Below are 57,671 nucleotides of genomic sequence, written 5' to 3' on the forward strand. Positions count from 1 at the left end.
CGGTAGCCCTTTGGGTATACTGATATGAAAAAGCTAAACAATCCTTATATTGTAAACAGCATAAGCGAGTTACATCGTGCTAACGGAATGCCCGAACCCGAGCATCCTCTGGTAAGTTTTATACGGTTTGAAGATATAATAGATTCGCCCGCAAATTTTGAAACAGGCCTTGTTATGAACTTTTACATGATAGCCATTAAAAAAGATGTAAAAGGTAAAATACGCTACGGGCAAAATTACTATGATTTTGACGAAGGGGTAATGTCATTTATAGCCCCGGGACAGCTGTGCTACGAGGAACGCGAAAACCGCATACCCAAAGGTTATATGCTTATGTTTCACCCGGATTTTTTAATGGGTAGCCCCCTGGCGCGAAAAATAAAAAACTACGAGTTTTTTTCGTACGCCATTAACGAAGCGCTTTATCTGAGTAAAAAGGAAGAAGCTATGGTTGAAGGGATTATGGAAAACATAGCTCAGGAATACCATAACAACATAGACCGCTTTACACACGACCTCATTTTATCTCACATAGAATTGCTGCTTAACTATTCAGACAGGTTTTATAACCGGCAATTTATAACCCGTAAACAGGCTAACAACGAGTTGCTTACACGAATAGAAACGTGGCTGAATAACTATTTTTCTAAAGATGAAATAAACGGCCTGCCTGCCGTAAAAGACCTTGCTGCACATTTAAATGTATCTGCCGGATACCTTAGTAGTATGCTGCGGGCTCACACAGGCCAAAACGCGCAGCAGCACATACACGGCAAACTGATAGAAAAAGCTAAGGAAATACTGAGCACAACGCCCCTTACCGTTAGTGAAATCGCGTACAGGCTGGGCTTTGAACATCCGCAATCGTTCAGTAAGTTATTTAAGAGCAAAACAGATGTAAGCCCTCTGGAATACAGGAAGTTATTTAATTAGCTGTAAGTTGTTAGCTGTCAGCTATCAGCTTTAATTAAGCAACTTAATTGTTTTAAAATCCGGGGTTAAGCTAATGGCTGAAAGCTGACTGCTACAAAATCCCCTCGTCAGCAAAGCTTAAGTAGCTGTGTTCGGTTATAATAACGTGGTCTAACACCTTAATATCCAGCGCCTGCCCGGCCACCTGCAACTGCTTGGTAATTTGCTTATCGGGTACACTTGCCTGCAGAGCGCCACTTGGGTGGTTATGGCTTAATATAATTGCTACCGCATTGTGTTCCAGTGCTGTTTTATAAATCAAACGCACATCTACCACGGTACCCGTAAGCCCGCCCTTACTCAACTGGCTCTTATAAATTACCTTATTAGAATTATTAAGATACAAAACCCAAAATTCCTCATGGGGCAGCTCGCCTATTATGGGTTGCATGATTTGGAAAACCGCCTTACTACTGGTTATCTTATCCAGCTCACGTACAGCCTCTTCCCTTCTGCGGCGGCCCAGTTCCATAGCAGCGGCTATGGTTACGGCTTTGGCTTCGCCAATACCTTTAAAAGCCATTAACTGATTGATAGTCAGCTTACCTAAGGCGCTAAGGTTATTATCTACCGATTTAAGGATGCGCTTGCTTAGTTCCACGGCGCTTTCGTTACGGCTTCCTGAGCCTATAAGTATGGCTATCAGCTCAGCGTCACTAAGTGCTATCTGGCCTTTCAGCATTAGTTTTTCGCGGGGCTTATCATCTTCTGCCCAGTACTTTATGGAAAAAGAGGACGTGGTATCTTCCATGATCAAGGGTTGTTGGTTTGTGCGAAGATACATAAAACAGTGCACACTAAGTAGGGTAGATTTTACGTTAGGTTAAAAAACCTCAAACCATGAAACCACTGTTACTGCTGCTCTTGCTTTTTGGCGTAAGCCAAACCCCTGTAAACCAAACGGATTTTTACTCAAAACTATCAACTGCAGCACTCAGTATTGTAAACCCAAACGTGCGCTATGATGCTGATTACACAAAGATTGCATATCCTAACGGCGATGTAGCCAAAGACCGGGGCGTATGTACCGATGTGGTTATACGCAGCTACCGTAAACTGGGCATAGACCTGCAGAAAGAAGTACACGAAGATATGGCGTCCAACTTCTCTAAGTATCCTAAATCGTGGGGATTACAGGGAACAGATACCAATATAGACCACAGGCGCGTGCCTAATTTAGAGGTGTTTTTTTCACGCAAGGGAAAAAGCCTGCCGGTGAGTAAAAACCCGGCGGATTATAAACCCGGTGATATTGTATCGTGGAGGCTACCCAGCGGCAGGCCGCACATAGGCATTGTGGTAGATAAAAAAGGAGCAGGTGGCAGGTACAAAATGGTACATAACATTGGTTACGGCCAGGCGCTGGAAGATTGCCTTTTTGAGTACACCATAAACGGCCACTACCGCTATCAAAAATGAGTTTGAAACTTCTTTACAGCAACATATATACTATTTTAGCACAAAAAAGATTTTCCGCAATTGGTATAAAAATTTTTACGTTTTTTAAAGATATTCCGGCATTGGCTACAGCACTAAAAACAGCTATCTCATTCATAATAAAAAATATAACAATTTCAATCCGAAAAATAATATTCCGCAGCGGTATGTATAGGGTTTACAGTTTTTACTGAAGGATGGGTTTCAGTACAATGCTTCGCTTTTTTAGTTTCAAATTTCAAGCTTCAAATTTCAAGTTGTGGAACGTTAACGCAACGAACCTGACCCGAGGCGGTAGCCGAACGGACGAAGTAAACTCTAACCTCGGAATCTCATCCAACGAAATCGTTATAAATTTTTACTATCTTAGCATAAGTGTAAAATAAACATTTATAATATTATGCTTAAAAAATTACTTTATTGCTCGTTGTTATTAATTGCCGTAAATTCTTACAGCCAGGAACTCCCGCCACCCGAACTTCCGGTGCTGCCGTTTAACCCTAAAAACCCGGGCGTGCATGACCCTGTTATGGCTAAAGACGGCGATACGTTTTATGTATTTGGAACCGGCAAGGGCATACCCACCATGTACTCTAAAGACCTGAAAACGTGGACAGAAGGAAAGCCTGTTTTTGATAAACTGCCCGAATGGGTACTTAAGGCTCTCCCCCATTTTAAAGGCGACATTTGGGCACCCGATATTATTTTTTACAAAGGGCAATACCACCTGTTTTATGCCTGCAATGCCACCCCCGGTAAGCCCGATGCTGCCATAGGCCATGCCACCTCCCCTACCCTTAACCAGAAAAGCCCTGATTATAAGTGGACTGACCATGGTAAAATAGTACAGAGCGTTATGGGGCGCGATACCTGGCAGGCCATAGACCCTACCGTGGTGGTAGATGATTCAGGAACGCCGTGGTTTGTGTTTGGGTCGTTTTGGGATGGGATTAAAGCTGTAAAAATGACCGCTGACATGATGGGGCTTGCACACCCCGAAGAATGGCACAGCATAGCCCGAAGGCCAAGCAGCCAAAAGCCTTATAATTACGGACTTGAAGACAGCCAGATAGAAGGTGCCTTTGTGTATAAACACAACGATTATTACTATTTATTCGCGTCTTTTGATATGTGTTGCCGTGGGGTAAACAGTAACTACCACGTGGTTGTAGGGCGTTCTAAATCGGTTACAGGCCCTTATGTAGATAAGGCCGGATATAACATGCTCGATGGCAACGGAACTGACTTTGCCGTGGGCGATGGCGTAAAGTACGCTGCCCTGGGGCACAATGCTGTATATAAGATAGACGGTAAGGAGTACTTTGTCGCGCACGGCTACTCTATCCCTGATGGTGGCACCAGCAAACTGATTGTAACCGAGCTGAAATGGGATAAAAACGGTTGGCCGATTGTAAACTTTAAGTAGTTGCTTTTGGAAGTTTCAGGTTAGTAAGTGTGAACTTCCTTTACAGATTTTTCTTAATCTTAAATCTTTTGCTAAACAGCGTTATTGTTTAATACCCAACTTCTTTAAGGCTTGTGTTACCCAAACGTTCAGTTGGTACACAAGCCTTAATTTATACGTGGCAAATACAGTAATACCTGCATACACCGTTGTTTTATAAATTAAGGTAAACAGGTGCGAGCCCAGCTGTGGCAATATATACAGCGCAAAACCCGCCAGCAGGAAAATAAAGCCCATTTTAAAAAACTTGCCATCAAACGGTAGCAGGCCAAACTTTTTATAGATAAAAAGTAACTTGCTGATATTAAATATCGTCATGCTTATAAAAGATGCCCACGCCACCCCTGCTATACCGTACCCCAGGTGTATAAACAGTAGGTTCAGGGCTACGTTTAGCGCAACGAGTATACCTACCGCAATAAGGTTAAAACGGTAATATTTACTGTAAGTAATAATTTCGCCGTTAAAGCCCGTAGCCATGTTAATGAGTACGCTAAAACCCAAAATTTCTACAATGATTATAGAATCTTTTAGCTTGTTATAATCAGGCATTAGCCGGAATAAGTCTTCTATCCCCAGGAAAATACAGCCGTATAGCACCGCCCCTATAAAAAACAACAGGCGTGCGATTTCCTTGTATTTCACATTCAGTTCGGTAAGGTTATGGTCTTTCAGGTAGGCCGAAATAACGGGCGCGTACAGCGCAAACAAACCCACTGCGGGTATTTGCAGCGTACTGGCCAGCATAGAGCCTATGCTAAAGGTACCGTTAGCTTCAATAGAAATATAATTTGGAATAAAAATACCATCTATCCTAAAGGCGAGTAACGAGCCTAAACTCCCCGCCAGCGCATACAAGCTGTACCTGAAATAATCTTTCCGCGAAATCTCGCCAAACAGGGTTTTAAACCGGTAATTAAGCCCGGGTTTGTAGTACTTAAACAGGTATATTGCAGTAAAAAGCGTTATAAAAATAAAGCCTCCTATATACACCCATATCGCGTGGTTGTAGGTAGCACCGCCATACAGCACCAGTAAAAACGCCGCCGGCAATATCAGTTTAGGAATTATCTTTTCAAAAAGCGAAGGAACGGCTATGCGTTGCAAATCCTGGAGCTGCTTTTTAAACAACTCTACAAAAGCCAGTGCTATGGCCACCGGAAACGCAAAATATACCAGGTTTATGTAAGGATCTGTACTTAAATTCGCATATACTGTAAGCCCTAAAAACGTAACAAGGCTGGTTAGCAGCACCGACACTATGCTGTAGTTAAACAGCTGTTTTTGATGGCGCTCATCCAGCGCGGGGTAAAACTTAATCAGTGCCTGGCTGGCACCCAGTACCATTACCGGGCACAGCAGCTGCGATATGTTATCTATATACCGTATGGTACCCAGCAACTCTTTATTTTTTGGGTAAATAAACAACGTACTGATTACCCCTATGGCAGTGCCCAGGTAATTAAAAATGGCAAACCAAATCACCTGCTTCATAGGAGCTACGTGTTGCTTTTCCATTACAGCGCGCGTTTACGGGCCTCCTTTATGGGGGCCGGGTTAAATAAAAACTTCAGGTAGTAACCGCTTAAAGTGCTAAACAGTATAAAGGCTTTGCCAAAACCGTAGAATTTGGCAAAATACTTAGGTAAACCCACGGCTTCTTTTGCGCCTTGAAGGTACGCTTGCGTAAGGCTATACTTGGGGTTTATTAATGCCGAAAGCAGCTTGTAGCGGCTTTGGGTAACATCTTTATTAAAGTTGCGCGTAATAACACGGTCGTGTACAATTTTAGCCTTTGGGTCTATGGCAATGAAGAAGTTATGGTACGCCACACGGTCGCAATAATTTCGGTCCTCGCCATAATGCCCGAAAAGCGGCTCAAAGTAACCAACTTTCTCTACGCATGCACGGCTAAGCATCCAGGCGGCGGCATTTACAAACGGAACTAATGGCAACCCGTTTACCTCTGCCGTTTTCCGGCTTAAGTAGGTAGCGAAAGACGTATCGTATTCGGTTTCATTGGCCTGAAAATGCAGTGGGCTAAGCAGCCCTACTTGTGCGTTTGCCTTCATGTTAGCAACCAGACTATTTACCGTATTTTCAAAAACCCACGCATCCTGGTTGAGCAAAAACAGGTAATCTGCCCCCAGCTCCAGCGCTTTTAGCATGCCTATGTTATTGGCCTTGCCAAAACCCAGGTTGCTGCCGGTTTGTATAAGGTCTACTTCGGGGTGCTGCAGCAGCAGGGCCACGGTATCGTCTGTACTTTGATTGTCTACCGCAATAATACGTACCGGATAAGACGACGCCAGCAATGACGGTATGAGCTTATTGATCCAACGCGATCCGTTGTAGGTAACTATGATTACAAATACGTTCTTATCCAAGGTTTCGTTTTTCGGTTACGGCAAAATTAAGGATATTTGCACTTCTTTTATATTTCAAAATGAAATACTACGTAATAATACCCGCGCACAACGAGGAAGCCTTTATGGGGGTAACCCTGGAATCTCTTGCCGCACAAACCGTACTCCCTGCAAAAGCAGTGGTGGTAAACGATAACAGTACAGACCGTACCGGAGAAATTGTAGCCGAATATGCCGCGAAATACCCCTGGATATCGTTGGTTAACAAAGATTCGGCTGCGGTACACCTGCCCGGCAGCAAAGTAATACAGGCGTTTAATGCGGGGTACGCCACAGTAGACGAAGGGTATGACATCATTGTAAAACTGGATGCCGACCTTATACTTCCTGCTGATTATTTTAAAACAGTGCTAAACGCCTTTAAGGCAGATGACACTGTGGGCATGGCGGGCGGTTTTGCCTATATAGAAAAGAATGGCGAGTGGATACTGGAAAACCTTACCGATAAAGACCACATACGCGGTGCATTTAAAGCCTACCGCAAGGAACTGTTTACCCAAATGGGCGGGCTGCGCACGGCTATGGGTTGGGATACCGCCGATGAGCTTATTGCCAAATTTTACGGCTGGAAGGTAGTTACCATAGAACGCCTGAAGGTAAAACACCTGAAACCTACGGGAGCCAACTATAACAAAGCCGCGCGTTACAAACAGGGCGAGGCGTTTTACAGCCTGGGTTATGGCCTGCTGATAACCACCATAGCAGGGGCAAAACTCGCCATGCGTAAGGGTAAACCGTTATTGTTTATTGACTACATAAAAGGTTTTTTACAGGCAAAGAACGATAAGAAACCTATGCTGGTAACCCCGGAGCAGGCTACGTTTATACGTGCCTACCGCTGGAAAAAAATGAAACAGAAGGTTTTTAAGTAGTTTTAAGTCACAGTCGCAGTTTTCAGTGTGCTAAAAGCTTAAAACCTAAGAAGCTTAGTAGCTCAGTAACTAACCGACTCAGAAGCTTTTTTATTAAAAAACTATTAACTACAATCAAAAAACAAATGTAAATCGGTACTTTAGCCGATAATTTCCGCACACACGTACATGATAAAAGCTTTAGAACAAATAGGCCGTTATTTCCTGATGCTTAAGGAAGTATTTAACAAACCTACCAAATGGCAGGTAATGCGTCCGTTAATATTTAAAGAAATAGACGACCTTATTATAGGCTCTATGGGTATAGTAGCGTTTATTTCGTTCTTTATTGGCGGAGTTGTAGCCATACAAACGGCGCTAAACCTTACTAACCCGCTTATTCCTAAATCGCTTATAGCCTTTGCCACCAGGCAATCTGTAATACTGGAGTTTGCCCCTACTTTTATTTCTATAATTATGGCGGGCCGTGCAGGGTCATACATTACATCGAGTATTGGTACCATGCGCGTTACAGAACAGATAGACGCCCTTGAGGTTATGGGGGTTAACTCGCTTAACTACCTTGTGTTCCCTAAAATTGTAGCGTTTATGCTATACCCGTTTGTAATATCTATTTCTATGTTCCTCGGTATTTTGGGCGGATGGCTGGCCGGCGTATACGGTGGGTTTATAGGCAGCGAGGAGTTCCTGATAGGTATACAGCGCGAGTTTATTCCGTTCCACGTATTCTACGCGTTCTTTAAAACGGCGGTGTTTGGTTTTGTGCTTGCCACAATCCCTTCGTTCCATGGTTTTTACATGAAAGGCGGCGCGCTTGAGGTAGGTAAAGCCAGTACTACATCATTTGTATGGTCTAGTGTGGTTATCATTCTTATCAATTACATTATTACCACTTTACTATTAAGCTAATGATAGAAGTTAAAGACATAAGGAAATCGTTTGGCGAAGCCGAGGTTTTAAAAGGAATTTCTACCACGTTTGAATCGGGGAAGACTAACCTTATCATTGGCCGAAGCGGTTCGGGTAAAACCGTAATGCTAAAAACACTGCTTGGCATACACACACCCGATAGCGGTACCATATCTTTTGACGGCCGCGTTTACAGCGAACTTACACCGGATGAAAAACGCGACCTGCGTACAGAAATAGGTATGGTGTTTCAGGGCAGTGCCCTGTTTGACAGCATGACAGTAGAAGAAAACGTGGCGTTTCCGCTGCGTATGTTTACCAATAAAAAGACATCTGAAATACGTAGCAGGGTAAATGAGGTACTGGACAGGGTAAACCTTAAAGATGCCAACAAAAAATTCCCTAACGAAATATCGGGCGGTATGCAAAAAAGGGTAGCGATAGCCCGCGCTATTGTAAACAACCCTAAGTACCTGTTTTGTGATGAGCCGAACTCGGGGCTTGACCCTGAAACCAGTATTGTAATAGACGAGCTGGTACAGGAGATCACTAAAGAATACAACATTACTACCGTGATTAACACCCACGATATGAACTCGGTACTGCAAATAGGCGAGAAAATTGTGTTCCTTAAAAACGGTATTAAGGAATGGGAAGGTAATAACGAACAAATCCTGGAAACGCGAAACAAATCGATTGTGGAGTTTGTATACTCGTCTGACCTTTTCAAAAAAGTACGCGAAAGCCTGCTTGCCGAGGAGGAAGAAAACAACAAGTAATATCTTTACCGTATATAATAAAAAAGCTTAGGCAGTGCCTAAGCTTTTTTTGTGAAAAACTATTAATGGAAAACTAAACCTTCCTAAGCAGGTATACCCAGCCTGTTAGCTGTTTACCTTTAGACAGCGTAACTACATAAAAATACGTACCCGTAGGCAGGTCGCCCTTGTCAGACTGGCCGTGCCATTCATTTTTGTAATCGTACTTTTCGTATACCTGTAAACCGTAACGGTTAAATATCTTCAGGTGCCTTACATCAAGGTTAGAGAGGTCAAACTCCTCATTATAGTCTCCGTCGCCCGGAGAAATACCTTTTGGTATGGCGCAAAACGTGTTTGTTACTGTAACCGAACCTGTAGCCGAACAGCCGCCGTTTTGTGTTACAGTAACTTTGTATACGCCAGTAGCCTCCCCTGTTATATCTACTGAGGCACCCGAAGCTGTAAAGCTACCCGGCCCGGTCCATGAAACCGAAGCCACATCAGTTATATCAGCTATATTTTGTACCCTGATTATATAGTCGTTGTTTTCACATCCGGCTATCGGTTCCACGTCAAACGGATTAGGGTTAAGCGACACATTAAAACTTTTAGATGCGGTACACGTACCATTATTAACTTCCACGGTATAATCACCGAAATCAGTTACCGGTAGTGTTGTAGAGGTATTGGCAAGCACATCGGTTCCTTTGTACCATTTGTAGGTCATGTCTGCCGCATTAAAGTTGGCCGGAACCACCTCGAGCACGGTGCTTTGCCCGGCACACAATATTGCATCGCCCTCTATGGTATACTGCGGCCTTGGCTTAACCAACACACTTGTAGTGGTAGCAGCCGATGTACAGCCGTTTACCGTAACGGTTACACTATACACACCCGATGCTGCCGTACCTGCCTCCGCAATCAACGGATTTTGTACAGAAGCTGTAAAACCGTTAGGGCCCGTCCAGCTATAAACCGCCCCGGCAACAATGTCAGCCGTAAGTTGCACATCCTGGCCTTCGCATACGGCAGCTACCGCCGGTACTACAGGCGCGTTAGGTATATTATTAAGTACTACGGTTACTATGGCGTTGTCTGTAGCACCACAGGCACTGGTTACTTCATATTTAAAGTTGTACGTTCCCGGAGCTATGCCTGCGGTATTAAAATTACCTGCTGTCATAGTGCCTGCCGCGTTAAGGTCGGTCCATGTACCTCCGGCATCATAAGTGGTACCCAAGCTATTAAACAGGTTGATTATACTACCTGTATTACATACATTTTCGGTAGCAGTAACCCCGGCATTTGGTGCCGGACTAATGGTTACATTAACCGAAGCCGCCGGAGAAGTACATCCGTTTGCCGTAACGGTAACCTCATACAGCCCGGATTGTGCCGGAACTGCGTTTGCAAGCACAGGGTTTTGTAGTGAAGACGTAAATCCGTTTGGCCCCGTCCAGGCGTATACAGCCCCGCTTACCGCAGAAGCCGTAAGCTGTATGCTACTACCTTCGCAGCTTATTCCTACAGGAGATACAACCGGTGCCGCAGGTGTGGCATTAAGGGTAATTGTTACCAGCGCATCATCTGTAATGCCGCATGGGCTGCTTACCGAATATTTAAAGTGGTAGGTACCTGCACCCACCAGTGCTGTATTGAAATTTGAAGTATTAAGCGCGCCCGTAGCATCTACATCGGTCCAGGTACCCCCTGTGGTATAGCCAGTGCCGATATAAGAGAACAGGTCGAGATTTGTAAACGGGTTACATTGTGTAAGGGTGGCATCGTTTCCGGCAAAAGGCAGCGGCACAACGGTAAAGCTTACGGTACCCGGAGCAGAAGTACAACCATTTACCGTAACGGTAACCGAATAGGTGCCTGATTGTGCCTGCGTAACATTAGCAAGCTGAGGCTCTCTTTGAGACGAACTGAAACCATTTGGCCCTGTCCAAGAGTACACCGCACCGCTGGTAGCCGGTACTGTAAGCCGTACATTAGCACCCACACATACATCGGCCTGAGGTGCCGGAACCGGAGCCACCGGTACTGCTTTAAGCTCTACGGTAACGGTAGCCACATCTGTAGTGGCACACGCACCCGTTACAGTATAGCTAAAGCGATACGTGCCCGGGGCTACACCGGCAGTATTAAAGTTACTGCCTGTAAGTGTGCCTGCACTGTCTACATCAGCCCATACACCACCTGCATCGTACGTTGTGCCCAGTTGGCCTGCAAGGTTAACTATAGTGCCGGCAGCACCGTTACAAACCGACACACTTGAGCTTGTACCTGCATTAGGCAATACATTAGGCCCTACTGTATGTACTAAGGTTTGATTAAGGCAAGATCCGGGATCGGTAGCTATAATGCGCACGGTATATTCACCCGCCTGCGTGGCCGAGTTAAAAGCAGGAAAGTTAAGCGTAGCAGACGTGCTTAATATTACCGTAGGATTAGCCGTGGCAAACCATTGGTAACTTAAAAACGTGTAACCGGGTACACTCAGCGTACTGGTCTCTCCTTCGCAAAAGCCTGTAGCGGTAACAGCAACAGGATCCTGCGCATTTATGGTAAATTCTTTATTACGAACGTTTCCGCAGTTATCTGAAACGCGGAAGTTGTACCTGCCCGCTGTAAGCCCCTGGAATACGCTGCTGGTGCCGTTATTTATCAGGAAACTTGTATCTCCGTTTTTACTGGTAATTGCATACGTAAACGGTGGCACGCCAGACACCGTAACAACCGCCTGTACCGTACCGTTTGCACACGGAAACGGTGTAACATTTATAATGGCAGGGCCACCGTCAAAGTCAAACTCATTTACAGTAGCTATACAAGGCACTGTTTGAGAAACTCCGTTGTCGTATACATAAAACACTTTCAATACCCTGAAATGTCCCACATAGTCAAGGTTAAGCGTAAGGGTATTAACGTTTAAGAATACAGCATTTGCAAAAGTAGGAGTTGTTCCATCGTCGTACACCACACCGGTTTGCGGGTGCTCCCATTTCCCTGTAACAGCATTGTACTTTTGCAGCCAAAAAGACTGCGCATAGTTACCTGTACTGGTATGCTGAACATCAATATCAAATGAACCACAATGTGGTATAATGGTTACGTTGTTTGTTGTAATATGGTAGCCTGCTACGGTAACCTGCTGGGTTTGGGTAAAATTACACTGATCGGTAAACGCTATGGTATAAACACCCTCCGGGAGATTATTTATAAAAAGTTGTCCGGGATTAGGCTCGGCAGTACTTATGTACGAAGATATATCAAAGGGCAGCGTACCGGTAAAAGCGGCGGGTGCTGCAGTAATGCGTACTGTGGTAAAAGTGGTAGTAGCAGACCCATATACCCTTATACTGCCAAAACCTTCGGTACAACCTGCCCTTGGGATAACCGTAAACGACTGCACATTAGGCGTAGGCGTTACCGACACAGGTAAATTATGGCTTTCGCCACAGCTGTCTACCACTACAAACATATAATCACCCTGAGGTATGTTGTCTATAAAGAAAGAACCGTCTGGTGCTATAAATGCAGACAGGTTTCCCGGCAAATTGCCCGGGTATGCCGGTGGCGCCTGGGTTACCGTTACCTGGGCAACAGTCCTTACACTAAATTGTATTTTTACACTGCCGGTAGCCGCACCACACAGTGCCTCTACCGTAGCCGAAGGAGCATCAGGAGGATAGGTTACGTTTATTGTTTTAGATTCTGTATGCCCACAGGCATCTGTAAGGGTAAACGTATAACTGCCTTCCGGTATAGGATTTGTTGCGCTGCCATACTCTGTAACATCGTTAAAAGTAGGATGCTGCGGATTTGCTGTCAATGGGTTAAAACCGGCAGGGCTGCTCGTAAAGTTAATAGTATATGGGCCTATATACGAAGTGGGTGTTATGCTAAACCACACTCCACTGCATTCTCCATTTTTAACCGAGGTTCCAATTGCTATTTTTTTATTTATAATGTTATTATTACGTACAAAGTTGTTGCCACAGGCATCTGTTATAACAACGTTATAAGAATACTGCTGGTTATAGTAAAACGGAAGATCGGCCTGCAAAAGCCCGACAGTATCACCCGTAGCAATAACCTGTGTCCGTGTTATTGCTGCCCCTCCGCCAGGAGGAAATACCGTGTAAGTTACTAAAAGTGGGTATATTACCCCAATACCTATTGGAGCCTCATAAGCATTGTAAACAGAAATCAGGTTACACCCTGCTAAAGGCCCCGGGACATAGCTAGGCCCGGCTATATTTATTTGTGCCGCTTGTTGTGTAAGGGTAACATCCCGGGTAAATGTTTCGCCGCAATTATCGGTTATCGCTACCCTGTAAATACCCGGTGCCATACCGCTAAACACATTAGATGCCTGCGCGGGGCGTGTCATAGGGCCCCTTGTTATCTGGTAAGAAACGGCATTCCCCGTAAATACGTTTACCGTTATAACACCATTGTTGTTGCAGGTAATATCTGTAAGAGTAAGGCCAAAAGTAAGGTTAACTACGTTGTTTACAATGGTGGTATCTGCCGTTTGTGTGTTACTAAGGTTACCCAGCATTTGCGTAGCCACTACCCTGTAATTACCGGCCGCCAGGCTGCTTACTGTTGTGTTACTACCGGAAACCAACGGTGTGGTAACGTTTGGCAACAAAAAAACATCATACGTTATGGTAGCGCCCGGAGTAGTACCCGAAACCGAAAACGCAAGCGAACCATTGCCTAAACAGGTTTGTGGAGTGGGTGTTACGGTTAGTGTAAACGCACTGAGCTGCCCAAACATATTTAAAGAAAGGAGAAAAAAAAGGATAGCCGCGTAATTGCGGCAACGATGTAAAGTTGGTTCCATTTACAAGAGTTTTGTTAAAGACTGGTTTTTGCGGTAAATATACACCCTTTCAGGCCGTTTCTACCTCACTCATTTTTAAAAAAACATCTTACAAAAGTTTTACCCTACCCTAATGTTAAAAAAATGAAGGTAGCCTTTACACTGAAACAACTTCAACTTCGGCATTTGGCGAAAAAAGGAATACCCTGCCGGTATTCAATTCTGTACATTCAAATCGCTTAAGGCGCTGCGCCCCCTTACGGAACACCCGCCCGTTATGTATGCGGAAACACGCGCCAAACGGGATTTCAAAAATATAGTTTTTAGAAGGATCGCGCTCGTCATATTGTTTTAAGGCAAGCGAAAGCGTGGCATCGGTATCACTGCTGGCTTTAGGATTTTTAAAATGCCTGGCAAGCAAAGGCAGTAATGCCCCCGGAAATACCTCCGGCCGTATAAACGGTACCATTAGTTTCTGGAAGGTACGCTTCCACTCCTCCCCGTGCGGTTTTATGTTTCGCCCAAAGGTTTCAAAAGCCACAAGGTGGGCAATCTCGTGCACCAGGGTAATCAGGAAACGGTACTTGTTAAGGCTGGCATTTACGGTAATACGGTGGTAACCCGACTGGTCTCTGTGATAGTCGCCATGGCGGGTTACACGTTCGTTTACTATTTTCAGGTGTACGCCATAGTGCTTTATAAGCTCAAAAGACGCATCTACAGCATGCTCCGGAACGTATCGCGCTAAAATATCCTTCACCTGAAAATAGAAATTATGGCGTAGTGCTCGATACCTGCAGCACCTTACCGTTAAAGTATGTAGTACCCGTAAGGGCAAAGTTATAAATATAATCGGCCATTTGCACTGCTGAAAGCGGCGCCTCATAGCCCGGGAACGCCTCCTGAAGCATCTCTGTATTTACAGCGCCCAGTGCCAGCACGTTAAAGGCCACGCCCCTGTCTTTATATTCTTCTGCAAGCAATTCAGACAGCGTTATTACCGCACCTTTACTACTGCTATAGGCTGCAAGCCCGGCAAACTTCATGCTGCCCTGTATACCGCCCATACTACTCACGGTAATCACATGGCTACCGGCAGGCATGTAAGGCAGCACCACCCTATTTAGGGCTGCTACACCAAATACGTTTACTTTATAAATGTATTCAAACTCATCGGCAGTAATTTCGCCAAACGGTTTGTGCAGCAGCGCACCCGCGTTGTGGATAAGCACATCGGCTTTTTTCCATGTCTGGTCTATAAATAAGCCTACTCCCTCCAGCGCAGTAACATCGCTAAGATCTACCGAAAGGCAGGTTATGTTACTGTGCTCTAAAAGCGTTTGTGGCGTTTTACGCGAAATAGCCAGTACGTTATGGCCCGCATTAGCAAACTGCAGTGCCAGTTCATAGCCTATGCCACGGCTGGTACCCGTTATAATAATATTTTTACTCATTTATTTTTTCATTACAATATCGCCCGCCGGTGCGTTTACCATTTTATCGGCAACCGGAATTATCTCTTGTATAAAATGCGTCATGGCGGCAATGTTCATGTGTTCAAAATCATCCTCTACCTTATGGTAGTAATCAAAGTTTTCGAAATCAAAGGTACAAATCGTTTGAGCCGGTTTGTTGAATTCCTTGTAAAAACTGTAGTTATCGCTACGGCGGAACAGCTGGTACTTCATTTCCACATCAAGGTAGCCTACCAGTTTCTTACCCGAATATTCGTTAATCTTGTCGCCCATGTTACTCATGTGCCATCCGGTAACATACGCCAGTATATCGCGCTTCATAGGTACACCCACCATTTCAAAATTCAGCATGGCGTACATATTAAAGTTCTTTGCCTTAAGTTTTTTTACCAGCGACCTCGACCCCAAAAGCCCCGCCTCCTCAGCCGAGAAAAAGCAGAACAGTATACTGCGCTTGCTTTTATTTTTGGCAAAATACTGCACCAGTTCGGCTACGGTAGTGGTACCGCTGGCATCGTCGTTAGCGCCGTTGTACACGTTGTCGCCACCGGTAGGGTCTTCTGCAAGTCCTATATGGTCATAATGCGCCCCGAAAACTACAAATTCTTTTTTCAGTACCGGGTCGGTTCCTTCTATGTATCCCACCACGTTGTACGTAGGTTTATCAAAATTGGTCAGCGTATCTTTATAGGTTTTAAAGTAGGGTTTAACGCCGTTTTTTTTCAGGATGTCCTCCAGGTAGGCAGCGGCTTTTTCAAGACCAGGGCTACCGGCAAGGCGACCTTCAAGCTCATCTGAAGAAAGATATTTCAATGTAGCAGCAACAGAGCTTTCCTGAACTGTATATTCTTTTTTTACCTGTGCAAAAGTTGACGATATTCCGCCAAGCAATAACAGCGCGGCTAGTGTTAGTTTTTTCATGATGATGTGATTGTTTCGGCTAAAATAGTAAATAATAACTATTCCCCTACAATAGTCCTAAAGGTAAGATTTACCCGCGGACGCGTTACTTTTTTTGTGGGCGGAAGCCGGTGCAGCCAGTGCGTTTGTGTGGTGCCTTTCATAACCAGCAGGCTGCCATGCTCTAAAAAGACAGAAACTACTTCTTTACTCTCCTTGTGCTTAAAACTAAAGTTACGCTCGGCACCAAAGCTGAACGAGGCTATAGCACCATTTTTCTTCAGCATGATTTCGGCATCGCTGTGCCACGCCATACCTTCTTCTCCGGTGTGGTACAGGTTAAGCAAACAGGAATTGTAGGTTTCTCCCGTACGCTCCTCGGCAAGTTTTTTCAGTTCTAAAAGTTCAGGTGTCCAGGGTAGCGCGTGCTTAGTAGTCCGGCTGTAGGTATAGCTAAACGGCTTATCGCCGTACCATGCCACCTTGCGTTTGGTAATGATTAGTTTCCCGAAGATAATAGCCTCATCATTACGCCACTCTACATCGTTTAGCAATTTTTCTAAATAATGATTGGCTTGCGCCAATGGGATTACATGACCGTAGTAATTCACCTCACCGTCTTTCGGCAGGAGGTTATGGGAGCTATCAGATTCGGGGTTAAAGAGGTCTAACATAACATTAGATAATTTACAAAAATGTGCTTACTATATATAAAAACCCGCCAATGATAAAACTTATAGCGTTTGCAACGAGCGAAAAATTAAACAACCTTATAGGCGATATCTCCTTCAAAAAATACCGAAGAAAAAGAAATTCAGACACAAATATGATTAATTCGAGCCCCAAAATAAGCAAAAGCCAACTATCTATATAGGGAGAAACAGCATCGAATGAAAGCCATGCTAAAGGGAGTGATATGCAATTCATCAAAGTGACCAACCTAATTTTCTTTTTGGTTATCTGGTTACCGAATACATAGGCTGCCGTAAGCAATTCCAAAAACAGAGTAATGGATAAAGCCCTTAATATTTCACCTGTTTTACCACGAAACAAAAAGCTTGTGGTTTCCTGTATTTTGTAATTACCATCTACTTGAGAAACCACAAAAGTGGGGTTACTGCCCACAGGCTCATAAACCGGCAAAGTTATTTGTCTTCCCCCTGAAAACAACAGCAACCGTTGATATTTTTTATAAGCGTGGCCTACAAACCTGCATGAATTGTCTTGACAAATAATGTAGTTATTTACCCAATGCGACTTTAAAGTGTCATAAACGTTAAAAGATAAAACATCTGACTCCTGAACCAATATAGAGTCTACTTTGGTTTTAATGTCAAACTGATATTGTTGGTAACCTTTAGGCATTGCATCTGCTGATACTTTGTAAGAAATACAAAATAGCACCACAAACATTAAAAGTTTATCAAACCCACTCATATTGATAATTAGGTAAAAATAAGATTAATAAAAACGCTATTCAAAATAAGCAAAATTAAATCAGACCGGAGCAACAATCTTTACAATTACGATTTTACGCCCCCACCTACGGGAATCCCTCTGAACGAGGGGAATAAAAAAAACCCATCCTTACGGACGGGTTCTCTTTATCATATACACGCTGTAGGTTATGCAAGCATGGTTACAGGGTTTTCAATGTATTGTTTAAGTGTTTGCAGGAACTGAGCACCTGTAGCACCATCTATAGTACGGTGGTCGCATGTTAGGGTCACAGTCATGGTGTTGCCTACAACAATTTGTCCGTTTTTCACTACCGGCTTCTGAACAATAGCACCTACTGAAAGGATAGCTGAGTTCGGCTGGTTGATGATAGACGTAAACTCCTGGATGCCAAACATACCAAGGTTAGACACGGTAAACGTACTGCCATCCATTTCGGCCGGAGTCAGTTTTTTGCTACGTGCTTTACCTGCAAGATCCCTAACACCGGTACCAATTTGAGAAAGGCTCATCATGTCTGTAAACTTAAGTACAGGCACCACAAGGCCGTCTTCTACCGCTACAGCAACACCTATGCTTATGTGTTTGTTGTAAATGGTAACATCGTCTTTCCACTGGGTGTTTATTTGCGGGTGCTTACGCAGTGCCATAGCACAAGCCTTAATCACCATATCGTTAAACGACACCTTAGTATCAGGAACCGAGTTGATTACTGTACGGCTTGCAATGGCGTTATCCATATCAAGCTCTATGGTAAGGCTGTATTCTGGCGCAGAGAATTTAGATTCACCAAGGCGTTTAGCAATAACCTTACGCATTTGGTTGTTTTTAACTTCCTCTGTAGCCACCTCGCCTACCGGAGTGTATACCGGCGCGGCAGCAGGCGCAGCAGCAGTTTCCTTAGCAGGTGCGGCAGCGGCAGGAGCCGGAGCAGCAGCGGCTGCAGGCGTATAGTTTTCTACGTCTTTCTTAACAATACGGCCGTTTTCGCCCGTACCCTTAACTTTACTTAGATCTACACCTTTATCTTTAGCTATTTTACGGGCAAGCGGAGAAACAAATACCCTACCACCATCGGCAGTAGCTACGGTTTCTGTAGCAGCTTCTTCTTTTGCTTCTTCTTTAGCAGCAGGTGCAGCAGCTTCCTCTTTAGCAGGAGCGGCAGCAGCAGGCGCAGGTGCACCACTGGTGTAAGCGCTTACATCGGTTCCCGCAGGGCCTATAATAGCAAGAACGCTGTCTACCGGAGCGCTTTCGCCCTCTTTAATACCAATGTAAAGTAGTGTACCGGCATTAAAACTTTCAAACTCCATAGTGGCTTTGTCCGTTTCAATTTCAGCAAGGATATCACCTTCTTTTACAGTATCACCTACTTGTTTCAGCCACGAAGCCACAGTACCTTCGGTCATGGTATCGCTTAGGCGTGGCATGGTAACAATCTTAACATCCTTAGGAAGTTCTGCAGCAGGTGCCGCTTTCTCTTCCTTAGCTTCTGCTTTAGGGGCTTCCTCAGCCTTTGGAGCTTCTGCTTTTGGTGCCTCGGCAGCTGGGGCAGCATCACCGCCTTTGCCATCAAGAAGCGCTTTGTAATCTTCGCCTTCTTTACCAATAATGGCAAGAACGCTGTCTACAGGGGCAGTATCGCCTTCCTGTATTCCTATGTATAGTAGAGTACCTGCATCAAAAGCCTCAAACTCCATAGTGGCTTTATCGGTTTCAATCTCTGCAAGTATATCACCTTCTTTTATAGTGTCACCTACTTTTTTAAGCCACGTAGCCACAGTACCTTCGGTCATTGTGTCGCTAAGGCGCGGCATTGTAATAATCTTTGCCATGCGTTCTGTTATAGTTTATGTGGTAAAAAAGGATAGTTTTCTTGTGCGTACACTACATCGTACATTACATTAAGATCCGGGTACGGAGATTCTTCTGCAAATTTTTCGCACTCTTCCACAAGGTCTTTTACCCTTTGGTCAATCGCTTCAATTTCTGCATCGGTAGCGTAGCCTTTGTCTTTAATGATATCAAGCACCTGTGTAATAGGGTCTATTTTTTTGTACTCTTCTACCTCCTCTTTAGTACGGTAGTGCTGTGCATCACTCATAGAGTGGCCACGGTAGCGGTACGTTTTCATTTCAAGGAATGTAGGGCCATCACCACGGCGTGCGCGCTCCATAGCTTCATGCATGGCTTCGGCTACTTTTACCGGGTTCATACCATCTACAGGGCCACATGGCATTTCGTAGCCAAGACCCAGTTTCCATATATCTGTGTGGTTAGCCGTACGCTCTACAGAGGTACCCATGGCATAACCGTTGTTTTCTACAATAAACACTACAGGAAGTTTCCACAGCATAGCCATGTTAAACGCCTCGTGAAGTGATCCCTGGCGTGCAGCACCATCACCAAAATAGGTAAGGGTAACACCGCCTGTTTCAAAATATTTATCGGCAAAGGCAATACCGGCTCCAAGAGGAATTTGCCCTCCTACGATACCGTGACCACCGTAAAATCCTTTTTCTTTACTAAAGATGTGCATACTACCACCAAGCCCTTTTGAAGTACCGGTAGCTTTACCAAGAAGCTCTGCCATAACGCGGCGAGGATCTACACCCATACCTATAGGCTGAACGTGGTTACGGTAAGCAGTAATCATTTTATCCTTAGACAGGTCCATAGCATGTAGCGCGCCGGCAAGTACTGCCTCCTGACCGTTATATAGGTGAAGGAAACCCCTCACTTTTTGCTGAATGTATAAAGCTGCAAGTTTATCCTCAAACTTCCTCCAAAACTGCATGTCTTCATACCATTTCAGGTACACTTCTTTTGTTATTTCTTTCATTGCTCAATTAATGTTGCTCTTGGTACTTATTAATCCTTTTTCAGAAACTGCAAATCGCACCCTCATATGGATTTGCGAAATGCAAAAATAGCACATCCCTTTTATAACTAAAAAATTTAGAACAAGTATTTTACTATTTTTTAAAACGTATGCAAAAAATAAAGGGACCGAAAACGATCCCTTTGATTTTTTATAAATATTCGCCCCCAAATGTTAGGGGTAAAAGATTTTTTAACGAATCACTACAATATACTTTACCCTCTTCTCCCATAAAGAAAATTTCTATGGGCGTATCCTGTTTCAGCTCGTATTCGGCTATGCTTTGCCTGCAGGCACCACACGGCGGAATGGGATCTGTAACCACCTTTTCCTCGGCAGCGGCACTAATGGCCATTTTTAAAATTTTTACCCCGGGAAACGCTGCCCCGGCATAAAAAATCGCAGTACGCTCTGCACAAAGGCCACTGGGGTACGCTGCATTTTCCTGGTTACTACCCACTACCACCTGCCCGTTTTCGAGCAGTAGCGCGGCACCAACATGAAACTTAGAATACGGCGCATACGATGCCTTTCGCACCGCTACAGCCTGCTCCATAAGCGCAGCCACATCCTGCGGCAATTCGTTTACAGAAGCATACACAGTAAAAGAGGTAGTTATAGTGAGTTTCTCCATATATTAATCCTGGTCGTATTCGTCGCCAAAGTTGAAACTTAGTGAAAAACGAAGTGTGTTTTCAAGCGGGTTCCTTACTGTAGAGGCTGAGAAAAGGTATGAAAAATCAATTTTTACGGTAGTATATTTAAAACCTGCACCCAATGAAAAGAATTTACGGGCACCTTTTTGCGGACTTTCATGGAAATACCCTAAGCGCATATTAAACGCCTGGTTGTAGGTATACTCTGTAGCAACAGAGTAGGTAACTTCTTTTAGCTCTTCGCTAAAACCACCCGGCGCATCGCCAAATGATTTAAAGATACCGCTAACCCAGTTGGTGTTTTTGTACTGAGTAAGTTTCTCAGCATAAAGCGCTTCTGCCTGAGTAGCGTTAACATCACCGGCATCGTTATAATCGCCATCGCCATTAGCATCCAGTGGCTTTACATCGGCAGGTGGCGTAGGCACAAGCAGTTTGGTAACCTCTGCACTTACACCCACAGTGTTGTATTCGTCAAATATAAAATCGAAACCACCACCCAGCCTAAGGTTAGACGGAAGGAAGTTAGAACTTAGCTTGGTATCGGCATCATAACTTATTTTCGGGCCCAGGTTCTGGAAATTGAAACCGGCCCTCCAGCGACCGTCAAAGTCTGCATAGGCCTCTTCTTCGCTCTGGTAAAAACCGGCAAGGTCAAAGGCGTACGATACTGCTGCATTAGCATCTGAGCTAGTGCCGGCAACCGCCTCGGCAACCTTAAGGTTAGAGTTGATTAACCTACCTGCAACCGACATGGAAAAACGGTCGTGCAGTTTAAGCGAGTACGAAACATCCAGCGCAAATTCGTTTGGCGACCTGGTAATCGCAGGATCTGTAGCGTCCTGCCTTATTTCTATATCGCCCAGGCTAAAGTACCTTAAACTGGCACCAAAAGCACTGCGCTCGTCTCTTAGCTTGTAATAATAGTTTAACTGGCCTAACGAAATATCATTGGCAATACTGGTAAGGTATGGTGTATAACTCACGGCAACCCCCTGTTGGTTAGAGGCAAAGGCGTATTTAGCCGGGTTCCATTGCTGAGAATATACGTCGGTTGATGTGGCAACACCCTGGTCTGCCATACCACCGGCGCGTGCATCGGCAGCAATAAGCAGAAATGGAACACCTGTAGTAATCACCCTGTTATCGCGGGTTACATTCTGCGCTTTTACAACCTGCGCACCTCCTGCTAAACATAAGGCGAGTAAAAAGATCTTTTTCATCCGTTTTTTTTAATTAGGGGAAACAAATATACTATTTTTTACAGCAATACAAGTTTTTCAAACTTTTCTGCTTTTTTATTGGTTACTGTAGAGCGCACGGTAAGCTTGTAAATGTATACACCCTTACCTATTTTATCACCAAAATCATCGCGACCGTCCCATGTAATATCCCGGCTTAAAAAGCCATCGGTTACCACCTGGCGGTTTATGGTTTTTACAATTTTACCAGACACCGTAAATATCTGCACCTGAACATCCAGCGGCTCGTAAGGGCGATTATGGTTAAACCAAAACTCGGTATAACTTACAAACGGGTTAGGATAGTTAAGCACCTTATCTATCTGTATGCCATCGCTGCCGGTTACCACAAACTGAATCTCAGCTGTTACCAGGTTGTTATATACATCCCATGCCTTAAAGGTAAGGGTATGCAAACCTTTAGAAAGGTTAATAAACGGATAGCGCACCACCCCATGGGTATAATCGTTAGGGTCGGCCTCATAATAATCGTTCATTACAAACTGTTTGGTTTCATCGCCATCCAGTATCCCAATAATATCATGCCCTATACCGCTTGCCGTGTTAATGCCGTGGGCATCTGAAAGGTATGCCAGCAGCATAGGCGAATCGTTAGTAATACCTCCCGACACAAAATTTTGGTCGTTCATGTATAACGTAACAACCGGCGGTGTAGTATCGGCAGCCGCATTTTCATTTACACCCCCTACTTTTATATCAGTACTATATCCGGTACGGTCGTCTAACACACCGGTACGGGTAGCGTAAAAACTAACGCGGGCGTTATCTATAGGTGTTTTAATATCGCGTGGTACTACAAAGCTCACATCAAAATGGCCTGCCGTAGCCACTGCATTACCCCTGAAAATGGTTTCCCCAAGGGTAGAAAAAGGTATCTGCACACCCTGCCCATCGTTATTAAGCGTAATGCGCTGTACTTTTTTGTCAAAAACAGTAACCTCTACCTCGCCATTGTATCCTGCCGCTACCGCACCTGATTCATCAGTTACCGCACCGCTTAACTTTACAAACGAAAGCGCACGCAATACATCTGTAGACTGTGCTACCGGAACATCGTTTATTTTAGTAAGCACAATTTTTTGTTTCGGCACCGCCAGCTTAAGGGCAGGATCGCCAATAAACGACACCACATTAATAAACTGCGAATTAACATTGGCATTGGCTTTAGTAAGCCTCAGCGCCTCGGCCATACTGGGGTACTCATACGTGTTTTGCGGATAGTATGCACACAAGTAACCCGAAAGCCTGTTGTTTAACGTATTAGCATCGCTAACATATATGGCACGCGTTGTGGTAATCATAGCAATACCGCCACCACGTTCGTTCTTATAAATAGCCTCCCCTACCGAATTTATATATGGGTCGTCAAACTTGGTAAGCTCGCAGGTAGCCGTAATAAACAACGGATATTTATGTTGGTTGGTAAGGTTTTGCGCGTCTGAAAGCTCAAAAACACGCTCGCTGGACATACCACCTGTACCACCGTGCCCCAGGTAGTTTACCACCAGTGCACCGTTATTAATATAGCGTAGCAGCTGTGCTTTGGCCTCCGGATAACGCTGCCCACCTGCCGAAGCCTGCTGTATGTAAGAATCCATGTACACCTTACGGATGTTAATGAAGTTTTTATATTGCGCTATAGATGTGGCAATTTCCTCAAGGGTATTCACAAAGTTATCTGAACTTTTATCAAAATCGTCAGCAAGGGTAATGTACTCATTGCGCCAACGCCCCGCCGACGCCGATGAAATATACTCCTTAACCTTATTTATCATCTGCTCCCCATCGGCAACTGTGGTTACCAGCATACGGCCCACGGCAATATCAAGCCCGTAGTAGCCGGTTTCTACCACCATAGTACCTTCGCTTGCATCCATGGCACCGTAAAAATCATCGGTTACATAGGTTTGCACCAGGCTGTAATTATTAAACCCAACCCCGGTAAGGCTTATGGCCTGTATTGCAGGCACTATATTAGTGTTGTTAGGCGTGCGGTTTTTATAGTCAAACGACGCTTCGCCAAAAAGGTTTACATATTTTATTCGCTTAGCCGTAGACGACGCATTATTATAAATGTACTTTATAAAATTACGGATAGCCCCCGGATCCTGCTTGCCCGATGAAAACTCCTGGTAAATATCTTCGGTACTTGCCACCTTTACCACCAGCCCCGAATAACTGCGGTGCAACGCAGCAAGTGTTTCGGCGGTACTTACCAAAAACTTTGGTGTTACAATCAGGTAGTCCAAATCCTGGAACTGACCTTGTGCATTTTTAAGTATGGTACCTTTAAGGTTAAGGTTGGCAATGCGCGGGCTGCTTTCCTTTAGCGGCGTATAAAAATCATTTTCGGCTACCGCTATATAATTACGTACCTCTCCACCATCGGCCTTAAAGCTAAATGATGCACCCGCCTGGTTTGCCACCGCGGTTACATTATATATATCGGTAACATCCCAAACCTCTGCTATACTTGTAGCTTCAGTAAAATTATATTGTAGTATACCCAAAGACGATGAAGCCGCTTTATACGTAAACGGATACTGAATACCCGTGCCCCGAAGCCTGCGTTTATATTCTATGGTAATAAAATCAAGCCAGGCATTAGCCGATGGTACACCACCATTGTTGTAGGCAATTTTTACAGCGAAAGAATCGCCAGAAATACCCACGTTACCTATAAGCGTATTTTCATAAGCCTCCTGCAGGTCAGACAAACCTGCAAAACTGATATTACCCAAAGCACCGCCGTTAGCTGTAACCGCCATACTTGAAGATGAACTTGAAATAGCTGCCGCCCTAACCGTTACCTTAGCCTGGGCATTGGCCTCAGTATCGGGAAGGTTAAAATCAAACGTTTGCTCATTTTCTATATTAAAGGCCTCACCGTGCCATTTTCGCCCTATGTGCCCTATGTTTACCCTGTCATTTTCGTAATACTCGTACGCATCAAAAGAGCTTACCTGCTGTGCAGCGGTTCCCTCTGGCTGCACGAGTTGCTGTATACGCTTACCGCTACCTGTGCCCACGGTTACGTAATAATATGACCTATCGGCATACAGGTTATTATTAGTGCTGCTTTCGGCGTTCCAACCTCCGATGCCCTCGGCATAAAAAAGTATGTAATCACCAGAGTCAAACCTGCCGTCTTCCTCGCCTACAAAACGTATGGCATTTTCGGCAAGGTCTTCGGGGTAGGCAGTGCTATTAAGCATAGGCAGCATCCGACCGCCGTTTCCGTATATTTTAATGGTGCGTGGATCTGCGTTTACATCTACGCCAAGCGATGATAAAAACGAACGGCTTAGCTTGTACACACCTGATTTTGTTACATAAAACCTAAACCAGTTACCGGTAGCCAAAACAGAGTTATAAAGTGATGTAGCCGACGCAGCCCTCTGAGTAGCAGCTGACGCAAGCTTATATGAAAAACTGAATGACTTTATACGGCGATAGCCCTGACCCGACTTAATTACGGGCTGCAACGTAACAACACCACTAAATACACCACGTGCATTTATAGGATGTAGCGAAGGTTTTACTTCAGAAGGTAAGGACAATACATTAATATCACCCAGTTCCTGGCGCGACACATCTTCCATAACAATATTGGTTACAGTAAGCGATGTAGGGTCTACATTGCCCTGTGCCGGAAACCTTACTTCAAGCAAAAGCGAGTTAGCGCCCGGTATATACTTCATGTATTCCGGGTTAAAATGAGGCACTTTGTAAACGTTTTTGCCCGCCTGCACATCGCGAAGACCGGTCCATGAAACAGCAATTTGCTGAACTTCCTGGGCGTTTGCAGCAGCAAAACATATAAAAAACAGGATAAGTAAGTACTTTTTCATCATTGTGAAAACGCAGAGAATGGCTTTATAGTACGGCTAAAAAAAAATAATCGGTAATTGAGCTGCAATATTAGTTTAAAAGTAGCGTTAAGATAGTGAACAGTTAACATAATTTTAGATTTTTAGCAAAATTTTAAAATCTGTGTTGCAGTTTAACGGTTAATTATTATATTGCGCCACGAAATTTATTTACCTACAGAAAGATGAAAGTTAACAAAATCACGGCTTTAAACATGTTGCTCGCTGTAGCAGTGACTCTTGGCCTTACCAGCTGTAGCAAGAAAAGCTCAGGTGGTGGTAACGTGAGTTCGGCTACAGGATGGAAAATTAATGACAAGAAAGGTGGTTTCCAGCACAACTCTAAGTACAAGAAGCAGGAAGCTGCTCCGGGTCTTGTAGAGGTTGAAGGTGGAACGTTTACCATGGGTAGGGTTCAGGACGATGTTATGCACGATTGGAACAACACTCCAACTCAGCAGCACGTACAGTCTTTCTTTATGGATGAAACCGAAGTTACTAACGTAATGTACATGGAGTACCTTGACTGGCTTAAGAGGGTTTTCCCTCCTGAGGAAGAGAACTACAAAAACATTTACGTAGGTGCACTACCTGATACACTTGTATGGAGGAATGCACTGGGATATAACGAAACCATGACTAACAACTACCTGAGGCACCCTGCATTTAGCTACTACCCGGTAGTAGGTGTAAGCTGGGTACAGGCAGTAGAGTTTAGCAAATGGAGAACTGACCGTGTTAACGAAAACGTACTTGAAAAAGAAAAATACCTTAAAAAGGATGCTAAGCTAACTGAAACTAAAGCAGAAAGCACATTTAGTACAGAGTCTTACCTTGAAAGCCCTAATAAAACCTATGGCGGTAACGAAGAACTGGTACTAAAAGGCAAAGGCAACAAACTTGCCAGCAAAGAAGGTGCTAAGAACGTATACGCTCAAAGGACTTCAGGACTTATACTTCCTGAGTACAGGCTTCCTACCGAGGCTGAGTGGGAATATGCTGCTGTAGCACTTGTAGGTAACCGCGAATACAACCTTTACAGAGGTAACAAAAAATACCCTTGGAAAGGCCTTTACACCCGTAACGGTAAGCGTGCCAAAAAAGGTGACCAGCTTGCTAACTTTAAACAAGGTAAAGGTGACTACGGAGGAATTGCAGGATGGAGTGATGACAATGCTGACATTACTGCACCGGTTAAATCGTACCAGCCAAACGATTTCGGTCTGTATGACATGGCCGGTAACGTAGCTGAGTGGGTTGCCGACGTATACCGTCCTATAGTTGATGACGAAGCAAACGACTTTAACTACTACAGGGGTAACGTTTACATGAAAAACAAAATTGGTGAAGACGGACGTGCGCTACTTGTAACTCCTGAAACTATTGTTTACGATACACTTTCTAACGGACGTATACAGTACAGGAACCTACCGGGCCAGATAGCTCAGGAGCCAATCACTGAAGACGATGCTTACCTAAGACAAAACTATACAAGGGGTGACAACAGGAACTTCCGCGATGGTGATAAGCAATCAGTACTTGACTACATGAAATTCCAGTCTGAAGGTGGTAATACTACCGATGATAAAATCACTGAGAAAATGTACAACTTCCCTCACAACAAGGTTGAAGCTGATACTGCAACAGGTGGTTTAAGAAAAATTCAGGATGGTAAAAAGAGAACTACGCTAATTAATGACTACGTAAGAGTATTTAAAGGCGGTTCTTGGAGAGACAGGGCTTACTGGTTAGACCCGGCTCAAAGAAGGTACTACCCTCAGGATATGGCTACAGACTACATCGGTTTCCGTTGTGCAATGTCTAAGGTTGGTCCTAAGAGCAAAAAGAAAACAGCAAGAAACTAATCTTGTAAAACATAAAAGTTAACAAATAATGCCCTAATTTTAGGGCATTATTTTTTTTTACCCCTTATGGAAATTTCTACACTATACAGTTACTTCCTTCAATGTACCGGCGTATGCACCGATACCAGAAAAATAACAAACGGCTGCCTTTTTGTAGCCCTTAAAGGCGAAAGGTTTGATGCCAACACCTTTGCAGTACAAGCCCTGCAACAGGGCGCTAAATATGCCCTTATAGACAACCCTCAGTACCATATTGAAGGTAAAACCATATTAGTAAACGATGCGCTAACCGCGTTACAAAAACTTGCTCGCCACCACCGGCAGCAACTGGGCTTACCCGTAATAGCCCTAACCGGAAGCAACGGTAAAACTACAACCAAGGAACTCATAAACGCAGTACTTAGTACTAAATACTATACTACAGCTACGGTGGGTAACCTTAACAACCACATAGGTGTACCACTTACTTTGCTGTCTTTTACAAAAGATACCGAAATAGGCATCGTAGAAATGGGGGCTAACCATCAAAAAGAAATAGAATTTCTATGTGCGATAGCCGAGCCGAATTTTGGTTACATTACAAATTTCGGCAAAGCGCACCTGGAAGGCTTTGGCGGTGTAGAAGGGGTTATTAAAGGGAAAAGTGAGCTCTACGCCTATCTTTCAAACCATATAAAAACCGCTTTTGTAAACCTTGACGACGCCATTCAGCGCGAAAAAACGGAGCATATATCACGTTTTACATTCTCAGCAGGTAAGCATAACAGCGATGTATCGGTAGATGGTATAGAGGCTAACCCTATGGTAAAGTTGTACTACCATGACCTGCACATTCAGTCTAACCTCATCGGTATTTACAATGCCGCAAACATCGCGGCTGCCATAACCATTGGGAATTACTTTAAAGTAGAAGACACGCTTATTAAGCAGGCTATAGAAAACTACGTGCCTACAAACAACAGGTCGCAGATTATAGAGAAAAACGGGAACCATATAATACTGGACGCTTATAATGCTAACCCAAGTAGCATGGCGGCTGCAATAGCCAACTTTAGCCAACTGGAAGCAGAAAACAAAATTGCCTTTTTAGGTGATATGTTTGAGCTGGGTGCCGAAAGCGCCGAAGAGCACAAAAAAGTAATCCAGCTACTAGAACATAATCATAATATTGAAGTGTTTTTTGTAGGCAAAGACTTTTATAACCAAGCGATAGAGCAGCCCAACTTTCATTACTTTGAAAGCTTTGAGGAGCTGAAACAAGCGCTGACAGACAAGTCATTCAACGGCAATACCATACTTATAAAAGGAAGCCGTGGCATGGCCCTGGAACGTATATTAGAATTACTATAACCCATAAAAAAACCTTAGCTACGCTAAGGTTTTTTTATGGTAGACTCCCGTATTACAAGTCCGGTTTCAAGCTCTATGAGTTCGGGCACTACAGGTATGTTATGCTTACGCTGGTTAATTTCTTTTAGCAACACACGGGCTGCCTCTACCCCCATTTCATGGTCGGGCTGACGTATACTGCTCAGCTTAGGCGTAATTACCTGCGAAATAAACCAGTTGCTAAACCCTATAAGCGCCACATCTTGCGGTATGCGTATGTTGTGTTCGTTAAAATAACTGATTACCCCTACCGCAACCAGGTCGGTTATACAAAAAATACCATCCACATCCGGGTGCTCTTTATGTATGCGCTCGGCAAACGCCCTGCCCTCCTCATAGGTTACGTTACGGCAAGGATATACCAAAGAGGGATCAAACGTAAGTCCGTTCTTTTCCAACGCCTTTTTATATCCTAAAAACCGGTCTATACTGTTTTGCGGGTTTAATGGGCCACGTATATGTGCTATTTTTTTGCAGCCAATATCTATAAGATGTTGTACCGCCTGCATGGCAGCCTTTTGATCGTTAATCAACACCTTGCTGCATGGCAATAATTTCGAAATTTTATCAAACAAAACAAGTGGCATATCGCGTTTTATAATCTTGCGTATATGGTCATCGTCATTACTGTCGTTTGTAAGCGCCATAAGTATGCCATCTACGCGCTTATCCAGCAGCAAATCTACTTGTTTGCGTTCCATTTCCGGCGACTCGCCACTTTGCAGGATAATAACCAGGTAACCACTTTTTTCCGCCTCCTCTATAATACCGGTAATTACATTGCTAAAAAAATGGTGTACCACCTCCGGAATAATAAGCCCTATGGTCTTACTTTCCTTAGTGCGCAGGTTTACGGCAAAGCTGTTAGGGCTATACCCTAGCCTTTCAGCAAGCTCCCGCACCTCGCGGCGTGTTTTTTCGCTTACGTCCGGATAATCCTTTAGCGCTTTGGATACTGTGGTTGGCGCAATCCCAAGCAGTTCGGCTATTTCTTTAAGCGTGATTTCTTTCATACATTCAAATATAGTAAATATGAATTATGTCATACGAAATAAAAATCGAAATCGTTTTCGGTAGTTTCGAAATCGATTTCGATTTATTTTCTTAACTTAATTTAACAGACATACAATAATTTCGATATTGAAAAATTAACCGTTCAATAATTATTAAATATTGAAAACAACATGGATAACATTACAAAACATCTTAAAAAAGCATTCTTCTTAACACTTTTGTGTTATGGCTTTTCTTATGCCCAAAGCAGTAAGCTTTCGGGCCTTATAGCCGACGAAAACGGTATGCCGCTTGCCGGTACTACCGTATCGCTTAACGGCAAAACATCTATAAGCGATGATGCGGGTATGTATACCTTTGAGAGCCTTAAAGACGGTTCGTTTAAAATAACCGCTTCGCTACTGGGCTATAGCAACTTTACAGCTACGGTAACTGTAAGTGGCGACAGCAAATTTGACATTGTTATGAAAAGCGAGGCGAAAAGCCTTGACGAAATGGTAATAACCGGTGTGGTTACCCAGCGTTCTAAAGTAGAAAGCTCTGTTTCGGTAAGTTCTGTAAACATACAACAGATAGAACAGGCCGCACCGCGTGCCACTGCCGAAATCTTCAGGTCTATTCCGGGTGTAAAATCAGAATCTACCGGTGGCGAGGGTAACGCTAACATTACCCTAAGGGGTATTCCTATCGCATCGGGTGGTGCCAAGTTCCTGCAACTGCACGAAGACGGCCTTCCGGTAATGCAGTTTGGCGACGTGGCTTTTGGTAATGCCGATATATTTCTTCGTGCTGACCAAACCATTCGTAAAATAGAAGCCATCCGCGGCGGTTCTGCCTCTACCCTTGCCAGTAACTCACCTGCAGGTATCATCAACTTTATCAGTAAAAACGGCTCAACCGAAGGCGGTACTGTAATGCAGTCTATAGGTATGGACTACAACAACTACCGTACTGATTTTGAATACGGCACACCAATTAACGAAAGCCTTAGGTTTCACATCGGTGGATTTTGGAGGCAAGGCGAAGGCCCACGCTCAGCAGGGTATACCGGTAACGTAGGTGGGCAGATTAAGGCAAACCTTACTAAAGAATTTAAAAATGGCTACGTAAGGCTATACTTTAAACACCTTAACGATAAGGCCATTGGTTACCTGCCAATGCCGGTATATGTTACAGGCAGCAACAGCAGCCCTAAGTACCAGTCTATGGAAAACTTTGACATAAGGCATGATGCGCTGCAAAGTGCTTACCTTTTAGACAACCTTACCCTTGATGCAAACGGCAACCCTAAACGTACCAACGTACAAAATGGTATGAACCCTATAGCCACATCTGTAGGTGGTGAGCTTTCTTTTAACCTGGACAACGACTGGAAGATAGAAAACCGCTTCCGCCAAAACTACCACCGTGGTAACTTTATAGCACCATTCCCGCAGCAGGTTCAAACCGCATCGGCTTATGCTACAGAGTTTGGTGTAGATAACCTTACCTACGCTAATGGTCCTATGGTAGGCCAAAACGTAGGCGCTAACGACTATGTGGTTAAAACCGTACTGTTTGATGTTGCCATAAACAACTTCAACAACTTTACAAACGACCTTAAACTAACCAAGAAATTTGGCAACCTTGACCTTACACTTGGTTACTACAAAGCGCTGCAAAACATAGGCATGACCTGGATGTGGAACAGCTACCTTATGGAAGCTAAAGGTAACAACGCAGCACTTATCAATGCCGGCAGCAACTCGGTTAACGGTTTATATGCTTACGGTGTGCCTTTTTGGGGTAACGGCCTAAGCCGCAACTACGATACTAATTATGACATTAATGCTACCTACGCGGCTATTCAGTACAAACTTACAGACAAGTTAAACTTTGACGGTAGCATCCGTTTCGACAAATCTAAAGCAAGGGGTACCTTTGCCGGCTCACATCAGGTAGCTAATGTAGACGTTGATGGCAGCGGAACCATAGAAGGCCCTGAAGCAAGCGTAACAGTAATGGACAACGCGAACAGGAAATATGTAAACTACGATGTAGACTATGTATCGTACTCAGCCGGTCTTAACTACCTGCTAAGCGACAACCAGTCGTTATTCGGAAGATACAGCCGTGGTGGCCGTGCCAATGCCGACAGGCTACTGTTTGGCAACAACATCCTTGCAACCGGAAAAGCCGTACCGGGCCTAAGCGCAGATATGGTAAACCAGGCCGAACTCGGCTTTAAGCACAACGGCGCTAAAACCAGCCTATATGCTACAGCATTCTACGCAGGTATATCTGAACAAAACTGGGACTTTTCTACTGCTGGTATCAGGCAGATACAAAGGGAATACACAACTTATGGTCTTGAGCTTGAAGGCAGCCATCGTGTAGACCGCTTTAGCTTTAACGGTAGCGTTACCTGGACACACGCCGAAATATCTAAAGACGCCATTAATCCTACTTACGTAGGCAACAAACCAAGAAGGCAGGCCGACTTTATTTACAACGCGCTGGCATCATACAGCTTTGGCGCTGAAAAGAAACACAACTTCGGTTTCTCTGTTGTAGGTACAAGCAAGTCGTATGCTCAGGATAATAACGAGCTTGTAATGCCTGGCTATATAGTGGTAAACCCATTCATAAGCTTCTCGCTTACAAAAGGCCTTAGCCTAAGTGCCAACGTAAATAACGTATTCGATTCTATAGGTATTACCGAGGTTGAAGAAGGCAGCATTACATCAAACACTAAAAACATAGTAAGGGCACGCGCCATTAACGGACGCACCTCATCTCTTACACTGGCATATAAATTTTAATTCATAAAAAGAGGTTTGGGTTAATTGGAACAGTTTCCTGTACTATATTTAATACTACAGGAACTGTTCTTTTAAAAAAATCAATACCACGCTAGCATGAAACACAAGGTAAAACTTAGCTTTTGGCAAATATGGAATATGAACTTCGGGTTCTTTGGCATACAGTTCAGTTTTGGGCTGGAACAAAGTAACATGAGTGCCATATACAAGTACCTGGGTGCCGACGAAAAATCGCTGCCCATACTGTGGCTTGCCGGCCCTGTAACCGGGCTTATAATACAGCCCATAGTAGGTGCGCTGAGCGATGGTACATGGTCGCCACGGTTTGGCAGGCGAAAGCCGTTTTTCCTGATAGGTGCGCTTTTGGCAAGCTTTGGGTTACTGGCTATGCCTTTTTCTAACTCATTGTGGATGGCTGCCGGGCTACTCTGGATACTAGATGCGGCAAACAACATAACCATGGAGCCGTACCGCGCCTTTGTAGCCGATAAGCTGGTGCCAGAGCAGCATCCTACAGGATTTTTAATGCAAAGCTTTTTTACGGGGCTGGGCATTACACTGGCTAACTTTACCCCTGCCCTGCTGGTTTTACTGGGTATACTTTCTATTGATGACAAGCTGGATAACGGAATACCCGTATACACCTACTGGGCGTTTTTTATAGGTGCAGCGGCGGCTATTGGTTCGGTACTGTTTTCTGTAGCTACTACAAAAGAGTATCCGCCATCGGCAGAAGAACTTGCTGAAATTGAAGCCCGGAAACAGGAGGGTACATTTTTTGGCAGGATATTTAAAGACATAGCCGAAGCTTTCCGCACCATGCCAAAGCCGATGAAGCAGCTTATACCGGTTAAGTTTTTTACCTGGTATGCCATGTTCTGCTACTGGCAGTATATTACCTCTGCCCTTTCTGTTAGTATTTTCCATACATCAGACGAAACGTCTAAAGGTTTCTCCCAGGCGCAATTGCTTACCGGTAACCTTAACGGAACGTATAACATTGTATGCTTTTTGGTGGCGTTCCTACTTATTCCGCTGGCGCGAAAAATAGGTGCAAAACAAGTACACTTTATAGCCCTTACACTGGGCGGGCTTGGCCTGCTGGCACTACCATTTTTAAACAACAGCACCATACTGTTTAGTATACCTAATCCGTTTGGGCACACCGTACAGATAACATCGGTATACGCGTATTCCTTTGGGCTGGGTATTGCGTGGGCCAGTATGATGGCCATGCCGTACCAAATACTGGCAGGCAGCGTACCACCAGCAAAAATGGGCATTTACATGGGCATTTTTAATATGTTTATTGTAATACCCATGATCATCCAAATTTTGTCTGTACAGTTTTTTGTATACGATTTAGTAGGCCAAAACCCATTAAACATTATTACCCTTGCCGGGGCATTTTTAGTAACCGGCGGTATATGTGCCCTTTTTATAAAAACCGGAAAATAGAACCCTATGGAAGCACTAAACATAGCCTATGACAAATCAGTGGAACTGCTGGAAAAATGCAGCACACCACACGGCTTTGTGGCAAGCGCTGAAGATATAACAAACTACAAGCGCGTATGGACCCGAGATGGGGTTATATGTGGGCTTGCAGCACTGGCTTCGGGTAAGGGCAGCCTTATAGATACTTTTAAAAAAACACTGGAAACACTTGCTTCGGCGCAGCACCCGGCGGGGTTTATGCCTTCTAACGTGTATTATAAAAACGGTGAAGCTGTTGTAAGCTACGGCGGCCTTGCCGGCCGGGTAGATGCCGTAACCTGGTTTATTATTGGCGTATGCCAATATACCCACTACACCGGCGAGAAACTATTTTTTACCCGCCATAAAGAGGTGTTACAAAAGTGCATTAACCTGCTCGATGCGTGGGAGTTTAACGGCAAGCACCTGCTGTACGTACCGCTATCGGGTAACTGGGCAGATGAGTTTATCACAGACGGTTATGTACTGTACGACCAGCTCCTGCGCTTATGGGCACTAAGGTGTTATTACCAATTTGTACCTTCTGAAACTTTGGCAACAAAAATACAGGAGGTAAAACGACAGATAGAAATAAACTTTACCGCTACTAAAAAGGGTGAAAAATACCACGAAAAGGCATTTACCGAAGCCGCTATAGAAAACTATATGCCGTGTTCTTTTAATCCGTCAGGGTACCGAAAACAGTTTGATGCCTTTGCAAACAGCCTTGCGCTATTGCTGGATGTAGGCTCTGAGGGTTTTAAGAAAAAGATACTACGGCATGCGCGTATTACCCAAAAGGAAGTACCGCTAAACCTTATCCCGGCATTTTGGCCCCCGGTAAAAGAATGGGACAAAGAATGGGATTTACTGGTAAACAACTGCAAGTATGAGTTTAGAAATTACCCGTACGAGTTTCATAACGGCGGCAGCTGGCCTATGGTTAACGGCTTTTACGGACTGGCACTGCTAAGTATGGACGAAGCCGCAAAAGCTACCGAAACGCTGCATGCCATAAACTACGCTAACGGCCTTAAAGAGTATGGTTTTTACGAAAACTTCAACAGTAAATCAAGTGTGCCAAATGGTGTACGCTATTGTGCATGGAGTGCTGCCGGAGCTGTACTGCTGCACCGCTCGTTACACGCTGGCTTTAAACTTCTAATGTAACATATTGTGAAAAATATAGATATACTGTGCATAGGTGAAACCCTTATAGATTTTATAGGAAATGAAACCGATGCCACACTACAACAAACAACCGGGTACAAACGGCTGCTGGGGGGATCTCCCACTAATGTAGCGTTTAATGCCGCAAAACTTGGGCTACGGGCAGCAATAGTTAGCACCGTAGGTAACGACGGCCTGGGGCACTTCGCACTCCGGGAACTGGAACAGGGCGGTGTAAATACACAGTACAGCCGCACGGCAAATAGTGCCAATACCAGTATTGTAATGGTATCGCGCTCTACGGGTACACCTGATTTTATTGCCTACCGCGATGCCGATGTGCATATTGAAGATTACCAGCTTGCCGATACAGTACTGCAAAATGCGCACGTGTACCACACTACGTGTTTTGCGCTGAGCAAAAAACCGGCACAGCATACCATAGTTACCAAAGCAAAACGTGCTAAAGAACTGGGATTACAACTGAGCATAGACCTTAATTATTCTGACCGTATATGGCCCGAAAGGCAGGAAGCTATGGATATAATACAACTATATTGTTCATACAATCCGCTTATAAAAATAAGTGAAGACGACTGTTTCAGGATTTTTAACGAAGAAAAAAGCGAGGCGTTTATCTTTGACTATTTTCACTCGCACGGCGCAGATACCGTTTGCCTCACTAAAGGAAAAGACGGCGTGGTACTAAGCGACCGTAATACAGGCATTATAAAACAAGACGCGCAACGGCTGGACAACATACACGATACCACCGGTGCCGGCGATGCCTTCTGGACCGGTTTTTTATACGCCAGGCTAAAAGGCTATAATTTTACCGATACCCTTACACTGGCACAAAAAATTGCCGGCTTAAAATTACAAAACATTAAAAATTGGGAAACTATTTTATAAAAGCGGATATCCCGGAGCCTTTAAAGCCCGGGATATTTTTTTTATACTGTTGAAGAATCGGTATTTTAAATACTACTTGAAGTACGTTGTTTTAACTCCTCAAAAGAAATTAGGTTAAGGTGTTCTTTACGGTTATCACTCATTACCTGAAACTCAAAAAACGGGTTAACCGGGGCAATGCAGTTACCTACGGGTGCTTTGCGCGATAATACGCCTACCCCCCAGTCTGTATCTACACAGCACGAATTAACCGAAGGGTTAAAACGCCATTTTTGAAATGCTTTCCATGTGGTACCATTCCAAAATCCTTTTGCAGGCGTATGGTAGTAGCCATAGCGTTCGCGGGCGTGGAACTCGGTAGGCGGATTACAGTCGTGCAATACTACAAAACCATCTTCTTTAAGATAGTTTAACGCGTTTACTATGTCGCGGTCTACCTGTTCGGCAAGGTGCAGGCCGTCTATAAATATAACATCAAACTTAATGTCTTGGCTTAATATTTCGCCTTGGCGCAGTTTTGAAAAAAACGCGTCTGACGTCATTTTAAAATCCACCGGGTTTTCCTTAAACTCCACCCCGGGGTCTACACTGTACTTGGTAGCCGATTTAATATGGTTAAAGTTTTTTTCGGGATTACGCACCCCTATTTCTAAATAGGTAGTTTCATGCGGAAAAAGCGACAGGAGATAGTTAATAACATCAGTACGTATGGGCCTCTTGGCTACTTCAGCCTTATTTTTTGCCTGTACTTCTACGTAAAAAGGTTCGGTTAGTACGTCGTATCCTTTAATAAAGTATTTAAAAGGGGCTGTTGCCTCCAGTATTTGCCTAATTTTCATTGTGTGTAATAATAGCGGCGTAAATTAACAATTAATTTTTAACTCCATCCTTTACTACCGTGTTAATCTTATAAACAATATAACGCACTACACAAATTTAAAATTAAGCAAGGTGTCTACTCGGCGGAAGTTGGCTCATTATGATCTTTGTATACAAGATCAATCATTTTAACCAGCGCATTTTTTATTTCCTGTGTTCCGCCCTCTGTGGTGAGGTCTATACCACAAAATGTTTTTGCATTAACTCCCTTATACATATTAAGGTAATAAATACCCGATATTAATATGGCAGCTACCGCCCTAAACTGGCTTGAATCCTGTTTAAAGTGAGGGTCGGTAATATGAGTAAGCAATAGTTCCCCGTTACGTTCGCGTTCGTCGGCTATGGCAGTAAGGGATTCTCTTTGTTCGGCAAGCCCCCACAACAGTACCTGCTGTAGATTTTTATGGTCAGACACATAATCGTACTGGTGCGTAAGCGATTGTTTTACAAACTCGCATCCGCCGTCATTCATAGCCAGGGCGTCGCCTTTTACATTGCTCCAAAAATCAAGGGAACTCACATACTCGTCTATAAGCCCGTCTACACTGCCAAAGTAATTATAGATCATTTTTTTATCTACCCCGGCCACAGTAGCGATATTATTTATTTTTAACCCTGTATAGCCCGTTGTTTCCAAAATGGTGCCTACCGCATCTAAAAATTTCTTTTTACTGCGTTCCTTATTACGAATATCTCCTCCCGATGGCTTCCTTTTCATATCCCTTAGCAATGAGCACGCAAGTTACTAAATTTTAAAACGCCGTTAATTGAGAATGGTAATTTAGGAGAATTTTCCTTACCTTATAAAAGTTCTTATATGATGCAACAACGGACAAAACTTTTAAAAAACTTAATAAAACAAACATCTACTTACATAACCACAAACATTTGGTAAAACTTCAGCATACTTAATAAAAAAACAATGTTAAAATAAAACACTAATTAGTGTCTTAATTATTTTTTTATATCTTTGCCCTTATCCTTTCCAGGTAAAGAACTTGTAAGTTAGCACATTACTAAAACCTTTAAGGAGAAAAAAACAACAAGTCTACTGTAAAACTACAGTGTACTTAAAAAATAAAGCTGAGGGGAAGCTAAGCCAATCAATTTCGCAAATCCAACGATTCGGTATACATCCAGTGTATACCGATTTTTTTATAGATCGGCACGGTAACGAAATCAATCCTACCTGCAGTCAATCAATAAAAACAGCGTAAAAACAAACCTCATTTTTTATTAAAATAGGTATTTATACATTTCTCATTGACAAAAAAATAGTTTCTTTGCAGTTAGAATAATATCCAGGGATAATTCACCATACATGACAACATTCAATTTCAGGAAATGGGACACCATCTTAGGATGGGTAGTTTTCGCTATTGCTTTCATCACCTACACCCTTACTGTAGAACCATCATTAAGCTTTTGGGATTGCGGCGAGTACATCTCTACCGCTGCTAAACTGGAAATAGGCCACCCACCGGGAGCACCACTTTTCCAGATGGTAGGCGCATTCATGTCTATTTTCGCTTCAGGCAAAGAACACGTAGCCTTAATGGTTAACATGGTATCAGTGCTTTCCAGCGCATTTACTATACTGTTTATGTTTTGGTCTTCTACAATGGTATTGAAGACAGTAGTAGCAAAGTTCTCTGAAATTAACGACAATAACGCGAAAGCCATACTGGCATCTTCTCTTGTAGGCTCACTTGCCTACACCTTTACCGATAGCTTTTGGTTTAACGCTACCGAAGCCGAGGTGTATGCCATGGCATCGTTATTTATAGCCATACTGCTGTGGCTGGGCCTTAAGTGGGAAGAAGATATGCACAATCCACGCGGAGCCAAATGGTTATTAATCATTTCCCTGGTTATAGGTTTATCATTTGGCGTACACTTTATGGCCATACTTGCACTACCAAGCATAGGCTTTATCTACTTCTTTAAAAATTACAAAACAGTAAATATTAAAAACTTCATTGTAGCAAATGTGGTTATCATAGCCATACTATTGTTTATCTTTAAGTTTTTACTACCGTATACCATGGCACTTTTCGGGAAAACCGAAATATTTATGGTTAATTCACTTGGGCTACCGTTTAACTCGGGTACCATATTCGTATTCCTGGCATTGATAGCGGTATTTTATTTTGGGCTTAACTTTACCAAAAAGAAAGAGCTTCCGCTGTACAACACTCTTATACTGTGTATCTTGTTTATTTTTATAGGATTCAGCACCTGGATGATGCTCCCTATACGTGCCAATGCCAATGTGGTAATTAACGAAAATAAACCAAGTGATGCTGCAGAGGTACTGGCCTACTACAACCGTGAACAGTACGGAGAGCAAAAGCTTTTCTACGGCCCTATGTATACCGACACCTACAGCGGACTTGATAAGGAAAACCCTTATGAGGATGAAAAACCAAACTACCAAAGGGATTATGCCACAGGCAAATACGTAATAGTAAACGATTACAAAAACGCCAAGCAAAATACAGACGACAACCACAAAGGCTTTATGCCGCGTATGTGGAACCCGGAAAGTGCTGCTAATTATATGACCTTTACCGCACCGGCTACCTTTAGGCTGGATCCTGAACATGATTTTGCCGAAGACCTGTACCGCATGGGCGTACCGGTAGACAAAATGAGCGAGGAAGAACTGGGCCAGGCAGTTGCTGAAGCACGATCTAACATGGAGCAGATTATTGCCGATTTCAGGTCTAAATTCCACTCGGGTGCGGCCGATTATGATGATTATAACAAGTTCCTTAATGGTTATAGCAGTTTCATTATTGTAGACAAGCCTACTTTTATGCAAAACATGCAGTTTATGTTTGAATACCAGTTTGGCTATATGTACCTGCGCTACCTTATGTGGAACTTCGCCGGAAGGCAAAACGATATACAGGGCCGTTATGACGACCTTGACGGCAACTGGCTATCGGGCATAAAACCACTGGATGAAATACGTTTAGGAAGCCAGGACAACCTACCTTCAGATCAGGCAAACAACAAAGGCCGAAACGTTTATTACCTGCTGCCATTTATCCTAGCATGTATAGGTTTAGCCTACCACGCCAATAAAGACGCCAAGAGCTTCTACGTACTGCTCACCCTGTTCTTATTTACGGGTATAGCACTAAAAATATACCTTAACGAAAGGCCTTTTGAACCACGCGAAAGGGATTACGCGCTTGTAGGTTCGTTCTATGTATTCTCTATATGGCTGGGCTTTGGGGTATATGCTATTTACGACTGGATTAAGAAGTTTGTGGCGCCAAAAATAGCCATACCTGCCGTTACAGCAGCCTGCTTACTTGCTGCTCCTGTGCTTATGGCAAGCCAAAACTGGGACGACCATAACCGCTCTAACCGCTACACGGCACTTGCCATGGCTAAAGCGTACTTATCTTCTTGTGATAAAAACGCCATACTGTTTACCATAGGCGATAATGATACCTTCCCACTATGGTACGCACAGGAAATTGAAGGCTTCCGTACAGACGTACGTATTGTTAATACCAGCCTGTTTATGACCGACTGGTACATAGACCAAATGAAGCGTAAGGCCTACGACAGCGACCCTATGCCTATTAGCTTTACACACGACCAGTATAAGCCGGGTACACGCGATTATATGCTGTACGATAAAAACACTGAAAAGCGTTGGGATCTTGGAGCATTCCTTAAATTCCTGGGTAGCGATGACGACAGGCTTAAACTAAAACTTAATAACGGACATTTTGTAAACTTCTACCCTACTAACAAGGTAAGGTTTACTGTAGATAAAAACGCGGTGCTAAAAAGCAACACGGTATCGGCTGAAATTAAAGACAGTATAGTACCGTACATCGACTTTGATATTAAAGGCGATGCGCTTTACAAAAACCGCCTTATGATGCTGGATATTGTATACAACAATAACTGGAAAAGGCCTATTTACTTTACCGGAGGCAGCTTTGGCGACGACGATTACCTTTGGATGAAAGACTATCTTCAGCTGGATGGTATGGTGTACAAGCTTGTACCGGTTAAAACCGCTATACCTGAAGACGGCAGTCCGCTTGATATGGGTCGTATAGACACCAAAAAAATGTACGACATAGTAATGAAGTGGGACTGGGGTAATGGTGAAGATCCTAAAGTGTACCATGACCCTGAAACGCGCAAAAACAGCATTACGTACCGCACTAATATGGCAAGACTTATGCAGGCGTTAATAGACGAAGGCGATAAGGTAAAAGCCCGTAAGGTTATAGACCTTGCGATGACTAAAATGCCGGTAGAGCTATTTGGGTACTACACGCTGTTAGAGCCGTTTATTACAGGATATTATGAACTGGGCGACAAAGAAGCTGCACATAAGGTATTAGATACCCTGATTAAGAAATACCAGGAAAGCCTGGTGTTTTATGCCGGTGTTAGCGCACGCGACCAGATATACATCCGTAATGACATAGCTACCGACATTGAGCGCTACAGAAGCCTGCTTTGGATTGCTAAAGACATGGGCGATGAGGAGTATTACCAAAAAGAATATCCTAAGTTTAATACCCTGAACCAAAAAATAGGACGTTACAAAAGGGAAAACGAAGGTGAAGCCGCTCCTGAGGAAGACAGTATTTCTAAATACTTAAACGCCGAAGACGGAACCAAGACTAAAACTACAGACAGCGCTGTAAACAAAATAAGCAGCGGAGAAAAGAAATAAATAATTTGTAAAGGGATGCAGCTTCGGCTGCATCTTTTTTATGCCTATGAAACTGTATTGGGTAAAAACACGTTGGTTTGTTAAAAAGTTCTTCGGAGGGTTTATATGGAATGTAGCCCGAAAACGCAAAAAGGTATACCTTACCTTTGATGACGGCCCCATACCCGAAGTTACGCCATGGGTGCTGAATGTGCTACAGCAGCACGATATTAAAGCTACATTTTTTTGCATAGGCGACAACATACAAAAACACCCCGACGTTTTTCAACGTGTAATACAGGAAGGTCATGCGGTGGGCAACCACACGTTTAACCACCTTAACGGCTGGAATACTGACGACGAAACCTACCTACAAAATACCGAAAAATGCCAGCAGGCCATAATACAGCATAAACCTGAAGGTACACGGTTGTTTCGCCCGCCGTACGGCAAAATGAGCCGCAAACAGGCATCGGCTATGAGGCATAAAGGATTTAAACTAATCATGTGGGATGTTTTAAGTGCAGATTTCGACCAGACCATAACGCCGGAAGCATGCCTTAAAAATGTAATAAACAATGTAGAAAATGGCAGTATAATCATATTTCATGACAGCCTTAAGGCGCAACAAAATATGCAGTATGCACTACCACGCGTAATAGAATATTTAAAAAAGGAAAATTACAGAATAGGCCTGTTGCCGTATTAAACCTGTTCGCTTACCAGCCCTATTATAGTGTTGGCATCCAGCTCTCCGCTTTGTCTCCATACTACCTGCCCGTCTTTATAAATCATAAGCGTAGGCAAGCCTTTTATACGCAGGGCTTCGGCAAGTTCCTGGTTTTTATCTACGTCAATTTTAATAACCTTAGCCTTATCCCCCAGTGCAGCCGCCACATCTCTCATAACAGGGTGCATAGCTACAGAGGGTTCGTTCCACTCTGTATAAAAGTCTATCAGTACAGGAACAGGTGAGTTTATAAGTTCTCCGAATTTCGACATAAAACCAACGTGTTAAAATCGTTTTAAAATAGCTACGTTATTGGTAAATTTCATACAAATATAGCATTTTTACAATACCACGCTACTAATTAACCTTTTTTTAGTGTAAGCACTGTAATCTCTGGCCATATACCTACCCTACCCGGATACGCATGGAACCCAAAACCGCGGTTTACATATATATACCTGCCAAGGTTATTGTACAGCCCCGCCCATTGTTTATACACGTACTGCACAGGGCTCCATTTTATAAAACCGGGAATTTCTATACCAAACTGAAAGCCGTGCGTATGTCCGCTAAGGGTAAGCTGGTAGTGCCTTGGATCGTGCTGCACTTCTAAATCCCAGTGGCTTGGGTCGTGGCTCATTAATATTTTAAAATCGTCTTTGCCCAGCGTCCCAGAAGCCTTATTAAGATCGCCGGCTTTTTTAAAGTTATGCCCCCAGTTCTCCACTCCTACCAGCGCGATTTCCTGTCCGTCTTTATGTAGTTTAATGTGCTCGTTAAGCAACAGCTTAAAATCAATTTTTCTGTGCAGGTCTTTAATCGCATTAAAGTTGGCTTGCTTTTCGGCTTCGGTAGGCCAAGGCACATATTCGCCGTAATCATGGTTACCCAATACCGAATATTTACCAAAGGCAGGCGTGTGTATACGTTTAAAAGTATCAATCCACGGGTGCATTTCTTTAGCATGGGTATTTACTATATCTCCCGTAAACAGCACTATGTCGGTCTTTTGCCCGTTAATCAGATCTATAGCGTGTTCTATTTTTTCCTTATCATCAAAACTTCCGCTGTGCACATCAGATATCTGTGTTATGGTAAAACCATCAAAAGCATCCGGAAGATCCGGGAATGTTAAGGTCTTCTTTCGCACCTTAAAATGATACTTGCCTTCTGTAACACCGTACAGCAACGACAAAAACGGCACAGCAGCCACACCCAGCGCAGCAAGGCTAACAAAGCGGCGGCGTTCGGCAAAAAAAGGCTGGCCTGTCTGTCCGCTAAAAGCACGTATGGTGCCGCTAAATACCCTTACAATATCTTCGCCAAGCATAACTATGGTTACCAAAAGCTTTGGCACAACGGTAAGCAATAGTAAACCAATGGTAAATAAGGTTTGGCGTGTTTGCCCCTGCCTGCGGTCAAACTGTGTAAAAGAGTAAACAATGTAGGCGATGATAAGCAGGGTTACGGCCAGGTAGGCCCAGTGGAACCAGCGGCTTTTTGCAGCCTCTTTTACAGCAATAAAAGTATAAATCTCGCTGACTACAAAAAAAATAAGCAACAGCGGTAAGATGATATAACGCATGGATGTGTGTTTGTGTGTAAAATATTTCGGCAAAAATGTGCCGCGGGATGATACAGCACAAAATGTGCCATGGCAGTATGTGTCAGTATACGTGTCAGGTAATTTTTTATGAAAACACTATCAGATTGTTAGGATTTAGTTGGCTATTTAGCGTGTAATTTTGAAAATAGAAATAACGAACAAAACTACACTCTATATACACAGCGCCCGCAGGCTTACACATAGCTTACGGGCGCTGCATCTTTTTATAAACCCTGCAGAGGTTTTTTATTAAGACAGGTTTCAGTATTTTTACATCCAAACAAAAAACGACTCATGTCCCAGCAAAAACGACTTTTCCTGCTCGATGCCTACGCACTTATTTTCCGTGGGTACTACGCCTTTATAAAAAACCCGAGGATTAACAGCAAAGGAATGGACACCAGTGCCATTATGGGCTTTATGAATTCGCTGCTCGATGTAATAAAGCGCGAACGCCCAGATCACCTCGCTGTAGCCTTTGACAAGGAAGGCAGTGCCGTACGTACCGAGATGTTTACCGCATACAAGGCAAACCGCGACGAAACCCCCGAAGCCATACGCATAGCGGTACCTTACATACAGGAAATTCTGCGTGCCATGCACATACCGGTTATAGAACTTGCCGGCTGCGAGGCAGACGACCTTATAGGCACCGTAGCCCAGCAGGCCGAAAAACAGGGTTATAAAGTGTATATGGTAACCCCGGATAAGGATTTTGCGCAGCTGGTAACCGAAAATATATTTATGTACCGCCCGGCACGTATGGGTAACGACATAGAAATTTGGGGTGTTAAAGAAGTACTGGACCGTTTTGAAATAGAACGTACGGAACAGGTTATAGATTACCTGGGCATGATGGGCGATGCCGTAGACAACATTCCGGGATTACCGGGCGTAGGCGAAAAAACTGCTAAAAAACTCCTTAAAGAGTATGGCAGCATGGAAAATCTTTTAGCAAATACCCACGAGCTAAAAGGAAAAATGCGAGAAAACATAGAGAATAATAAAGAGCTGGGCATGCTTTCTAAAAAGCTGGCTACTATAATTACTGATTGCAGCGTAACCTTTGACGAGCACGATTACGAGCTTACCAAACCCGATACCGAAAAAGTAGAAGCGTTGTTTAATGAGCTGGAATTCCGCCGTATGGCAGACCAGTTCCATAAGCTGTTTGGCCACGGAGAGGAATACGACGAAATAAATCCTAATGCCGCAGACGCACCCACCGCACCTGCCAAAAAAAGCGGTAAAAAAGACGAAAACCAAACCAACCTGTTTGGCTTTGACGACAATGAAGATGCCGGCGCAGGGCACAATGCTTTTTACAACACCCTGGAAAATACAGACCACCACTACCAGGTGGCACAGGGTATGGCTGTAAACTTCCTTGTAAGCAACCTGCTAAAGCAAACCTCAGTAAGCTTTGACACCGAAACTACGGGTATCTGCGCTCTTACGGCTGAGCTTGTAGGTATGTCTTTTTCGTGGGAGAAAGGCAAAGGGTTTTACGTACCCGTACCCGCAGACCGTAACGAAGCCCAAGCCATTGTAGATAAATTCCGTCCGTTTTTTGAAGACGAGAACATTGAAAAGATAGGCCAAAACCTTAAATACGACCTCGAAATTTTAAACAACTATGGGGTTACGGTAAAGGGTAAGTTTTTTGACACCATGATAGCGCATTACCTTATAAATCCGGATATGCGCCATGGAATGGATATACTTGCCGAAACCTACCTTAAGTATTCGCCTATGCCTATCGAGGCTCTTATTGGCAAAAAAGGCAAAGGGCAAAAAAGTATGCGCGATGTAGAACTGGAACGCATTAAGGAATACGCTGTAGAGGATGCCGATATTACCCTGCAACTAAAAGAGGTTTTTGCGCCCATGCTGGAAAAAACAGGCACCAAAAAGCTGTTTGATGAAATAGAAATTCCGTTAATGCCGGTGCTTGCCGCTATGGAAACCGAAGGCATTAACCTTAACGTAGGCTACCTTAAAGAACTGTCTGCAATCCTGACCGCCGATGTAAAGGCACTGGAACAGCGCATTTATGAAGCTGCCGGGGAGTCGTTTAACCTGGGCTCTCCAAAACAGCTGGGCGAAATCCTGTTTGACAAAATGAAAATAGGCGGTGCCAAGCAAAAGAAAACCAAAACCGGACAGTATGCCACCGGAGAGGAAGTGCTATCGTACCTGGCCAATGAAAGCCCTATTGTACAGGATATACTGGACTGGCGACAACTGGTAAAACTGCAAAACACGTATGTAGATGCACTACCGGGACAAGTAGAACCAAAAACCGGCCGCGTACATACCGATTATATGCAAACGGTGGCCGCTACAGGCCGACTAAGCAGCAACAACCCTAACCTGCAAAACATTCCTATCCGTACAGAACGTGGCAGGCAGATACGCAAGGCATTTGTGGCACGCAATGAAGATTACGTACTGGTAAGTGCCGACTACTCGCAAATAGAGCTGCGCATTATAGCTGCGCTGAGCGAAGACCCTGAAATGGTACGTTCGTTCCAAAACCATGAAGACATTCACGCCAGTACTGCCGCCAAGGTATTTAATGTAGCCCTTAACGAGGTTACTCGTGAGCAGCGTAGCCATGCAAAAACGGTAAACTTTGGTATTATATATGGCGTATCGGCATTTGGGCTTAGTAACCAGACTACCCTGAGCCGCAGCGAAAGTAAAGACCTTATAGACGCGTACTACAAAACCTACCCGCGCCTTAAACAATACATAAGCGAGCAGATAGAAACCGCACGCGAAAACGGCTATGTAACCACCGTGCTGGGGCGCAGGCGTTACCTTAAAGATATTAACTCAGCTAATGCAGTGGTGCGTGGCGCCGCCGAACGAAACGCGGTAAACGCCCCTATACAGGGCAGCGCTGCCGATATTATTAAAATTGCCATGATTAACATTCAGAAAAAACTGGTTACCGAGGGCTGGAAAAGCAAAATGTTGCTACAGGTACACGACGAACTTGTTTTTGACGTTTATAAGGAAGAGCTGGAGCGCATAAAGCCCATGATAAAGCACGAAATGGAAAATGCGTTTACCCTTTCGGTACCGCTTGAGGTGGAACTGGGCGAGGGCTTAAACTGGCTGGAAGCGCATTAATTGTTTTGGCGGGGTTATGCGGTTATTTGGTAATCCGGTTATTTGACCTGGAATGAAATCTAACAATTATTCGGAATTAGTTTAACGACAATAAAACTACCTAGGCAAAAGGTTAAATTAAAGATAACGCACCTATATACAAACGTAGCAACCACTATGAAAAAGTTTTTATCAGTACTGCTTATTACAGTAAGCCTTTCGGGTTTTGCGCAAGGAGACCATGAGGGGGCTAAATTTAGGAAAATAGACAGCCTGATGACCTACCTGTACCAAAACGGTAAGTTTATGGGAAGCATTACCCTTCGCGAAAAAGACCGTATTGTGTTTACCAAAGCCTACGGCAGCGCAGACCTGGCTACCAAAACAAAAGCTACCCCTTTTACCCGATATAAAATAGGCGGCATTACAAAAATGTTTACCGCCTGTATGGTGTTTCAGCTTATTGAGGAAAAGAAATTAAAACCCACCACTAAGCTGAGCGAGTTTTTCCCGAAGGTGAAAAATGCCGAAAATATAACCATTTATAACCTGCTGAACCATACCAGCGGCATATACAACTATACGGCTGACAGCACTTTTATAAGCAAAGCGGGGTCTCAGCAACTACGCCGGGATATGCTGGAACGCGTGTATAAATACCCTTCGGTTTTTGACCCGGGTACTAAAGCTGCACTCAGCGACAGCAACTACCTGTTACTGTCTTACATCATTCAGGATATTACCCATAAAACGTATAAAGAAGCGGTTACCGAGCGCATATTAAACAAAGCGGGGCTGAAAAACACTACCTACGCAGGGAAGATAAACCCTAAGAAAAACGAAGCCTCATCGTACCGCTACGTAAAAGACCACTGGCAGCAGGTGTCTGAATGGCACGAAACAGCCGCAACGGGTGTAGGGAACTTACAAAGCACTCCCGAAGACCTCACCCGTTTTATGGAAGCGCTGTGGGCAGGCAAAATAATATCTAAAAAGTCGGTTGCCGATATGGCTACGTTAGATTTTGGGTACGGCAAGGGATTGCTAAACTTTCCGTTTGGCGAACGAAAGTTTATAGGGCACAGCGGCAGCATTGAAGGCTTTGAAACCGTTGTAGGCTATTATCCTAAAGAAAATTTCGGGATAGCCCTGGCGGGTAATGCGGTAAACTTTAGCTTTAACGATATTGTTAAGGGGGTGCTTAGCTGTTATTATAAGCTTCCGTACCGTTTCCCGGTACTGGAAAAGGCCGATGTGGATGAAGACAGGCTAAAACAATATGAGGGTAACTACGGCAACGAAAAGCTGCCCTTTGTAATCAATGTAAAACTGGTTAAAGGAAAACTGCGTGTACACGCCGATGAGCAGGGCACGTTTTACATTACCCCACTTTCTGACAACGAATTTATACATGAAGGATCTGGGGTAAAAATGACGTTTGATACTAAGGGGTTTACGCTGGACCAAGGGGGCACCACCACCTACTTTACAAAAAAATAAACTTTATATTTTAAAGCGTAAAAAAAGGAGCCGGTTTTGCCGGCTCCTTTTAATATGTATAAGTGGACTAATAAAAATTATTACAATTTCTTAGTAGAATCCCTTTGGCGGAGTTCTGTTTTAATCACTTTAGTTTCGTAAGGCAGTTCTTCGCCCTCCTTGCTCTCCAGCCTGTTAATCAGTGTTTCGGCAGCAGCCTCCCCTATTTCCGGGCCATGCTGGCTTACCGTACTAAGGCTTGGCGTAAGCCTGCGCGACCATACACCATCGGCAAAACCGATAAGCTGCACATCTTCAGGAATTCTGAATCCTGCCTTAAGTACAGCCTTGTGCGCCGTAACCGAAGCAGATTCTTCCAGCGCAAAAACACCGTCAATCTTTTTACCTTTTATATCAAAAAACGCCGGGAATTTTTCATCCAGTTCCTCTGTACTTTCGCATCGAAGTATAAGGTCTTCGTTTATTGCCACGCCATTGGCCTTAAGTGCCTCAAGATACCCTTCTGCACGCAGTTGCCCTACACTAAGGTTATCTATGTTGCTTATAAGCGCTATGTTTTTACAGCCTGTTTTTATAAGGTGGTTTACAGCATTTACGGCAGAGTCAAAATCATCTACTATAACTTTGTCGCAGTTTACATCTTCAGATATCCTGTCGAACATTACAATAGGAATATCGTCGGCAATAGCGTCTTTAAAGTGTTTAAACTCGTGCTCCTTTTGGGTTTCATCGGCTACCGAAAGTATAAATCCGTCTATAGTACCGTTACTAAGCATATCCATAGCCGTGATTTCCTTTTTAAGCGATTCATTGCTTATACAGGTAATAACATTGTATCCCCTGGCATTAGCCGCTTTTTCTATACCGCTAAATACCTTAGCAAAAAACGGATTAAGTATATTAGGTATTATAACCCCAATGGTCTTAGATCTTTTGCTTTTAAGGTTAACGGCAATGTTATTTGGCTTATAGTTTTTAAGCTTGGCAAATTCCTGAACCTTAATTTTAGTAGGCTCGCTAATTTCCGGGCTGTTACTTAGTGCCTTAGACACTGTTGATACAGATACGCCAAGTTCTTTTGCAATTTGTTTTAACGTCGCTTTTGGTCTCATATTCCGGGAGATGAATTACAGTGTAAAAATAACGAAATTTTTGCGAAAATGTTACAGTTCGCTTTATCAAAACGTAATCATTACACAATTTAGTAAAAAGATTCACAAACAAAACACTCTGTTTGAAAGAATTTTCGGTAAAAATAAAACGTTTTCTTATGATGAAAAGTTAATCTTTTAATAAAAAATCAAAAAAAATACAAGAAAAACAATTTTGCAAAATTTTGCAAAAAAATGCAAAAATCTGCAACAATCACCGAAAACACTAGGCTTTTTTACAATGCTATCCGCAAAGGTTTATACAGAAAAACACAATTTTTTGTTAATACCACACAAAATATCTCAAAACCGTAAAACCGTTAACATTTACTTGGCGTATATAATAGTGAACTTAGGTTAAACACATGAACATACTATAAAACGTATAACCACTTAAATGTTTCATTATGAAAAGTACAAAAGTAACTGTAACTGAAGTTGCCACCTCACCGGCAACAAATCTTGCCAGCCGGAGGAGCTTCCTTAAAATAAGCGGACTTACACTAGCCGGCACAGGATTGCTGCTTGCCGGATGTAGCGATGACGACAATCCACCAGCCACTCCAGACAGCAGCCAGCTGCCGGGAGTAAGAAACGGAAAATTTGACCTTGGTGGTGGTGATGCCGGTATACTAACTTATGCCTACGCACTGGAGCAGCTAGAAGCCGACTTTTACACAAGGGTTGTAAACAGCAATACCTTCGGTAGTATTTTTAATAGCGAAGAACAACAGGTTCTTGCCGACTTATATGCACACGAAGTACTACACAGGGAATTTTTTAAAACTGCCATTACCGCAGCATTGGCAGGCACAGCAGGCGAGGTACTCCCTACCCTACAGTTTGCCTACAATAGCGTAAACTTTAACAACAGGGACAGCGTACTGGGAACAGCAAAAGCACTTGAAGATACCGGCGTAAGAGCGTACAACGGTGCAGGCCGCTATATTCAGAGTGCAGATTACCTACTTATAGCAGGTAAAATTGTTTCTGTAGAAGCACGCCATGCCAGTGCCATCCGTAGCCTTATAAGCCCGGGTACCGCTAGTTTTGCAGGAAATGACATAGTAGACGCAAACGGACTGGACCTTGCCGACAAACCAAGCATGGTAATACCAGATGTTGCAGCGCTTAACTTTATACAAACTGCATTTACCGCAAACTACCTTCCTTAATTGCTAACCCACATAAACCGGAACATTATGAACATCTTAAAATTTATAGAGTCGTTTACAAATGAAGGCATGCTAAGCAGCCTTAACGATAAAAGCAACCGCCGCGACAGCTTTGGCCAATTTGGAAAAATAGGCGCAAATGCAGCTATGGCAGCGCTACCACTGGGGCTTGCTACCCTGTTTACGCAACGTGCTAAAGCAGCGAACACCGCCTACGCTACAGCAGCTACAGCAGACAGTGTTACAGATGCACTTAAACTGGCTTTGGTACTAGAATACCTGGAAGATGAATTCTATGCTACTGCACTAAGTACAAACGGACTTGTTACAGGCTCAGACCGTACTATAATAGCGCAAATCAGCCAGCACGAAAACGCACACGTGGCGTTCCTTAAAAATGCGCTTGGCGCGGCAGCACCTGCAAAACCTACATTTGATTTTACTGTAGGCGGAGCGTTTGACACCTTTGGCGATTACCAAACCTTCCTGGCGCTTGCACAAGCATTTGAAGACACAGGGGTGCGCGCATACAAAGGACAGGCAGGTAACTTGCTATCTAACGGTGATGTACTTACCGCCGCGCTGCAAATACACAGTGTAGAAGCACGCCACGCATCGCAAATACGCAGGCTAAGAGGACTAAAAGGATGGATTACCGGAAACACCCGTGGTGCAGGTATGCCAGAACAAACTCAGGCTGTTTATGATGGCGAACAAAACACAAACCAGGCGGGTATAGACATTACCAGGTATACCGCCACATCAGGTAACCCTGCGTTTGGTTCAGGTTCTTACACAGAATCGTTTGACGAGCCTATTACAGGCCAGGTTGCAAACAGTATAGCAGGACTATTTATTGTGAGCTAAAAAAGATTAGGTTGGTTTATATTTACGGAGCCCGGTTGTATTTTACGTAATACAGCCGGGTTTTCTTTTTAAACCCGTTAAAGGCAAATCATACAGTACAGTTATAAAATAAGAAAAGCCACGCAATGCGTGGCTTTCTAATGCTTTTGTTTATCTGTCGCTTCTTAGTGAGCAGCAGGAGCTTCAGCAGCTGGAGCAGCAGCAGAATCAGCTGGCTTAGCAGCAGAATCAGTAGCAGTAGCAGCAGAGTCAGTAGCAACTGGCTCAGCAGCAGGAGCTTCTACAGCTGTAGAATCAGCAGTAGCTTCAGCAGCAGCCTCAGATTTTTTGCATGAAGTGAAAGAAAGACCTAGTACAGCAACTAGGGCTAGGCTTAAAACAACTTTTTTCATCTTACTAAATTATAAAGGTTAATTATTAACTCGGAGCAAAGATATAAATTTTTTGACACTGCAAAATATTTATTACACAATTTTTTTTTCGGAGGTTTTCGCTCTGAAAGTCAATACATTACCACTAAAAACCTTGTTTTTAACACGTTAATCGAAACATTCTCAGCTTTTGCAGTCTTACTATTTCAACTAAAAGTGCCCAAAAATAAGATTTAGGGTACGTTTTACTTTACAAGTTTCATCTCTTTTACCAGGTGCGACGCCCCGGCAAACTTGTCTACAATAAACAACACATAACGCATATCTACCATAATGTTTCGGCAAATTTCAGGATCGTAATGAATATCGCTCATGGTACCTTCCCAAACACGGTCAAAGTTAAGCCCTATAAGGTTTCCTTTTGCATCTATTGCCGGGCTGCCGCTGTTACCGCCTGTAGTATGGTTAGTAGCAATAAAGCATACCGGCATTTTACCGTTTTCGCCGTACTGGCCGTAATCTTTCTTGTTATATAAGTCGATAAGCTTTTGTGGCACATCAAACTCATAATCGCCTGGAACGTATTTTTCAATCACCCCATCCAGATACGTCATAGGCTCGTAGTATACGGCATCGCGTGGCTCATAGCCTTTTACCTTACCGTAGGTTACGCGAAGGGTGCTGTTAGCATCAGGAAAAATTCGCGCATCTTTAGGGCTAAGTTCCAGTATGGCTTTCATGTAGGTACGCTGCAGGGCGGTAATTTTCAGGTTGATTTCCTCGTACTTAGGCATTACCTTATCATAGTACGCCAATGCCATAGCCTTAATAACCTGATAACCTTTATCGGCATTCAGCCTTTCTATAATAGCAGCCGGCTCGCCCTCTAAAAGTTGCTGTACGCCGCTGTAGCTGGTTAGCTTGCTTTTACCGTACACCTCAGCAGTAAGTTGGGCCACGTTAGCATTAGCCAGCGATTCCGGCAAAAACTGCTTAGGCGACTTGGTTAAGTACAGCGCCATAAGCTGTTCAAAAACCTTTTCGTCTACCGCTTTGCTGTAATCTTTATACGTACCTTCCAGTGCTTTTAGGGTATTGCCTTTACGGTCGTTAAATGTTTGTGCGCCTTTAGCAGTGTACGCCTGCTCCAGCTGATATAAGCGGTAGCCAATGGTTAGCAGCTCTGTATTACGCAGGGCCACCTCAACAAAATAGTCGCGTGCAAGGGCATACTGCTCTATAGCTTTATAATTCTTTTCAAATTCCGGTAGAAGATTACCGTATTCGGCTTGTTTGCCCGCTTTATTTACCCACTGGGTAAATTTCTTTTCGTAATCACGCTTAATGCCTACAGCGTTACTCTTTTTAAGCCCCTGCACCTCGCCTATCCATTTTTTCCAATAGTTAGCTATACCGGCATATTTAGCCGCATACTGAATTTTTATCTGCTGGTCTTTGCGCATAAAACCATCCTCTACTTTAAGGGCAGCATCGCGCACCTCAATCTTGGCCGGATCGAGCACATTCATTATCTGTTCTACGGCTACAGCCGGAAGATACTCTGTAGTACGGCCCGGGTAACCAAATACCATGGTAAAATCGTTTTGTTTAACGCCACCTATGTTAACAGGGAAAAAGTGTTTCGGCTTATACGGAACGTTATCCTTGCTGTACTCTGCCGGGCGGTTGTTTTTATCGGCATAGATACGAAACATACTAAAATCGCCCGTATGGCGCGGCCACACCCAGTTGTCTGTGTCACTACCAAATTTACCAATGCTCGATGGCGGTGCACCCACCAGGCGGATATCTTTAAAGGTCTCCGTTACAAAACGGATGTACTGGTTACCTTCATAAAAGGTACGGATGCTATTTTCCTGCCACGCCTCTTTTGGCAGCGACTTGGTAAGGCTACTTATGTTTTCCTGTATTTTTTGCTGGCGCGCTTTTTCGTCGAGCCCCTGTGTGCCTTCCAGTACTTTTGTGGTAACGTCGTCTATGCTCACAATAAACATTACGGTAACACCCGGGTTAGGCAGTTCTTCGGCAAGGGTCATAGCCCAAAAACCGTTGGTCAGGTAGTCGTGGTCCAGGGTACTGTGGCTTTGTATGTTATCAAAACCGCAGTGGTGGTTAGTAAGCAGCAGGCCCTGGTTAGAAATAACCTCGGCAGTACAACCACCGTCAAACTGGGGTACAGCGTCTTTAAGACTGCTGTGGTTAACATCATAAATGTCTTTAACCGACATTTTCATGCCCAGGTTTTTCATTTCTTTTTCGTTGAGGCCGCTAAGCAGTGAGGGTATCCACATACCGCCCTGCTGGGCAATGGCAGGCACTGTAATAAACAGCACCAGTAAGCGTAGTAGTTTCATTATGGGTTTGTTTTTTAACGGATGCAAGGTAAGGATTTTTAGGGAGGGGATAAAACAGGTATTTTTACAGATGGATTTGTAAGGTGAGATTTGTTAAATTTGAGAGGTAAATTGTAGATATGGAGAATAAAGAAAAAATCAACGTAAGCTTAGCAAAACTTGAAGATATTGAACTACCACCTGTGATTTATAAATACAGAACTTGGACAGATGAATATCATAAAAGGTTTTTAAATCAAAGAGAAGTATTCTTAGCTTCTCCTAAAACATTTGAAGATGAATTAGACTGTAACAATCCTACTCGTTTTGATTTACTAACTAAACAACAGATTTACAACTATTTCATGTGGTCTTCGAAAAACGACAACATTAATTTTACAAGGCAACAACACAGGCATTTCGCTCGGTATTGGTCCAAAGTTTCAGATGTAAATCATCCAGATATTGTAAAAAAATTCATGAAAAAATCAACAGAGCTATATTACGAGCACGAAGGAATTTTAAGTTTAACCGAGAATTGGAATAATGATTTAATGTGGGAGAAGTATGGAGGTAATCATCAAGGCATTTGCATTGGATATAATACAAAAGTTATGTTCAAACATTTGGGCGGCGGCGGTCCTGTAAAATATTGTGATGAACTAACAATAGTGATGCCTGAACCGTTCATGTCCACGGAAGAATCACTTAGAAATAGAGTTTACTTTAAACTCAGAAAATGGACAGATGAGGAAGAATATCGTACCCAGAAATTTTGGCCACATCCTGCTACAATACAGGATAGGCAAATTCAGTTACCTTCAGAGGCTTTCAATAAGATAATATTGGGAAATAGTATACCAGACTCTCATAGAGAAGAAATAATCTCAATAGTTAATTCAAAAATCGGAAACATCGAAATTATTAGCCGCCGAGACTTAAATCATTAAACAATTAAAGATTGCCGCGCTCCGTTCCTCCGCTCGCAAAGACATATCCTGAAAAACGCAACACATAAGCAGCCCACCGACCCTGAAAGGGTTGCGCATACTAACCTCGGGCAACGCCCGGAGGTATTCTATAAAATCCACCCCGCCCTACGGGCACCCCTCCGCAGGAGGGGAATGAGTAATCGGACAAGACCCGAGACTTCCGACCTCGAACCTCGGACTTCGGACTTCGGACTTCTTCCCCAACCGCACAAATCAACCCCTGAACGGCCCAGCAGTATTATAGGTTTTGGCTATATTTACCGCAAACCTGTTTTGTAATGAAATACATCTTTACGCTATTGGTGTTTGCGGTGCTGGCATTTCCCGCCTTTGCGCAAACCGAACATATTGTTGCCCCAAACACTGCCGATCCGCTTAGTGGTGCCCCAAACAATTACCACTTTGTGTACACTAACCCTAATGCGGCACGAAAAAATAAACTGTTCCTGTTTTTTCTGGGTACGGGTGGGGTGCCTGCGGGTTATCGCCAAATCCTGAAACTGGCAGCCAACCTGGGGTATCATGCCATAGGCCTTACCTACCCTAACGATATTGCCATAAACGACCTCTGCGCCGGCACTACCGATATTACCTGCCACGGCAGGGCAAGGCAGGAAGTTTTTGACGGCATAGACCGCCACCCTGATATTAACGTGGACCAAAACAACTGCATACAACGCCGCACACAAAAGCTGCTGCAATACCTTGCCACACAGTTCCCCAACGAAAACTGGGCGCAATACATGAACGGCGATAACATACAATGGAACAAAATAGTAGTAAGCGGGCACTCGCAAGGGGGTGGGCATGCAGGGATTATTTCGAAGTTATACGAGGTAGACCGTGTGGTAATGTTTGCCGCTACCGACTGGGTTACGGCACTGGCACGTACCGCCGAATGGATTACCTGGAACGGCGCCACGCCGACTAACCGGTATTATGGTTTTGTACACCAGGACGATGAAATGGTAAACTTTACGGTAGAGCAAATTACCTGGGCTAATTATGGCATGGCTGCTTTTGGGGCGCTGACCCTTGCCGACAATACTTTTCCTCCTTACGGCAACAGCCGCATGCTATATACACAGGCCACACCCGCCAATGACCCTACAAAATTTCATGGCTGTATAGTGGCCGACCCTTATATTCCAATGAACGGCACTACCCCCGTATTTACCGATGTGTGGACGTACCTCATAGACAGCGACAGCAGCCTTAGCTTAAAAGATAGAATGTTGGAAAAAGTAAGCGTGTACCCTAACCCTTTTTCGGGAAGCTTTAGTATTGCCGATGCTCTCGAAGGATATACCGTAGCGGTTTATGATATACTGGGGCGCGAAGTAGATTTTACACAAAATGGCAACAGCATACAACTGGGTAGTAATGCCACCGGAATGTACCTTGTAAAAATTCAAGCCCAAGG

At 43.8% G+C, this 57,671-nt stretch carries 42 protein-coding genes (1 of these 42 running past the window's edge); 20 read left to right on the plus strand and 22 right to left on the minus strand.

Annotated features, from left to right (window positions below):
• Positions 1 to 24 precede the first annotated feature (24 nt).
• Entirely contained in the window at positions 25 to 933 is a 909-nt protein-coding gene (locus ACLI08_RS10915) for a helix-turn-helix domain-containing protein (RefSeq protein ID WP_411428519.1), read from the plus strand.
• A 91-nt stretch (positions 934 to 1,024) separates the two neighbouring features.
• On the opposite strand, the gene radC is transcribed toward ACLI08_RS10915, so the two are convergent.
• The gene (gene radC, locus ACLI08_RS10920) at positions 1,025 to 1,723 is read right to left on the minus strand and encodes a RadC family protein (protein ID WP_411428520.1); all 699 of its coding nucleotides are present in this window, start codon (positions 1,721 to 1,723) and stop codon (positions 1,025 to 1,027) included.
• An 89-nt stretch (positions 1,724 to 1,812) separates the two neighbouring features.
• Between radC and ACLI08_RS10925 the strand changes: the two genes are divergently transcribed.
• Positions 1,813 to 2,391, plus strand: a complete 579-nt coding sequence (locus ACLI08_RS10925; protein WP_411428521.1) for a DUF1287 domain-containing protein — start codon at positions 1,813 to 1,815, stop codon at positions 2,389 to 2,391.
• 418 nt (positions 2,392 to 2,809) lie between these two features.
• A complete protein-coding gene (locus tag ACLI08_RS10930; RefSeq protein WP_411428522.1) occupies positions 2,810 to 3,835 on the plus strand; it encodes a family 43 glycosylhydrolase in 1,026 nt (341 codons plus the stop codon).
• An 81-nt stretch (positions 3,836 to 3,916) separates the two neighbouring features.
• Here ACLI08_RS10930 and ACLI08_RS10935 read toward each other — a convergent pair whose 3' ends face one another.
• A complete protein-coding gene (locus ACLI08_RS10935; RefSeq protein WP_411428523.1) occupies positions 3,917 to 5,392 on the minus strand; it encodes a lipopolysaccharide biosynthesis protein in 1,476 nt (491 codons plus the stop codon).
• Entirely contained in the window at positions 5,392 to 6,261 is an 870-nt protein-coding gene (locus tag ACLI08_RS10940; RefSeq protein ID WP_411428524.1) for a glycosyltransferase family 2 protein, read from the minus strand. Before ACLI08_RS10940 ends, ACLI08_RS10935 begins: the two co-directional genes overlap by 1 nt.
• A 59-nt stretch (positions 6,262 to 6,320) precedes the next feature.
• On the opposite strand from ACLI08_RS10940, the gene ACLI08_RS10945 reads away from it, so the two are divergent.
• The 3 genes from ACLI08_RS10945 to ACLI08_RS10955 all read left to right on the plus strand — a co-directional run bounded on the left by ACLI08_RS10945 (position 6,321) and on the right by ACLI08_RS10955 (position 8,860).
• Positions 6,321 to 7,172: a glycosyltransferase gene (locus ACLI08_RS10945; protein ID WP_411428525.1), complete on the plus strand. Its 852-nt coding sequence runs from the start codon at positions 6,321 to 6,323 to the stop codon at positions 7,170 to 7,172.
• A 168-nt stretch (positions 7,173 to 7,340) separates the two neighbouring features.
• On the plus strand, positions 7,341 to 8,081 hold the full coding sequence (locus ACLI08_RS10950; RefSeq protein WP_411428526.1) for an MlaE family ABC transporter permease: 741 nt from the start codon (positions 7,341 to 7,343) through the stop codon (positions 8,079 to 8,081).
• Positions 8,081 to 8,860 (plus strand): ABC transporter ATP-binding protein, encoded by a 780-nt coding sequence (locus ACLI08_RS10955; protein WP_411428527.1) that lies wholly within the window; start codon positions 8,081 to 8,083, stop codon positions 8,858 to 8,860. The genes ACLI08_RS10950 and ACLI08_RS10955 overlap by 1 nt, the downstream gene beginning before the upstream one ends.
• Positions 8,861 to 8,933: 73 nt before the next feature.
• Here ACLI08_RS10955 and ACLI08_RS10960 read toward each other — a convergent pair whose 3' ends face one another.
• The 11 genes from ACLI08_RS10960 to porU all read right to left on the minus strand — a co-directional run bounded on the left by ACLI08_RS10960 (position 8,934) and on the right by porU (position 26,165).
• A complete protein-coding gene (locus tag ACLI08_RS10960; protein ID WP_411428528.1) occupies positions 8,934 to 13,700 on the minus strand; it encodes a gliding motility-associated C-terminal domain-containing protein in 4,767 nt (1,588 codons plus the stop codon).
• A gap of 136 nt (positions 13,701 to 13,836) precedes the next feature.
• Entirely contained in the window at positions 13,837 to 14,439 is a 603-nt protein-coding gene (locus tag ACLI08_RS10965) for a SprT-like domain-containing protein (protein WP_411428529.1), read from the minus strand.
• 13 nt (positions 14,440 to 14,452) lie between these two features.
• The gene (locus tag ACLI08_RS10970; protein ID WP_411428530.1) at positions 14,453 to 15,133 is read right to left on the minus strand and encodes an SDR family NAD(P)-dependent oxidoreductase; all 681 of its coding nucleotides are present in this window, start codon (positions 15,131 to 15,133) and stop codon (positions 14,453 to 14,455) included.
• Positions 15,134 to 16,075, minus strand: a complete 942-nt coding sequence (locus ACLI08_RS10975; protein ID WP_411428531.1) for a M28 family metallopeptidase — start codon at positions 16,073 to 16,075, stop codon at positions 15,134 to 15,136. It lies immediately after the preceding gene.
• Between the two features lie 38 nt (positions 16,076 to 16,113).
• Positions 16,114 to 16,728 (minus strand): alpha-ketoglutarate-dependent dioxygenase AlkB family protein, encoded by a 615-nt coding sequence (locus tag ACLI08_RS10980; protein ID WP_411428532.1) that lies wholly within the window; start codon positions 16,726 to 16,728, stop codon positions 16,114 to 16,116.
• A gap of 13 nt (positions 16,729 to 16,741) precedes the next feature.
• Entirely contained in the window at positions 16,742 to 17,491 is a 750-nt protein-coding gene (locus ACLI08_RS10985) for a hypothetical protein (protein ID WP_411428533.1), read from the minus strand.
• A 188-nt stretch (positions 17,492 to 17,679) separates the two neighbouring features.
• Positions 17,680 to 19,347 carry a 2-oxo acid dehydrogenase subunit E2 gene (locus tag ACLI08_RS10990; protein ID WP_411428534.1) on the minus strand — a complete coding sequence of 556 codons (1,668 nt, stop codon included), beginning with the start codon at positions 19,345 to 19,347 and terminating at the stop codon, positions 17,680 to 17,682.
• A gap of 8 nt (positions 19,348 to 19,355) precedes the next feature.
• Positions 19,356 to 20,354 carry a pyruvate dehydrogenase (acetyl-transferring) E1 component subunit alpha gene (gene pdhA, locus ACLI08_RS10995; RefSeq protein WP_411428535.1) on the minus strand — a complete coding sequence of 333 codons (999 nt, stop codon included), beginning with the start codon at positions 20,352 to 20,354 and terminating at the stop codon, positions 19,356 to 19,358.
• 190 nt (positions 20,355 to 20,544) lie between these two features.
• Positions 20,545 to 21,027, minus strand: coding sequence for a cytidine deaminase (cdd, locus tag ACLI08_RS11000; protein WP_411428536.1), 483 nt, complete (start codon positions 21,025 to 21,027; stop codon positions 20,545 to 20,547).
• Between the two features lie 3 nt (positions 21,028 to 21,030).
• On the minus strand, positions 21,031 to 22,272 hold the full coding sequence (gene porV / locus ACLI08_RS11005) for a type IX secretion system outer membrane channel protein PorV (RefSeq protein ID WP_411428537.1): 1,242 nt from the start codon (positions 22,270 to 22,272) through the stop codon (positions 21,031 to 21,033).
• A gap of 38 nt (positions 22,273 to 22,310) precedes the next feature.
• Complete coding sequence (porU, locus tag ACLI08_RS11010) at positions 22,311 to 26,165, minus strand: type IX secretion system sortase PorU (protein ID WP_411428538.1); 3,855 nt, start codon at positions 26,163 to 26,165, stop codon at positions 22,311 to 22,313.
• Between the two features lie 200 nt (positions 26,166 to 26,365).
• On the opposite strand from porU, the gene gldJ reads away from it, so the two are divergent.
• Together gldJ and ACLI08_RS11020 are read left to right on the plus strand one after the other, a co-directional pair.
• Entirely contained in the window at positions 26,366 to 28,045 is a 1,680-nt protein-coding gene (gene gldJ / locus ACLI08_RS11015; protein ID WP_411428539.1) for a gliding motility lipoprotein GldJ, read from the plus strand.
• A gap of 66 nt (positions 28,046 to 28,111) precedes the next feature.
• The gene (locus ACLI08_RS11020) at positions 28,112 to 29,395 is read left to right on the plus strand and encodes a UDP-N-acetylmuramoyl-tripeptide--D-alanyl-D-alanine ligase (protein WP_411428540.1); all 1,284 of its coding nucleotides are present in this window, start codon (positions 28,112 to 28,114) and stop codon (positions 29,393 to 29,395) included.
• 23 nt (positions 29,396 to 29,418) lie between these two features.
• Here ACLI08_RS11020 and ACLI08_RS11025 read toward each other — a convergent pair whose 3' ends face one another.
• On the minus strand, positions 29,419 to 30,447 hold the full coding sequence (locus ACLI08_RS11025; RefSeq protein ID WP_411428541.1) for a LacI family DNA-binding transcriptional regulator: 1,029 nt from the start codon (positions 30,445 to 30,447) through the stop codon (positions 29,419 to 29,421).
• A gap of 171 nt (positions 30,448 to 30,618) precedes the next feature.
• Between ACLI08_RS11025 and ACLI08_RS11030 the strand changes: the two genes are divergently transcribed.
• From ACLI08_RS11030 to ACLI08_RS11045, 4 genes are all read left to right on the plus strand, one after another.
• Entirely contained in the window at positions 30,619 to 33,249 is a 2,631-nt protein-coding gene (locus tag ACLI08_RS11030) for a TonB-dependent receptor (protein WP_411428542.1), read from the plus strand.
• A gap of 96 nt (positions 33,250 to 33,345) precedes the next feature.
• A complete protein-coding gene (locus ACLI08_RS11035) occupies positions 33,346 to 34,707 on the plus strand; it encodes an MFS transporter (RefSeq protein WP_411428543.1) in 1,362 nt (453 codons plus the stop codon).
• Between the two features lie 6 nt (positions 34,708 to 34,713).
• Positions 34,714 to 35,895: a glycoside hydrolase 100 family protein gene (locus tag ACLI08_RS11040; RefSeq protein ID WP_411428544.1), complete on the plus strand. Its 1,182-nt coding sequence runs from the start codon at positions 34,714 to 34,716 to the stop codon at positions 35,893 to 35,895.
• A 6-nt stretch (positions 35,896 to 35,901) separates the two neighbouring features.
• Positions 35,902 to 36,807, plus strand: coding sequence for a carbohydrate kinase family protein (locus ACLI08_RS11045; protein ID WP_411428545.1), 906 nt, complete (start codon positions 35,902 to 35,904; stop codon positions 36,805 to 36,807).
• 65 nt (positions 36,808 to 36,872) lie between these two features.
• Here ACLI08_RS11045 and ACLI08_RS11050 read toward each other — a convergent pair whose 3' ends face one another.
• On the minus strand, positions 36,873 to 37,646 hold the full coding sequence (locus tag ACLI08_RS11050; RefSeq protein WP_411428546.1) for a class I SAM-dependent methyltransferase: 774 nt from the start codon (positions 37,644 to 37,646) through the stop codon (positions 36,873 to 36,875).
• 116 nt (positions 37,647 to 37,762) lie between these two features.
• Complete coding sequence (locus ACLI08_RS11055; RefSeq protein WP_411428547.1) at positions 37,763 to 38,407, minus strand: TetR/AcrR family transcriptional regulator; 645 nt, start codon at positions 38,405 to 38,407, stop codon at positions 37,763 to 37,765.
• 603 nt (positions 38,408 to 39,010) lie between these two features.
• Here ACLI08_RS11055 and ACLI08_RS11060 point away from each other — a divergent pair.
• Positions 39,011 to 42,406 carry a DUF2723 domain-containing protein gene (locus tag ACLI08_RS11060; RefSeq protein ID WP_411428548.1) on the plus strand — a complete coding sequence of 1,132 codons (3,396 nt, stop codon included), beginning with the start codon at positions 39,011 to 39,013 and terminating at the stop codon, positions 42,404 to 42,406.
• A gap of 46 nt (positions 42,407 to 42,452) precedes the next feature.
• Positions 42,453 to 43,094: a polysaccharide deacetylase family protein gene (locus ACLI08_RS11065; protein ID WP_411428549.1), complete on the plus strand. Its 642-nt coding sequence runs from the start codon at positions 42,453 to 42,455 to the stop codon at positions 43,092 to 43,094.
• Here the strand turns inward: ACLI08_RS11065 and ACLI08_RS11070 are convergent.
• Together ACLI08_RS11070 and ACLI08_RS11075 are read right to left on the minus strand one after the other, a co-directional pair.
• Positions 43,091 to 43,387 (minus strand): thioredoxin family protein, encoded by a 297-nt coding sequence (locus ACLI08_RS11070; RefSeq protein ID WP_411428550.1) that lies wholly within the window; start codon positions 43,385 to 43,387, stop codon positions 43,091 to 43,093. The two genes, ACLI08_RS11065 and ACLI08_RS11070, sit on opposite strands and share 4 nt — an antisense overlap.
• An 89-nt stretch (positions 43,388 to 43,476) precedes the next feature.
• Complete coding sequence (locus ACLI08_RS11075; protein WP_411428551.1) at positions 43,477 to 44,700, minus strand: metallophosphoesterase; 1,224 nt, start codon at positions 44,698 to 44,700, stop codon at positions 43,477 to 43,479.
• 315 nt (positions 44,701 to 45,015) lie between these two features.
• On the opposite strand from ACLI08_RS11075, the gene polA reads away from it, so the two are divergent.
• Both polA and ACLI08_RS11085 read left to right on the plus strand, forming a co-directional pair.
• Positions 45,016 to 47,859, plus strand: coding sequence for a DNA polymerase I (polA, locus tag ACLI08_RS11080; RefSeq protein WP_411428552.1), 2,844 nt, complete (start codon positions 45,016 to 45,018; stop codon positions 47,857 to 47,859).
• A 156-nt stretch (positions 47,860 to 48,015) separates the two neighbouring features.
• A complete protein-coding gene (locus ACLI08_RS11085) occupies positions 48,016 to 49,338 on the plus strand; it encodes a serine hydrolase domain-containing protein (protein WP_411428553.1) in 1,323 nt (440 codons plus the stop codon).
• A gap of 80 nt (positions 49,339 to 49,418) precedes the next feature.
• Here ACLI08_RS11085 and ACLI08_RS11090 read toward each other — a convergent pair whose 3' ends face one another.
• Positions 49,419 to 50,450, minus strand: a complete 1,032-nt coding sequence (locus ACLI08_RS11090) for a LacI family DNA-binding transcriptional regulator (protein WP_411428554.1) — start codon at positions 50,448 to 50,450, stop codon at positions 49,419 to 49,421.
• A gap of 446 nt (positions 50,451 to 50,896) precedes the next feature.
• Here ACLI08_RS11090 and ACLI08_RS11095 point away from each other — a divergent pair, with 446 nt between their 5' ends.
• Together ACLI08_RS11095 and ACLI08_RS11100 are read left to right on the plus strand one after the other, a co-directional pair.
• Positions 50,897 to 51,664 (plus strand): ferritin-like domain-containing protein, encoded by a 768-nt coding sequence (locus ACLI08_RS11095; protein ID WP_411428555.1) that lies wholly within the window; start codon positions 50,897 to 50,899, stop codon positions 51,662 to 51,664.
• Between the two features lie 27 nt (positions 51,665 to 51,691).
• Positions 51,692 to 52,531 carry a ferritin-like domain-containing protein gene (locus ACLI08_RS11100; RefSeq protein WP_411428556.1) on the plus strand — a complete coding sequence of 280 codons (840 nt, stop codon included), beginning with the start codon at positions 51,692 to 51,694 and terminating at the stop codon, positions 52,529 to 52,531.
• 164 nt (positions 52,532 to 52,695) lie between these two features.
• On the opposite strand, the gene ACLI08_RS11105 is transcribed toward ACLI08_RS11100, so the two are convergent.
• Together ACLI08_RS11105 and ACLI08_RS11110 are read right to left on the minus strand one after the other, a co-directional pair.
• Entirely contained in the window at positions 52,696 to 52,923 is a 228-nt protein-coding gene (locus ACLI08_RS11105) for a hypothetical protein (RefSeq protein ID WP_411428557.1), read from the minus strand.
• Positions 52,924 to 53,147: 224 nt separating this feature from the next.
• Entirely contained in the window at positions 53,148 to 55,277 is a 2,130-nt protein-coding gene (locus tag ACLI08_RS11110) for a S46 family peptidase (RefSeq protein ID WP_411428558.1), read from the minus strand.
• Between the two features lie 119 nt (positions 55,278 to 55,396).
• On the opposite strand from ACLI08_RS11110, the gene ACLI08_RS11115 reads away from it, so the two are divergent.
• Both ACLI08_RS11115 and ACLI08_RS11120 read left to right on the plus strand, forming a co-directional pair.
• Positions 55,397 to 56,206, plus strand: coding sequence for a DUF2971 domain-containing protein (locus tag ACLI08_RS11115; protein WP_411428559.1), 810 nt, complete (start codon positions 55,397 to 55,399; stop codon positions 56,204 to 56,206).
• A 320-nt stretch (positions 56,207 to 56,526) separates the two neighbouring features.
• Positions 56,527 to 57,671 carry the 5' portion of a T9SS type A sorting domain-containing protein gene (locus ACLI08_RS11120; protein WP_411428560.1) on the plus strand. 34 nt of this gene lie beyond the right edge of the window, so the window shows 1,145 of its 1,179 coding nt (coding positions 1-1,145); the start codon lies at positions 56,527 to 56,529; its stop codon lies off the right edge, out of view.

The sequence above is a fragment of the Flavobacterium sp. RNTU_13 genome, from assembly GCF_046614455.1.
Classification (GTDB): domain Bacteria; phylum Bacteroidota; class Bacteroidia; order Flavobacteriales; family Flavobacteriaceae; genus Flavobacterium.

Bases quoted from the DNA above. Each gene is read 5' to 3' on its own strand.
- ACLI08_RS10915 (WP_411428519.1), top strand. From the start codon at position 25: ATGAAAAAGCTAAACAATCCTTATATTGTAAACAGCATAAGCGAGTTA.
- radC (WP_411428520.1), bottom strand. From the start codon at position 1,723: ATGGAAGATACCACGTCCTCTTTTTCCATAAAGTACTGGGCAGAAGAT.
- ACLI08_RS10925 (WP_411428521.1), top strand. From the start codon at position 1,813: ATGAAACCACTGTTACTGCTGCTCTTGCTTTTTGGCGTAAGCCAAACC.
- ACLI08_RS10930 (WP_411428522.1), top strand. From the start codon at position 2,810: ATGCTTAAAAAATTACTTTATTGCTCGTTGTTATTAATTGCCGTAAAT.
- ACLI08_RS10935 (WP_411428523.1), bottom strand. From the start codon at position 5,392: ATGGAAAAGCAACACGTAGCTCCTATGAAGCAGGTGATTTGGTTTGCC.
- ACLI08_RS10945 (WP_411428525.1), top strand. From the start codon at position 6,321: ATGAAATACTACGTAATAATACCCGCGCACAACGAGGAAGCCTTTATG.
- ACLI08_RS10950 (WP_411428526.1), top strand. From the start codon at position 7,341: ATGATAAAAGCTTTAGAACAAATAGGCCGTTATTTCCTGATGCTTAAG.
- ACLI08_RS10955 (WP_411428527.1), top strand. From the start codon at position 8,081: ATGATAGAAGTTAAAGACATAAGGAAATCGTTTGGCGAAGCCGAGGTT.
- ACLI08_RS10960 (WP_411428528.1), bottom strand. From the start codon at position 13,700: ATGGAACCAACTTTACATCGTTGCCGCAATTACGCGGCTATCCTTTTT.
- ACLI08_RS10970 (WP_411428530.1), bottom strand. From the start codon at position 15,133: ATGAGTAAAAATATTATTATAACGGGTACCAGCCGTGGCATAGGCTAT.
- ACLI08_RS10975 (WP_411428531.1), bottom strand. From the start codon at position 16,075: ATGAAAAAACTAACACTAGCCGCGCTGTTATTGCTTGGCGGAATATCG.
- ACLI08_RS10980 (WP_411428532.1), bottom strand. From the start codon at position 16,728: ATGTTAGACCTCTTTAACCCCGAATCTGATAGCTCCCATAACCTCCTG.
- ACLI08_RS10985 (WP_411428533.1), bottom strand. From the start codon at position 17,491: ATGAGTGGGTTTGATAAACTTTTAATGTTTGTGGTGCTATTTTGTATT.
- ACLI08_RS10990 (WP_411428534.1), bottom strand. From the start codon at position 19,347: ATGGCAAAGATTATTACAATGCCGCGCCTTAGCGACACAATGACCGAA.
- pdhA (WP_411428535.1), bottom strand. From the start codon at position 20,354: ATGAAAGAAATAACAAAAGAAGTGTACCTGAAATGGTATGAAGACATG.
- cdd (WP_411428536.1), bottom strand. From the start codon at position 21,027: ATGGAGAAACTCACTATAACTACCTCTTTTACTGTGTATGCTTCTGTA.
- porV (WP_411428537.1), bottom strand. From the start codon at position 22,272: ATGAAAAAGATCTTTTTACTCGCCTTATGTTTAGCAGGAGGTGCGCAG.
- porU (WP_411428538.1), bottom strand. From the start codon at position 26,165: ATGATGAAAAAGTACTTACTTATCCTGTTTTTTATATGTTTTGCTGCT.
- gldJ (WP_411428539.1), top strand. From the start codon at position 26,366: ATGAAAGTTAACAAAATCACGGCTTTAAACATGTTGCTCGCTGTAGCA.
- ACLI08_RS11020 (WP_411428540.1), top strand. From the start codon at position 28,112: ATGGAAATTTCTACACTATACAGTTACTTCCTTCAATGTACCGGCGTA.
- ACLI08_RS11025 (WP_411428541.1), bottom strand. From the start codon at position 30,447: ATGAAAGAAATCACGCTTAAAGAAATAGCCGAACTGCTTGGGATTGCG.
- ACLI08_RS11030 (WP_411428542.1), top strand. From the start codon at position 30,619: ATGGATAACATTACAAAACATCTTAAAAAAGCATTCTTCTTAACACTT.
- ACLI08_RS11035 (WP_411428543.1), top strand. From the start codon at position 33,346: ATGAAACACAAGGTAAAACTTAGCTTTTGGCAAATATGGAATATGAAC.
- ACLI08_RS11040 (WP_411428544.1), top strand. From the start codon at position 34,714: ATGGAAGCACTAAACATAGCCTATGACAAATCAGTGGAACTGCTGGAA.
- ACLI08_RS11050 (WP_411428546.1), bottom strand. From the start codon at position 37,646: ATGAAAATTAGGCAAATACTGGAGGCAACAGCCCCTTTTAAATACTTT.
- ACLI08_RS11055 (WP_411428547.1), bottom strand. From the start codon at position 38,407: ATGAAAAGGAAGCCATCGGGAGGAGATATTCGTAATAAGGAACGCAGT.
- ACLI08_RS11060 (WP_411428548.1), top strand. From the start codon at position 39,011: ATGACAACATTCAATTTCAGGAAATGGGACACCATCTTAGGATGGGTA.
- ACLI08_RS11065 (WP_411428549.1), top strand. From the start codon at position 42,453: ATGAAACTGTATTGGGTAAAAACACGTTGGTTTGTTAAAAAGTTCTTC.
- ACLI08_RS11070 (WP_411428550.1), bottom strand. From the start codon at position 43,387: ATGTCGAAATTCGGAGAACTTATAAACTCACCTGTTCCTGTACTGATA.
- ACLI08_RS11075 (WP_411428551.1), bottom strand. From the start codon at position 44,700: ATGCGTTATATCATCTTACCGCTGTTGCTTATTTTTTTTGTAGTCAGC.
- polA (WP_411428552.1), top strand. From the start codon at position 45,016: ATGTCCCAGCAAAAACGACTTTTCCTGCTCGATGCCTACGCACTTATT.
- ACLI08_RS11085 (WP_411428553.1), top strand. From the start codon at position 48,016: ATGAAAAAGTTTTTATCAGTACTGCTTATTACAGTAAGCCTTTCGGGT.
- ACLI08_RS11090 (WP_411428554.1), bottom strand. From the start codon at position 50,450: ATGAGACCAAAAGCGACGTTAAAACAAATTGCAAAAGAACTTGGCGTA.
- ACLI08_RS11095 (WP_411428555.1), top strand. From the start codon at position 50,897: ATGAAAAGTACAAAAGTAACTGTAACTGAAGTTGCCACCTCACCGGCA.
- ACLI08_RS11100 (WP_411428556.1), top strand. From the start codon at position 51,692: ATGAACATCTTAAAATTTATAGAGTCGTTTACAAATGAAGGCATGCTA.
- ACLI08_RS11105 (WP_411428557.1), bottom strand. From the start codon at position 52,923: ATGAAAAAAGTTGTTTTAAGCCTAGCCCTAGTTGCTGTACTAGGTCTT.
- ACLI08_RS11110 (WP_411428558.1), bottom strand. From the start codon at position 55,277: ATGAAACTACTACGCTTACTGGTGCTGTTTATTACAGTGCCTGCCATT.
- ACLI08_RS11115 (WP_411428559.1), top strand. From the start codon at position 55,397: ATGGAGAATAAAGAAAAAATCAACGTAAGCTTAGCAAAACTTGAAGAT.